Raw genomic sequence first — 57,671 nt, forward strand, 5'->3', positions numbered from 1 at the left:
CACACATGCTGTAACGTTTTGAAACAGAGTCGACCATGATTACGTTTTGCTGTACATCTTCGAGATTCATTACAGAATAATGAACGTCATCTCCATCGTACAAAAATTCACGATAAACTTCGTCAGCAATTAAATACAAGTCATGCTTTTTGATTAAGCCTGCGAGTTGTTTAATTTCTGATTCCGAATATAAATATCCTGTTGGATTACCCGGGTTGCAGATTAAAATAGCTTTAGTTTTAGGTGTAATTAGTTTCTCAACAGTTTCAATGCTTGGCAAAGCAAAAGCATTTTCGATAGTCGAAATTACAGGAATTACAGTTGCACTGGTTGAGGATGCAAATGCGTGATAATTGGCATAAAAGGGCTCAGGAATAATAATTTCATCTCCCGGATCTGTAATTGTGGCTAATGCAAATAGCAAGGCTTCAGAACCACCTGTTGTAATAATGATGTCTTCTGAGTTTACATTTACGTTTTGGCGTTGGTAAAATTTTGCTAATTTTTTTCTATAACTTTCATATCCTGCAGACGGGCTGTATTCTATAATAGTTAAATCAATATTTTTTACCGCCTCGATGGCCACTTCGGGTGTCTTGATATCCGGTTGACCAATGTTTAAATGATACACTTTATTTCCTTTTTGTTTTGCAAGATCTGCATAAGGAGCAAGTTTACGTATCGGAGATTCGGGCATGTTTCTGCCTTTGAGTGAAATTGTTGGCATGAGCTTTATTATTGAAGTGCAAATTTGCATTTTTTTTTCGAATTTAACGTAAACATTAAAGAGACTTATAAAAATGTAACAATTATCAATATATTTACTAATTTTATAATAAAAAATTATCAATGAGAAAATATTTTATGTTATTTTTTGGGCTTTTGGCATCTTTCTTAGCAAATGCTCAAGGAGACTTTTCGATTCAGGGCAAGAGTAAACAAGTTACTATTCCTTTTAAATTGATTAATAATCTCATTTTTATTCCGATAAAAGTAAATGGTGTTGAACTGAATTTCTTGCTGGATTCCGGGGTCGAAGAAACCATCTTGTTTAGTATGGAAGAAAAACAAGAAGTAAGTTTTAATAATGTCGAAAAAATAAAACTGAGAGGATTAGGAAGTGAACAAGAAATTGAAGGGTTAAAATCAACAAATAATACTTTTGAAACACATGGATTAAGATCTAATAATCATATGGTATTTATTATTCTGGATCAGAGTTTTAATTTATCATCACATATTGGAATTCCGGTAAATGGAATTATCGGCTATAAATTTTTTAAAAATAATCTGATTGAAATTAATTATCAAAAAAAGAAAATTATAGTTCATTTGAATAGTGAAGAGGTGAAGAAAAAGTTTGAGAAAAAATTTAAAGTAATTCCAATAACCATTGAGAAATCCAAGCCTTATATTTATACAAAAGCTACTGTTAATAATGTCGAAATTCCTGCAAAGCTTCTGATTGATATTGGGAATAGTGATGCTTTTTGGATTTTTGAAAACGACAAAATTAAATTGCCTAAAAAGAATTTTCCTGACTTCTTAGGAAAAGGTTTTAGTGGTGATATCGAAGGACATAGGGCTAAAATTGATGAATTTTCTATTGATGAATTTAAATTCGAAAAACCAATTGTTTCCTTTCCTGATTCGGCATCTATTCGGAATGTTAAAATGGTGCCGGACCGTATTGGTTCAGTGGGTGGTGAAGTCTTAAAGCGTTTTAGAATTGTTTTAGACTATGCAGATAAAAAAATGTATCTTAAGAAAAACGGTAAGTTTTCAGAACCTTTTACTTATAATAAAAGCGGTATTGTATTGCAGCATAACGGTTTACAGTGGGTCCAGGAGACGGTTCATATGGAAACCATACAAGTGGTCACTTCAACGCGTGAGATGGATGCAAATGAAAAGAAAAATGGAGATTTTATATATAAATTTTTATTAAAGCCTGTTTACGAAATCGTAAATATTCGTAAAGAATCTCCCGCCGAAAGATGCGGATTACAAAAAGGAGATATAGTGGTTAGTATTAATGGTGTTAAACCTTATAAATTCACTTTGCAGCAGATAAATAATCTGTTAAAATCAGAAGATGATATTTGGATCAATTTAGAGATTGAAAGGAATAGTTTATTGCTAAAATTCAGATTCAGATTGGAGGATGAGTTGTAGAAAAATCAATTAGAATATATTCATTTTTTTTGATTAAAATGGTGACATTCAGTAGTATTTTTGGAATATGTTTGAGTTTAGTGAAAAATCAACTGTTAAAATATTTTTTTTGAGTAACGAGCGTTAATATTTTATTAAGTTTATGCAAAAATAACAATTTATGACCAAAAAATACGATAATTTCTTACAAATATTTTTGTTATTATTTTTTTTATCAATATTCTCTTCAACAATTCAGGCACAATGTGCAGGTGATGATAATTCATTTTCAGTTTGTGATTTACCAAATAATGCCAATCAGACAATAGATTTATTTACAAAATTAAATGGTACACCAATCGCTGGCGGAGTCTGGGCAGATGATGATGATTCTCGAGGTTTAGATATAACGACCGGGATTTTAAATGCGCAAATTATTCGTAATAGTGGGGTTTATCATTATACTTACACAGTTACAGGAGTTAGTGGCTGTACAGATACTTCGGCTACACTTGAAGTTGTTATTGGAGGATATTCCGGTGTTAGTTCTAATTTAATTGTCTGTAGTGATGTAAAAACATATAATCTTTTTCAGGCGTTTAATGGTATTTTTTTAGGACCACAATCAAACGGGCAATGGCATGATGATACACAGAATGTAAATGTTGGATCGGTTGTTAATGTGGAGAATTTAGAAGGAGATTTTCCATTTACATATACAATGCCTGCAAGAGGTACTTGTCCTGCAATGTCATCTACATCCATAATTACCGTTAAGAGAGCTCCAAAATCAGGAGTTGCTCGTGATTTACCTTTATGTGCAAGCAATGGATTGACAAGTTATACTAACTATGATTTAGAAAATTTACTTAGCGGACAAGATCCCGGAGGTACCTGGAGTGATCCTAGTAATACGGGAGAACTCTCTTCTTCTGAAGATCATTTTGTTGATGTGCAAAATATATATAACAAATTTGGTGTAGGAGATTATTACTTTACATATAAAGTTCTGTCTAAAAATACTATTTGTGGCAATGCACAATCAAATGTGAGAATTCATCTGGAAAAAACGCTTGATTTTACTGGCGCTGTTGTTCAGGTTAATTCAGATATTTGTGAAACTGAAATTCCTACAGCACAATATTCAGTTACTATTACCAGAGGGAATGCTGTTATTCCGAATGGTATCTATACTGTCGTTTTTAATGTTTCGGGACCAAGGTCAAGGACGGAAACAATTAGAGCAAATTTTACAAATGGAGTTCTTATATTTCCACTTGATTCAAGTTATTTTCAACAAGTAGGTCGTTTTAACGTAACTATTTTAGATATACTTTCAGTAAATAGTTTAGGATTATGTCATAACATTATAAATAATCTGTCAGATGAATTGGTTATTTATGCAATTCCGGATTTAGAAGGAGCAAGTATAACTCCCGCAACTGTTTGTCAAAATGACGATGCCACCATTCAAATCACTGATGCGGTAAAACTTGCAGATGGCGAATATGATGTTGTTTATAATATTTCAGGAGCCAATACTGGTGCCTCACAAATAGCAAGGTTAACCTTTGTAGGAGGTGTTTCAAATGATTTTATTGTTCCTGGGTTTTTCAATCAAAAAACCGGAACTTCTGTTGTTACCATAACAGCAATTACGCACGTAATTTCGCAATGTGTTAATGGTGCAAATTTAAAAGGAGATATCTTAATAAATCCATTGCCAAATGCTTCAACATTGAGATTACAAGTACAAGATGTTTGTTTTGGATCTGACGTTTCAGCTTCAGTTTCCGGATTGGGAACTCTTACAAATGTTACATTATCATATGTACTCTCAGGAAGCAATACCGCTACGACACAAACAGTTGCATTGACGAGTTCAGATGGGAACGCTAGTTTTGTAATTCCTGCCAATTTGCTTATTAATGCGGGTGCGACAACAATTTCTATAACAAAACTAACCAATAATATAACAACTTGTAGTGCTGATGTAAGTGGTGCGGCAGATACGTTTTCTCTAAAATCTATTCCTGTGGCGCCTGCCGCAGGTAATCAGGAATTTTGTAAAGTTGATAAAGCTACAATTGCAAACTTAGATCCAAAAGGAGTACAATATTCCTGGTATGATTCTGCAACGGCAACAACTCCTCTTCCAAATACTTATGCATTAAAAGCAGAAAACTATTATTTAAGACAAACTACATTAAGTTGTATTTCTGAACCTACAATGATTGCTGTCACAATAAATGATACTCCGGCACCAATATTAATTGGTACGCCTGAATTCTGCGGATTGGACAATCCTACAATTGCAGATTTATCTACTAAAACAGATTCACCTTCAACAGTGGTTTGGTACGATGCGCCAAATAATGGAAATTTATTACCGTCTTCGACACTTTTGGCTGATAAAAAAACATATTACGGGTTCGATTTTTCGACAACAACAAACTGTTATTCTGAGCAAAGTACTCCGGCAACGGTTTCGCTGAAAGAATGTGATTCTCCTCAATATCCATTCTTTATCCCTGATGGATTTTCTCCAAATGGAGATGGCGTAAACGATGTGTTTGAAATTACGAATATTGGATTTTTATATCCAAATTATACCATCGAGATTTTTAACAGATACGGAAACGGAATGTATAAAGGTGGAAAAGACAAACCAGGTTGGGACGGGATAAACTATGAGAACAAAGGACTTAATGGTGGAGTGGCTCCAAATGGAGTTTATTTTTATGTTATCAATTTTAATAAGGACAATAAACCTCCTCAGCAAGGACGACTTTATTTAAATCGATAATTCTTTTTTACATTATTTAATATAATTTTCAAATGAAAAAAATAATACTTTATATAACATTCCTCCTCTATATAATACCCGCTTTAGCACAGCAGGATCCTGAATATACCCATTATATGTATAATATGAGTGTAGTCAATCCCGCATATGCAACAGGAACACCTCTAATGATGAATTTTGGAGGTCTGTACAGAACGCAATGGGTTGGAGCATATGGAGCACCAAAAACATTTACCTTTTTTGGACATACCGCTTTATCTGAAAAGATTGAAGTGGGATTGTCATTAGTATCAGATGATATTGGCGATGGTGCTAAAAAAGAAAATAACGTTTACGCAGATTTTGCCTATGTTTTAAATTTAGGAGGCAAAAACAGATTGTCATTAGGATTAAAAGCAGGATTTTCATCCATGCAAAGCAATTTTAACGGATTCCAACTACAATCCGGAAATGCCGCCACAGATGCCGCTTTTGCTCAGGATATTAATGCGACAAAACCCAATATTGGAGTTGGAGCCTATTATTTTAGAGATAATTTTTATGCAGGAATATCAGCACCAAATTTATTGAAATCAAAAAATATCGAAGAAAAATCAGGTATTAATGCTTTTGGAGAAGATGCCATTCATACTTTTTTGACTGCTGGATATGTTTTTCAGGTTGATGATATGTGGAAGGTAAAACCTGCTTTCATGGCAAAGTTTGTAAAAGGAGCGCCAGTTTCTGTAGATTTAACGGCAAATGTTCTATACAATAATAAGTTTGAATTAGGTGTTGCATACAGGATAAATGATGCAGTGAGCGCCTTAGTAAATATCAATGTTACACCAACTTTGAGAGTTGGTTATGCCTATGATTACACCCTTTCAAATTTAGGACAGTTTAATTCCGGAACACATGAAATTATGTTGCTTTTCGATTTAGATTTATTAGGAAAAGGATATGATAAATCGCCAAGATTCTTTTAAAATGAAAAATATGAAAAAACTACTAGTTATTATATTCGTATTTTCAATACAGTTTATAAATGCCCAGGATCAGGATTTGGCCCGGGCCAAAAGATTTTTTGATAAGACATATTATGCAGAAGCCATTATATTATATGAAAAACTAGCCGAGGAAAAACCTTCGCAAGAAGTAATTAAAAATCTGGCAGACTCTTATTATTATACCAATGATCTTATAAAAGCACAACGTTATTACAGACTTTTAGTCACAAATTATAACAACGATTTAAACAGAGATTATTATTACAGATATGCACAAGCACTAAAAGCGACAAATAGTTATGATGATGCAAATGCTGTATTAAGAGAATATTATACTAAATCCGGGAATGCTCAAGACATTGCTAATTTTGAAAATGAAATTAAAATTCTGGAAAATGTATCTGCAATCGGAAAAAGATTTGAGATTAAAAATTTAGCAATAAACACACCAAATTCGGAGTTTGGGGCAGTAAAATACAAAGACAATCTGGTTTTTGCAGGAGTAAAACTAAAACCGGGATTGTTTGACAAAAAATACAAATGGGATAATGAAACCTATTTGAATATTGTAAAAGTTCCAATTCAGAGTATTAATTCCAACGATGCAACTATTACTTATTTTGCCGACGAATTAAAAACCGGAATGCACGAATCGAATGCCATTTTCACAAAAGATGGAAAAACAATTTATTTTACGCGTAATAATTCTAAAAACGGAAAAAAGAAAAAGAACGATCAGAAAATCTCTAATCTTCAAATTTTCAAAGCCGAATTAGTAGAAGGAAAATGGACAAATATAATTTCATTACCCTTTAATAGTCCAAATTATTCTGTAGAACATCCAGCTTTAAGTGTTGATGAAAAAGTGTTGTACTTTGCTTCTGATATGCCGGGAAGTTTAGGCTCATTTGATATTTATTCGGTAAACGTGAATAAAGGAGCATTTGATACGCCAAAAAACTTAGGTCCAAATGTAAATACAGATAAAAGAGAGCAATTTCCTTTTGTTTCTGCAGACAATAAGCTTTATTTTTCTTCAGATGGACATTTGGGATACGGATCTCTTGACGTTTTTGTTTCCGAAATTAAAGGAAATGAACTTACAAGAGCTATAAATATTGGTTTGCCGCTGAATTCTAATTTAGACGATTTTGCCTTTAATATTGATTCAAATACCAAAGAAGGATATTTTGCGTCAAATAGAGAAGGAGGAAAAGGAAGTGACGATATTTATACCTTCACAGAAACAAAAGATTTAATTGTAGAAGATTGTAAACAATATATCGCGGGGACAATTACAGATATTACCACCAATTTAGTTTTGGAGAATGCGACTGTAATATTGCAGGATTCAGATAAAAAGGCAATAGAGACAATTACGACTCCGGCAGATGGAAAATTCAGTTTTACAGTTGCCTGCGAAAGCACTTATACGATTGTTGCTTTTAAAGAAAAATATACCAACGAATCGAAATCTCTCGTAATAGGAAATGTCAGATATGTCAGTAATGATGGTTCATTGGCACTAAAATCATTAGATGCAATTAAATTGGAAGAAAAGCAAAATGCAGAAAATAAACGAAAACAAGAGATTCTTATAGAAGAAGAAAATAAGAAAAAAGAGGCGTTGGCTGCTATAGCTTTGGTGCAAGCAACAGAAACTAAGAAAAAAGAAAAAGTTGCAGAGATCTTAAAACAAGAAAAAGATGTTATAAAAGACAATAAAGACCGATTAATTATAAAAACAGATCCTATTTATTTTGATTTCAATATGTGGTATATCCGTAAAGAATCTAAATTCGTTTTAGGAAGAGTTGTAGCCTTGATGAATAAATATCCTGGAATGGTGATCGAGATTGGTTCGCATACAGATTCACGCGGAAATGCTAAGTTTAATGAAGAATTATCTCAAAAAAGAGCAAATTCAACCAGAGATTTTATCATTCAGTCCGGTATAAATGCAAGCAGAGTTACTGCTAAAGGTTATGGAGAATCTGTGCCAATTGTAAAATGTAAAACAGATGATGCCTGTTCAGAAGAAGAGCATGAGTTGAACAGAAGAAGTGAATTTGTAATTAATAAGTTATAGATGCCGATTTAAACCTATTAGATTAAATAAAAATAATAATTTTAAAAAGAAGCCTTTTTTTTGGCTTCTTTTTTATTTAATTTTAGAGAATAAGAATGAACTTAAAATAGCTAATTATGAAAAAACCAGTTGTATTTTGCTTGCTTATGGCTTGCATTGGATTCCAAAGTTGTAAAAATGATGAAAAACAAAAAGAACTTGAAGCTGCAAAAGCCGAAGGTGAAAAGATTGTAAAAACTGAGTGTTATAAAGCGATATATGAAAAAGATACAATCACTTTAGATTTGTATACGTTAAAAAATGGAAAAATATCCGGAGATATGGTAATGAAAGTTGCTAATGCTGCCGAAAGAACTGGAGAAGTTGCAGGAGAATTTCATGGAGACACCCTATTTGTAGACTATACATTTGTAGATACCGCAAATAAAAACACAAAATTCAAAAATCCGATGGCACTTTTAAAACGTGACAATCAACTTATTTTAGGAAACGGAAAAATGCAAACTACAATGGGAGTAACTTATTTGGTAAAAGATAAACCTATTGATTTTGAAAATGTAAAATATAAATTTAATAGTATTCATTGCGAATAAAGAAAATTTAGAAACTCATAATTAGCTTTGTCAAAGTTTTAAGACAAGCGTGTAAGGAACTTTTGTCAAAAGCTTAATTTCAAAGTTGGTCTACGCATTTTTTGTCATCCGGAGGAACGAGGGATCTCCGCAAGTAGCTCGACAATCTAGGTGAAATTCTGTGTGTTAGTTTCTTGCGGAGATCCCTCGTTCCTCGGGATGACAATGATTGTGGTTATTGTACGTGAAAATATTTTTTAAACTTTGACAAAGATTTGACAATAAAAAAAGCCGTTTCTAATTAAAGAAACGGCTTTTACTATTTTTAGATTTTTGTTTTTTTATAAAACTTCACCTTTAATCTTTAAGGCGACTCTACCATCGGGATAATTAACGGCATTGGTCTCAACGGTAATTGTTTTACGAATAGGACCGGAAACCATATTGTATTTTACATCAATTTTCCCTTTTTTACCAGGCAAAATGGCTGCTGCTGGTTTTGTAACAACAATTGAGCTTACAGTAGATTCTGCGCCGGTAATCAATAGAGGTGCATCTCCTGTGTTTGTAAATTCAAAAGAGCGAACTCCATTGTCACCCTTAGAAATTTTTCCATAATCAATTGTGTTGTCTGGGGCTGCAAATTCAATTTTTGGGCCGTTTTGTGCGTAACCAATTGTACAAAACAATGCGATTACAATAAAAGTGGCAACATTTTTCATTTGAAATTATTTTAAGTTGTAAGTAAATATACTTTGTTTTAATTAATACACAAATTTTTATTTCTCTTTTTATAGTGTCTTTAATTATTTACTTTTGCTGTCAGTTATAATTACAAAAATTAAACCAAAGTTTAAAAAGTTTAATTGTTTAACTCTTTAGTTGTTTAATTGATTAATGATTGTGGTTTAAAAAAGATCCATAAAAATAAATTAACGGTTAAATAAATAACGATTAGAACGATAAGCAAATAAACGAATTAACGATTAAACATATCCACGATAAAATGACAATTCCAGCACAATTTGACGCTAAAACGATCGAGAATAAATGGTATGATTACTGGATGAAAAATAATTATTTTCATTCGGAGCCAGATCATAGAACACCTTATACAATTGTAATCCCGCCACCAAACGTCACAGGAGTTTTGCACATGGGGCATATGTTGAACAATACAATTCAGGATGTTTTGATTCGTAGAGCGCGTCTTAAAGGTTTCAATGCCTGTTGGGTTCCGGGAACGGATCACGCATCTATTGCAACGGAAGCAAAAGTTGTAGCAAAATTAAAAGCAGAAGGAATCAATAAAAATGATTTGACCCGCGAAGAATTTTTGGCGCACGCCTGGGAATGGACAGATAAATATGGTGGAGTAATTCTTGATCAGCTTAAAAAATTAGGTGCTTCCTGCGATTGGGAAAGAACTAAATTTACGATGGATCCTGATATGTCAGCTTCTGTAATTAAATCATTTGTTGACTTGTATAACAAAGGATTAATCTATAGAGGATACCGAATGGTAAACTGGGATCCTGAAGCAAAAACAACGCTTTCTGACGAAGAAGTTATTTATGAAGAACAACAAGGAAAATTATTTTTCCTAAACTATAAAATTGAGGGAACTGAGGAATTTTTGACCATTGCCACAACTCGTCCCGAAACTATTTTTGGAGATACCGCAATTTGTATCAATCCAAATGATGAACGTTTTGCACATTTAAAAGGAAAAAAAGCAATTGTTCCTATTTGTGGTCGTGTAATTCCAATTATCGAAGATGAATATGTAGATGTAGAATTCGGAACAGGATGTTTGAAAGTAACTCCGGCGCACGATATGAACGATAAAACGCTTGGAGAGAAACACAATCTTGAAATCGTTGATATCTTTAATGAAGATGCTACGCTAAATAGTTTCGGGTTGCATTATCAGGGGAAAGATCGTTTTGTGGTTCGTACCGAGATTGCAAAAGAATTAGAAGAAATTGGAGCTTTGGCAAAAACCGAAATCCATTTGAATAAAGTAGGAACATCTGAAAGAACCAAAGCGGTAATCGAACCAAGATTATCAGATCAATGGTTTTTGAAAATGGAAGATTTAGTAAAACCGGCAATCAAATCTGTTTTGGTTGATGGAGATATTAAATTGCATCCAAAACGTTTTGAAAATACATATGCACACTGGTTAAACAATATTCGTGATTGGAATATTTCTCGTCAATTATGGTGGGGACAACAAATTCCGGCTTATTATTACGGAGACGGAAAAGAAGATTTCGTAGTTGCAGAATCTATAGAAGACGCTTTAGCTTTAGCGAAAGAAAAAACGAACAATCAACAATTAACAATCAACAATTTAAGGCAAGATGTTGATGCATTAGATACATGGTTCTCATCTTGGCTTTGGCCAATGTCAGTTTTTGGTGGAATCATGGATCCTGAAAGTGAAGATTTCAAGTATTATTATCCAACAAATGACTTGGTTACAGGTCCGGATATTTTGTTTTTCTGGGTTGCGAGAATGATTATTGCAGGTTACGAATATGCGGGCGAAAAACCCTTTACAAATGTATATCTAACAGGTTTGGTACGCGATAAACAACGTCGTAAAATGTCTAAATCATTAGGGAATTCTCCTGATCCTTTGGATTTGATTGAGAAATTTGGTGCAGATGGTGTTCGTGTAGGATTGCTTTTGAGTGCTTCTGCAGGAAATGACATTATGTTTGATGAAGAATTATGTAATCAGGGAAAAGCGTTTACAAACAAAATCTGGAATGCCTTTAAATTGATTAAAGGTTGGGAAGTTTCAGAAACTATTCCACAACCGGAATCATCAAAAGTAGCCATTGAATGGTTTGAAGCTAAATTGCAGCAAACATTGGTTGACATTGAAGATAATTTTGAGAAATACAGAATTTCAGATTCATTAATGGCAATCTATAAATTGGTTTGGGATGATTTCTGTGCATTGTTTTTAGAGATGATCAAACCGGCGTATCAACAACCAATTGATCAAACGACGTTTGATAAAGCAATCGAGATGTTAGAAAATAACTTGAAATTGTTGCATCCTTTCATGCCTTTCTTAACCGAAGAAATCTGGCATTTAATTACTGACAGAACTGCTGATGAAGCTTTGATCGTTTCAACATGGCCAGAATTAAAACCATTTAACGCAAGTTTAGTTACTGATTTTGAAAGTACAATTGAAGTAATTTCAGGAATTAGAACGATTCGTAAGGAGAAAAATATTGCATCTAAAGACAGCATAGAATTAAAAGCAATTAATAACGAGAATCTTTCAACTTATTTTGATTCAATCGTAACAAAATTAGGAAATATTTCTACTTTCGAATATGTTTCGGCCAAAGTTGACGGAGCGTTATCTTTCCGTGTAAAATCAAACGAATATTTCATTCCAATTTCAGGAGGAAATATTGATGTTGAAGCTGAAGTTGCAAAGTTAACCGCAGAGTTGGTTTACACACAAGGTTTCTTAAAATCAGTTCAGGCAAAATTGTCTAACGAGAAATTTGTTGCCGGAGCACCTGAAAAGGTTTTAGCAAACGAAAAACAAAAAGAAGCTGATGCATTGGCAAAAATTGCAACAATCGAGCAAAGTATAGCTGGTTTGAAATAAGAATCAGATTTACTTTTAAATATAAAACCCGACAGATTCTGAAAATTTGTCGGGTTTTGCTTTTAAAAAAAAATAGCCACGAATTTACGAATTATTTTCACACATAATGAGTAATAATTCGTGAATTCGTGGCTATAAAACACTTTGCATTATTACTTTTTCTTTCGAGTCAAAACCAAAAACAAAGGATAAGAAATCAGTGTAATAACAACTATAATTCCGAAACTTTTAGGATCACTAAATACAAATCCAATCAAAAGTGAAATTGAAGCTACAATCGCAATAATAGTCGTCCACGGATACCAAAAGGAACGGTAAGGTCTTGGTAAATCCGGTTCTGATTTTCTTAATTTTATAAGAGAACAATATGCCAATCCCCAAACAATAATAGAGGTGAAGGCAGCAAATGAAAACAGAACTTCAAAAGAACCGATACAAATCAAAAACAAACTAAATAGCGATGAAACTAAAAGCGCAACGATTGGAGTTCCGCCTTTGTTTACGGTTGTTCCTTTTTCGGTAAAAAAACCATCGCGGCTTAATCCGTATAAGATTCTTGGCGGAATCATCATAAATGCATTCAGAATACTGATTAACGAGAAAATCGAAATTACAGTAACGATAATTGCTCCGTTTTTTCCGAAAATAATATTAGCAACATCGGCTGCAGCCAGATTTGATTTTGCTACATTTTCAACAGGAAGGATATAGAAAAAAGCAACATTTATTAAAATGTAAATCGCTATAACTAGTAAAACACCACTATATAAGGATTTCGGAATATTCTTTCCCGGATCATCATTTTCTTCGGCAAAAAAGCAAACGCTATTCCAGCCATTATAGGTTCCGATAATAAGTTGAAGCGATTTGAAAAATCCAAATAATAAACCAATTTGGACCACAGTATTATCTTTTGGAATTGGCGCTAATTTCACGCCCGAATACATAAAACAAGCAACAACCAAAGCAAAAAAACAAATCACTTTTAAGAAACTGGTAATTTGCTGAATCGTACTTCCATTTTTTACGCCACTTAAATGTAATAAAACAAAGGCAATTAGTAAAGAAATAGCCATTTCGGTCGAGTAATCCTTAAGATTTGGAAACAAAATAATAATATATTCGCTAATTACAATGCAGTAAAATGCGGGTGGAATCGCATTGGTAATATAATCAAACCAACCCGAAAGAAATCCGGCATAATTGCCAAAAGCCCTTTTGATATAATTGTAAGATCCTCCAGCTTTTGGAAGCATTGTCGCTAATTCGGCATATGAATTTGCACCAATTAAAACAAATAATCCGCCAAAAAGCCAAGAAGCAATAATGAGCCAATAATTGTCTAATAGAGATGCAATTGTACCGGGAGTTCTTAGGATTCCAACTCCAATAGTTCCTCCAATCAAAACGGCGATATTAAAACTTAATCCGAGAGTTTTTTGTAATTGGTTTTTCTTGGAATCTGACATATTTAGAATTTTTATTTTGATGAGATAATAATTATCTGCCTGACAAAAGTACTATAATTAGAACATTTTCTTTTGCGAAAACAAAAAACCTCATTTAGAAATAAATGAGGTTTTGGTAATAAAAATCTAATTCAAATATTTTTAGAACTTGTATCTTAAGCTTGTCAAAATCTGACGAGGCGCAATTGGATTTACACTGTAATTTTCGTGAACAGTGTAATTCAATTCGTTTGTAATATTTGATAATTTACATAAGATTGAGATCTTTTTCCAAGTATAACCAGCTGATACATCTATTGTTGTGTAAGCTTCTAATGGAATTTCTCTATCCCAGATTCCGTTTGGTTTAGTAGAGTCGTATTGATTGTTCCAACCACCAGTTCTTTTTCCAATATAATTTCCGATTGCTCCAACAGAAACGCCTTTAAAGAAACCATCCTGCAACGTATAAAAGAAACTTAAATTTGCTGTATTAGCAGGAGTTCTTGCTAAACGATCACCTTCTATAAAACTTCCGTTTAATCCGGATGTTTGTGTATAACGCATATCATTATAACTGTAACCTGCAATAATGTTTAAACCTTCAGTTGGTCTTGCTGTAAGATCAATTTCGATACCTTTACTTTTAGTTTCTCCACTTAAAACTTTTACGTTAGTGTCAATATTTGGAGTTGTTCCGTCTGCTTTAAATTCAGCAGTTTGTGCTAAGTTACTGTTAGTGATTTGATAAACAGTAAAGTTTGCACTGAAAAGTCCGCGCAAGAAATCTGTTTTGATTCCTGCTTCATATTGGTCAATAATCGATGGAGCAATTGGTTTTAAATCTGCAGTTGTTCCTGTATTAGGTGTAAATGAACTTGAGTAACTACCAAACAAAGAGATTTCTTTTATTGGCTGGTAGATTAATCCAAATTTTGGAGAAAAAGCATTATCCAGTTTTTTACTACCAACAACAGGTGTCGCTTTTTCCGGGCTTACAGTTTGAGCACCGCTAACAAGTGTTTCTTTGTAAGTTGTTACTTCAGCTTCTTGCCAAGACCAACGAACACCTGCTAAAACTTTGAATTTATCTGTAATAGAAATCAAGTCTTGAAAATAGGCGCCAAAACGATTGGTTTCTGTTTTTGCGATTTGAGTAGCTCTTGCATTCGGAATATCGTTTCTTTGTGTCGAAGGATCGAAATCAAAAAGATTGATAGTATCATAAAGACTCGGATCATACTTACCATTTACCTTAACTGCTTTTTCGTTAAAAGCATAAGTATAAGCAGTTGCAAATGAATTTTCCCAATCTACACCTGTAAAGATCTGATGTTTTACAGATCCGGTATTGAAGTTTCCCTGAAGGCTTAATTGGTCTCCAAGAATTTGTTCTAAGTTTTTTGTCTGACTTAATCCTCTATTCCAGTAACCAGGAATTGGGTATATTTTAGTATCATCTAAATTAGATAATTGAGCTGTTGATTTTTGAGTTCTGTTATAATTCTGGAATGAGCTATTAAAATTAAGTTTCCAGTTTTTATTGAAATCATGATTTAATAATACAGATGCACTTGCAGATTTTGTATTACCATTAGACCAAAGAGAACCGTAAAAAGCATTACGTGGTAAATCAAGAATTTGTTTTCCTATAATTCCTGTACCAAAATCCGGAGTCCAGTCTGCAGTTAAATAATCTCCCTGAACTGTAATTTGTGTTTTAGGACTGACAGTGAAAAGTAAGGATGGATTTACATATACACGCTCATTTTTTACAACATCTCTAAAACTTTCAGAGTTTTCATAAGAACCATTGATTCTAAAAGCAATAGACTTATTAAGAGGTCCGTAAAAATCAAAAGAAGGCTTGTAGAAGGAGTAACTTCCCATTTGCATTGAAATTTCACCACCTTTTTTGAATGATGGTGTTTTAGTTACCAAATTTAATATACAACCCGGAGCAACATTTCCAAATAATAATGCAGAACCACCTTTTAAAAATTCCACTTTTTCTAAACCTGAAACATCAGGAATAGAACCTGCATTATAACGAAATCCATTTTTAAACATATTGTTAGTAGACATGTCATATCCTCTGGAAAAGAAAGATTCCTGAGCTCCTCCACGGGCAGAACCTACATAAACTCCATTAGCGTTTTTTATAACTTCGCTTAAACGAACCGCTTGCTGTTGCTCTATAACATCAGAACCTATAATTTGTATACTTTGAGGGTTATCCATTGGTTTCAAACCAGAACGAACAGCAGTAACAGGTTTTGGTTCTTTACCTTTAGTAACAATTACTTCATTAAGAATTTCTCCTTTTTTATTTTTTACAGTATCATTTACAGTTGAACCGCTTTCTGTACTTGTATATTCCTGACTATAAGATGCAAAACTTATCAAAGATAAAGCAAGTAGTAAATTATATTTCATGGTATTTATTTAGATTTAATAAAAATAACTTTTTGCAAATATAAGGTCTCATAAATGCTTTAACAAAATTTTTAGAGATATTTCGGTACTTAAACCTTTCTTAGTTCTTTCTTAAGATTGGCTTAAGATTTTGTGTTTTTAATTTTAATTATCTATTAATGCAGAATGATTCTAAAGAGTGATTGGAGTTTTAAATTACTTTTAGGCATAAAAAAAAACCTTATCCAAAAGACAAGGTTTGATTGAAGATGAACTTCTTATTAAAACTGAAAAATGCAGTTGAAAATTATTTAACTGTTATTAAGTAAGTAGCCATTTTCCAGATTTCATCATATTTTTTGCCATTATGTTCTCCGGCAGCTTTCTCCGTATAAGCAAATTCTACCATATAGTTTCCTGGCCATATTGGTGTAAACGAAGTTTCTCCGTTTTCATTACTCCACAATTCTTTTTCCCAACCGTTTGGCGCAATTACTTTCATTTTTTGTTTTTTCGCTGCTTTAGCTTCATATAGAGCGTCTATATTTAAGACGGCTTTTTGTTTGGCAGTTGCTGCATCTTTAGAATACAAACTAATAATGTTTGTATTTGTAATAGCTTCATTTCCTTTTGCAGTATTCCCAACAGTAACTGTAGCACTTGAGTTATAATCTAACTTCATAGTTCCGTAAACATCTTTTACTGTATGGTGCATTACTACCGTATAAACACCATCTTCATCCGGTGTAAAAAAAGCTTGATATTTATTTTCTAAAGCTGTTGCAGTAAGCTTAGTTTCTTTTTTCGACGGACTAATTACAACCAACGAAAAATCTTTTAAATCAGAAAACCATTTTGCAGAAGCCGTAATGTCGTTATCTGAAAATTCTCCAAAGAAAACGGAAATTTCCTGTGCTTTTCCTTTTGTTCCGGTTGCTTTAGTTTCGATCCAAAGTGCGTGGGCGAATAGAGCAGGACTTGCAACTAACATAAATAGTAAAAATGCTATAGATTTTAAATTTTTAGATTTCATAGTATTAAATTAAGGAGTTAATGTTTATTATCACAAATGTAAAGTTTAATATTATTTAAACAATTTTTATTTAGAATAAATATTAATAATGATTTTTAAGGTTATAAATTAAACTTAAAATTAGAAAGGATAATCTCTATAAAGATTGTCTCTAAAAGCTTAATTTTGCAGCATTAAATTGAGTTATTAGATGATTTTACCCTTTTTCAAAAAAATACAAAATACACCCAGAGGATTCCGAATAGCCAATACTGTGTTTTTTTTCCTTTCCGGATTTGGATATTCTTCTTGGGTTTCCCGAATTCCGCATATAAAAGCACAATTACATTTATCCGAAGCTCAATTTGGAACTGTTTTATTTGCTTTCCCAATAGGTTTAATGCTCACAATGCCTTTTACAGGAAAGTTATTGAATAAATACAGTAGCCGCTACATCATGTTATTGGGAGCAATCATGTTTAACATCGTTTTGTCTTTGCCAGGTTTGGCTGCTTTTGTATGGCAGTTGGTTATTATACTTTTGATCTTTGGAGCTTCTCGTAATATTTTTAATTTGTCTATTAATGCGCAATCTCTGGAGGTTCAAAAATTATATCCACAATCTATCATAACTCGTTTTCATGCTGTTTGGAGTATAGCCGTTTTTGCAGGCGCAGGTTTAGGTTATGTAATGGTCACCAAACATATTGCGCCATCACATCATTTATTGGGAGTAAGTATTTTTATGATGGCTCTTACGTTTTGTTTTTACCCGTTGAGTATTCATAATGAACCAGTACCGGTCAAAAAGAAGTTCTTTTCGATGCCGGAAAAAAACCTGATTAAGTTTGCCATCATTTGTTTTGTTTCAATGGCTTGCGAAAATACAATGTACGATTGGAGCGGTATTTATTTTCAAAATATATTGCATGCTTCGCCAAAGTTAACCAGTGCTGCATTTGTATTTTTTGCAACAGCGGTAACTTTAGGACGCTTGTTTGGAGATTATGGAGTAATGAAATTTGGTACGAAACGGATTCTGCTTTACAGCGGTATTTTGATCACTTTAGGATTTTTAATTTGTTTCTTATTTCCATTTATTTATCCAACTTTTTTCGGCTACATCTTAATCGGAGTTGGGGTTTCCTGCGTGGTTCCGTTGGTATTTAGCATTGCTGGAAGATCATCAAAATTAAGCAGCGGATCTGCATTAACTTCGATATCTACAATTGGTTATCTGGGGTTTTTATTGGTTCCGCCAATGGTTGGTTTCATATCTGAATATTTAAGTATGAAATGGGCGTTTCTGGTAATGGCGGTTTTAGGTGTATTGATGATTTTTATGGTGAATAAAATCGGGGAGAAGGAATAGGTTTTTTTGAAGTTGCTGAGGTGCTAAATATTGTAGGGCTGGACTTCAGTCCAGTTTAACAAAGATTAGATTCACGAGTAAGAAGGTAACACCAGCAAAAGAAATAAAATATTCCAAAAAAACACAGAATCATTGGTTCTTTTTTATTCTTGATTTTCAATTTTAATATTTTTTAGTTTTTTAGACTTATAAAAATTTTCTTTTTGAAGGCATTTCTTGTTGGTATTAATGATAATTTCAAATGATTGATTTTTTAGATTGCCAACATAGATAATCGGAGAGTTTTTATCATTTTCAGTTTTTTCATATCCAACTAAAAGAAACTTATTTTCATTGATCCAAATGACATCTTCAAAATATTTGGAATATTCATTATAGGCAATTCGTTGCCAAAGTTTCTTATTTATTTCGCAAAAATATATAGCTTGCCCGACATCAATATTAGAATAATATTTCTCGTTTTTCTTTTCAAGATTGAGTTGGTAACTGTAGATATCGATGAATTTATTTTTATTTTCAGAATATGAAATTATCGGATCATACAATTGCTGAAATTTTTCTAATTTTTTTACATTTTGTTTTTCTACTTTTTCAAAGTCAGCAATACTGTCAACTTTTATAAAATCGTTCCAATCAAAATTCTCAAATGAATTTGTCCAATCTGGAATATTCTTGTCTATTACAACTCTTAAATCTTTGACTTGTAAATTTTGGGATTGAATAGAATTTATCAGGAATAGAAAAAAAACAATAATTATATTTTTCATTTTTTAAATGGGGGATTTATTAAAATTAATTCTTTATTTCACTAAGATAATCTTTCCAATTCTCTTTATCGACAATATAAGAATATTGAAAACCATCTTCATAGATTCTTACTTTATCTTTAAATTCGAGAGTATCAACATAAAAAAGATCGAGTTCTTCTTTTTGATTTAAAAAACGAATCGAATAAATAGCTGTTGAACAACAACAATATCCAGTTTTTTCAGCATTTGTAAATACTTCGTTAAAAGCTTCAATTTGTTTTCTATTTAAAGCTTTAAATTCTTTTTTAGGAGTAAAAGATTCAACATCACTAACTCTTTTTTTCGTTACGGCTGTATCGTAAAGTTTAATAATTATTGTGCTGCTATTTGAGATTGTTCTATTAAATGAAAAATTATCAATTAAGTTTTCAATCGTACTTTGGGTTTTATTGCTGCAACTAAAAATGGAAAACAAAACAAAAAATAAAATAAAGTATTTTTTCATTTAGTTTATTTTTTGATATTGATTTTGGATAATTCTATTTGTCCATTTCGAAAAGAAAATTATAAGTGCAATAATCAATAAAATTGAGCCGTTGATTATAAATTTTGATTGATAATCATTTGTAAATCTACCAACTGATAAATATGATCGAATATAATCCCAGCCTAGAAGATCAAATCGGTATAAAAGATAAATTAATGTGAGAACGATGAAGCTATTTAAAATAGACCATTTTTTTATCTTTGAGATTAAAATTGAGATTATAAATGCAAAAACAATTCCTGCTAAAACAGCAACACTTGGCCAAAAACTAAACAAAGCAATGGCTCCTGGAGTTATTCCATATTTTTCCTGGTTGTCAAAAACATTTCTAGCACCATGAATTTTTGTAAGTTCTAATATTTTTATACTGTAAAGCCATGAAAACGGCTCAAAAGAAAATATAATAAAATAGCTTGCAATGAAAGGAAAAATTATCTGAACATAATTTATTTTCTTTGTCATTGATTTATTTTTTAGTCATAACAAACTTCTCAGAACTTACTTTCCCATCCAATTTCCCTGAAATCTCAGCTGTTAAAGTATTATTTGGACCTTTTGTATACGTGATTTTTTGAGGATAATCGTGTTTTGGATTTTCGAAAACCAATTGTTTGTCCGATTCTGCGGTTGAAGGGAACGCGACAGATTTATCATCATTTTGACCTTTTACGGTAGCAAGATACGTTAAGGTTTCGCCTTTTTGAGCCAAAACAATATTCTCGAAATGAAGTGTGTCTTTTCCTTTTATAAAGTAAGAGGCAGCGCTAAAAGTACTGTCGTTTAGTTTTTGCCAGTTTTCAGTAAGAACTCCGTCTGGAGAAGTATTTTCCCAGTTTCCGATAAGCCAGTCTGCTATTTTGATTTTATCTTTCTCAACAGATTCCTTTTTTTGACAAGAAACAACCGAAACTAAAAGTATTAAAAGAGTAATTTTCTGAAACATATATTTTGATATTTGATGTTAAATTAAAAAGCTAAGTTATTAAAAAAAAGTTAGCAACAAATTATACGAATTAGCGCGAATTATTATTTAAATTCTAAATGGAAAAGTTGCCAAAGATTACAAGATTAAAATGTTTATTTTTAACGCAGATTTAAAAAAGATTTAAAAAAGATTTAAGCAGATTTTCGCAGATTTTTATAATTAAAAATCAAAATTAAATCTGCGCAAATCTGCAGAATCTGCGTGAAAAAAATCATTTTAATATTTGGTAAAAAAATCTATACACTTGCTTCTAAAATGGAATAAACCAGTTCTTTAGTTGGTTTTTGATCCTTTAGTTTGGCTCTTACGTCATCAAAAGTGACTTTAAAATCACAACCTGATTTATAATTGCTGCATCCATAAGCGGTATTCCCTTTCATGATGGTTCCTTTTTTACATTTTGGACACGTTAATGCATCTGATGTTGTAGCAGATTTTGCCTCTGATTTTGTTTTTGGAGCCGTTTTTTTTGTCTCTAATTTAAGTTTGTAATTTTCTTCAAAACGAATCAAACCTTCCACAGTTCCGGCATCGGTTTTAAAGCCTTTTATATTGACTGTAGAACCTTTTTGAACTAATCTTAAATATTGACTCTCCGTTATTTTTTTTTCTGCAAAAGTATAAGGCAATAGAAAATCACAACCCGCTTTATAATTACCACATCCGTAAGAAGATTTTCCTTTTATAAGCGTTGCTTTTTTACATTTCGGACAGGTTTCTGCCAAAATCCCTGCGGCTTTCTTTTGCTCTGTTTTTACAACTTGTTTTTGGGTTGCGGTTGCATGCGAAATATTGGCGTGCCTGGTTTCGCTTCTTACTTCGGTTACTAAAGCCTCGACCATACGCTTCATGTTTTTGATAAACGCTCCAGCGGTAAAAGTTCCTTTTTCGATATCTTTCAACTGCTTTTCCCAAGAACCCGTCAATTCAGCCGATTTTATTAACTCATTCTGAATCGTATCAATAAGCTGAATTCCTGTTGGAGTTGGTAAAACTTGTTTTTTGTTTCGAACAATATATTGACGTTTAAAAAGTGTCTCGATAATATTCGCGCGGGTTGATGGACGTCCAATACCATTTTCCTTCATCAATTCGCGTAAATCTTCGTCATCAACTTGTTTTCCTGCCGTTTCCATGGCACGCAGTAAAGTTGCTTCCGTAAACTGATTGGGTGGTTTGGTTTCTTTTTCAAGAAACGAAGGTTCATGCGGACCTTTTTCTCCCACAACAAAACTGGGTAAGAGATCGGCTTCTTTTTCTTTTGCGTTTGGATCTTCAAATACAACACGAAATCCCTTTTTTAAAATTTCCTTTCCCGTGGTTTTGAACATTACATCAGCAGCTTTTCCAATTACTGTGGTATTGGCAACGAGACAATCATCATAAAAAACCGCAATAAAACGTCTTGTAATAATATCGTAAACTTGCTGCTGATTGAACTGCAAATTAGATTCTATTCCGGTTGGAATAATTGCGTGGTGATCCGTAACTTTTTTATCGTTGAAAACTTTAGGTGATTTTTTAATTTTTTTCCCTAAAAGTGGTTGTGTTAATTCGGCATATTTAGATAGTTTTTGCAGAATTCCCGTTACTTTCGGATAAATATCATTTGGTAAAAAAGTCGTATCAACTCTGGGATACGTAACTACTTTTTGTTCGTACAAAGTTTGTACAATTTTAAGCGTTTCATCTGCCGAAAATCCAAATTTTGTATTGCAATATACTTGTAAACCTGTTAAGTCGAATAACTTTGGAGCAAACTCATTTCCGTTCTTTTTTTCGACCGAAACAATTTCGAATTCACTTTCTTTGACTTTATTGGCTAATATTTCTCCATCTTCCTTTTTCAGAAAACGTCCTTCTTCATAGCTAAAAAGTGTTTCTCTGTATAAAGTCTGCAATTCCCAATAAGGTTGAGGTTTGAAATTTTCAATTTCTTTCCAACGATCTACAACCATTGCCAATGTTGGCGTTTGCACACGTCCAATTGACAATACTTGTTTGTAACCACCATGTTTTACGGTGTATAAACGTGTGGCATTCATACCTAATAACCAATCGCCAATGGCTCTGGAAAATCCGGCATAGAATAAATTATCGTAATTGGCAGATGGTTTTAAATTGTCAAAACCTTCTTTTATGGCTTCGGTAGTTAGGGACGAAATCCATAAACGTTGTACTTCGCCTTTGTAATTTGCTTCGTTCATCACCCAACGTTGGATCAGTTCTCCTTCTTGCCCGGCATCCCCGCAGTTTATCACGACGTCGGCTTTATCGAACAGACTTTTAACAATTTTAAATTGCTTTTGGATACCTGAATTTTCCACCACTTTGGTTTCGAATTTATCAGGAAGCATTGGCAAATTGTTCAAATCCCAGCTTTTCCAGTGTGGTTTGTAATCGTTAGGTTCTTTTAAGGTACATAAATGTCCAAAGGTATACGTTACAGCATAACCGTTGCCTTCGTAATATCCATCATGCTTGGTATTGGCTCCCAAAACGGATGCTATTTCTCGTGCTACACTTGGTTTTTCGGCAATACAGACCTTCATTTTTTCTCCTTCTTATTTAATAGGCGAAATTAGGGATTTTTTATAAGAAAGGAGCAAAGGTTCTTAGGAACAAAGGCACAAAGGTTTAGTTTGTTTAATCTCGCCATCTCGATAGTCTGCGGAAGCGAAGCCACAAACTTTAACTTAAAATAATGATTAACTGTACTGTTACTGTTTCGAACGATGAGAAATCACACAAGAAACTCAGTTCCTTAATTCTCCAATCTTTGTCGAATTACGTGTGTGATTTACTTCGTCTGTTCGCTATCGCTTGAGTCTCGTTCCTCGAAATGACAAATTAAACGAAAATGTTATTATGAAAATGATTGCCTAGCCCCGATAGAAGTGGAAATCCTTTTGTGGAGCTTTAGCGGAACAAAAGATTATAACGAATAGCGGGATTAGCTCCTAAAAAAAATGTTAGGAAAATAGAGAATTTATCAGTCTAATGGTTGAATTTAATTTATACAGATGGTAACCCGAGCCACTTATAAAAGACTTAGAAATCATAAAATAAATTAAAACAGTTGGCAAACTAAAAAGTAGAATATAGTTTTGCAAATCAAATTTTGGCTTTCCAATTTTTTCAATAAAATCCTTGTTCCAGCTTTTGTAATACAGTAAAGCATAAGATCCGGATAAACTTATCGAAATTGCGCCCAAGATTGAAATTGGTATTATTCCGTTACTGATATTTGATAATGGAAGAATAATGACAAAAAAAAGAAATAGTGCAGCAAACAAAGAAAGACAAAAGATGAATGTTGATTTATTTTGTTTTGGATAAGTTTTTAAGTTATGTTCTAAGATTTTGTTTTTAGCGCCTTCAATCAATGTTTCAAAATCGGATGAATTTACTTCTTGTTGCTCTAAAAACTTTTCAAGATCATAGTCATCGTAACCAATATTTATTTTGTCAATAATTGCTTCTGTAATTTTTTTATTTGGCATGTGCATTATTTTTTGATCTAAGAATGAACTTTAATTTATATCCCAAAAGCTCCGTGATTAGAAATCTATATTATACAAAGGCAAAGTTGTATTAATTTTAGTCGAATAGAATATGGTTCAAGCGCTTTTGTAAAGTTAACAAGTTTGGAAACTTTCTACTCCAATTTTGGGTTTTAAGAACAAAGTATTGGTAATTTAATGCTCCATATTTAGAAATCCCAGAATATTACCAATTCCAATACCAATAAAAATTAAACTTACAGCTATTACAAATATTATGGTTCCGTAATTAAAACTTTTCTCGGTTTTTATAACAAATTTTTCGGGATTTTCTAAGCTGTAAAGTATTCTAACGTTTTTATTTATGTCACCTTTATAAGTTCTAAATTTACTCAAGTCTGATGCTGCGTAATAATGTGGTTTACCTTTTAACAGTTTTCCTTCGGGAGATAGAAATTCAATAATTGGTGTTTTGTAGCCTTCATTGTCGGACTCATGTGCTAAAATTTTTCCCATGGTTTCAATTCCTTTTTTGCTGATATAATTTAGAAAAATTAGACTATCAATTCCATAATATAATAGTAGAGTTCCCAAAATTAAAAAACAAACTACAGGTCTATAGAACATAAAGAAAACAAAAAGGATCATTATAATTATAGAATATTCTTTTTTTAAATTCATGGGAATTTAGTTCGTTTAAGCAATTTTGCATTACAAGAAATTTCTGTTACATTTTATATTTTAAAAATATCATTTTTTTGCATCCACGGGATTCCAGATTCCAGAAACGTAAGTCTTGTTTTTACTATTTGATCTGTTTTGTCTTTAGGATTTTTGGTTACAAATCTCGCTGTAGATTTATTAAAATCCAAAGTATATTTTTCGTCAAAGTCATCTTGTTTATTGGTCGAAAAAGTAATCATATTGTTTTTTGCGCTCCATTTCCCTTTTCCGTATTTATTTACTTCAGGAGGAATTCCGCCTTGCATTTTTGTGTACGAATGAAACACAAATGGTCCATCTTGATTTAAGGTCAATTTATATTCAATTGTATGTTTTCCTTCTTCACTAAGTGAACGAGTATAGTCACCGGCAAAATTGTTCGATTGTGCACATAATGTCAAATTGAAAATAAAAAGTAATATGGCAAGTATTAGTTTCATGGGTTTTGGTTATTATGTTTAAATGCAGATTAAAAGTTTTCCCAAAATTAACTCGTTTAAAATCAATTCCCTTACGTAAAACCGTAAAGACTATTTTAAAATGATTAGAGCGTTAGGCGAAGTCAGTCGATTACAAATTTAGGGTATGAATTTTTGGTATTAAAATAAAATAACAGGATAATTGCTTCAAAAAAGACTCTTCACCAGATTAAAAGAATTATATTCGTTCTACCAAAAAAATAAACCTAACCAATTATGAAACAAGCAACTACTATAGACGAAGTAATTCAGTTTTTGGATGAAATAATAGAAAAATCAAAACTGGAGCAAAGCAATCTCGGTTTATTTGCTACGTTATATCGGGAAGTTACCGTAAAAGTAAAAGAAGGTATTCAGGATGGTTCTTTTCAAAATGGCGAGCGAATGGAAAAGTTGGATATTATTTTTGCTAATCGGTATATAAAAGCCTATTATCAATATAAAGCCAAAGAAAAACCATCAGAATGTTGGGGATTTGCCTTTGAGCAAGCAGAAGATTTTTGGCCAATAGTCCTTCAGCATTTACTACTGGGAATCAATGCACATGTGAATCTTGATTTAGGAATTGCCTCGGCTCAAGTTAGCACAATCGAAGATATAGAGAGTTTAAAACACGATTTTGACCAAATAAACGCCATTCTTAGCAATCTAGTTGCAGGTGTCGAAAAATGCTTAATCAAAATTTGGCCAACGCTCACGATAATCCTAAAATGGACAGGCAAAATAGACAATTTTTGTATTGATTTTAGTATGGAAACTGCCAGAGACGGCGCCTGGAAATTTGCCAATGAATTTGTGGCAGTTCCCGAAAATCAAAGAGAAGCGTGTACACAACTAAGAGACGGAAGAATAACTGAAATTGCCCGATTGGTTTCAAACCCCGGATATTTTGTCAGTGCGGTTTTCAAATTCATTCGCTTATTTGAAAGAGGAACTATTACTCAAAAAATAATCGATATGCAGATAATCGAACAAAAAAATATGGAATGTGCTGTTGCTTAATTCAAGATTGTGTTCCATAAGTTATGTTCGTGCAAACTTTAGGGAATTGTAAAAAAAAATTAACGCAAAGCCACAGTTTCTATATGAGTAACAAGTCTTTCAATAAAATTTAATTTCATAGAATTTCTGTTACCATTTGTAATTATATCCTCATCACTTACATTTGTTATTAGGTGACAACGAGCCTGTGAAAATTCGCCATCTCCTTGTTTTACTAACATTTCATCTGTAATTTCAAAAGTATATTGATCCTTTGACTTCATATGAGTTATCATGACACAAATGTATAATCCGTCTTGTTCATATACGTCGTCATTAGATATTATTATTACGGGATGTGGTTTAGAAGATTCGTTGTATGGCAATTCAAAAACAATTTCTATAATATCACCTCTGTTAAATGCCATTAATCTACAAGTTTAGATAAATTACGCTTATTTATTTTTGAAATACCATTTAATATTTCGTCAGGTGTTTTTGTAACTGCAACATCTTTGTAAGCGATCTTGTGAAGTTTGCTTTCGAATTTGTACAAAGTCTTAAATAAATAATTAAATTTTTCACTTAATGAGTCATTATCAAAGTAGTTATCTTTTTTAAGATCTTCATTAATTATATAAAAATCGGCGATTATTTTTTTTGTATCAAATAATAATTTTTCGGCGTTTTGTTGATCTAATTCTTCAACGTGCAAATATGAACCCTCTAATTCAAGTATAAAAAAATCTAATTTGCTGCTTATTTTTTTTGCAAATCTCTTTTTGACAAATGATAAAATGCCAATCAAGAAACTAGGATGTCTGGTTTCTTGTACAATTGGCTCAGCCATTTGGTTTATATCTAATGTCAATAACATAGCAAAGGATTTAATTTACAAATGTAGTATAAATTTTATTTTTTAGTGTTTCTATTTTCTTAATTTCTGTCTTTGAAATTTTTTGTTTAAGTATTAATAATATTATCCAACGATACCAAACTCTATATCCTCGATTAATGAACCCCAAAAGTAGGCGTTATCATTTTTCAATAAATCCGGATCAATTTCTAACAATTGTGTTTCTAAAAATTTAGCGTACTTTTTAAAATTAGAATTCTCTCTATAAGCACCAAAATGTTTATTTGGAATAACATTTTTCCACAAATGATTGTACGTGTATAATTGCAGAAACAGATGTTTGAGTGATTTTGCTAGGAAGTAATTAAGATTGTTTTTTGTAATATTTCGGGATTCTAAATTAAGAATAATATTATTTTCAGAATGGACTTTTCCAATTACAATTTCTGATGGAGATAATAAAGAAATATCATTTGTAAAATGAAAATCCAGAATATTATTGGGTAAACCAATCTCAGTAATAATTGCAATTTCTTCAGTGGTTAATGTTTCGCTGCTAATAAAATTAATGTCTCTTTTTATTAAATTAGGACCAAAATAGTTTAATATTTGGTTTTCAAATATCATATGGGTTTTATTTTAATGAATTAAAATTTATCATTTTTATTGCGTGTAGTAACCCACAAATTCTCTTAGTAAAGAATATACATCTTTGAATTCAAAGTAATTTGGACTCACGCCATTAACATTTTGAAAGTCACGTTTTTTGAATAACATTTTTGTTCTCGTGATATGAAAATATTGTGATACTACGATTATGCTTTTAAAGTGTAAACTATCTCGTAATTTAGTTACATTCTCTGTCGTTGCACGTGTATTGTTTCCTAAATTGTCTACGATTATTGCAGCGTCAGGAACTTTATTGGCAACTAAAAATTCTTTCATTTTGTCGCCTTCATAAAAACCTTCTTTGCCAAAACCGCCACTTACAATTATTTTTTTTACACGCTTATTTCGATATAAATTTAGCCCGCATTCTAAACGTTTTTCAAGACGTTCAGATAATGTTCCGTCTTCGTTTACTTTGCTGCCCAGAATAACGGCAACATCTGCACTTTTTCCGTTATCATGCAAACCATCAATTGTGATAAATATGGTATGCGCCATAAACCATATTAAAAATAGAATAGGAAGATATTTAAATACTTGTTTCCAGTTTTTCATAGAATGATTTTACAAAATATTTCTTCATTTTTTAAATTTTATCCCTAATTGCGACAACAATTTCTTTATAATTATCATATTGATCAGGGCTAATTAATAATTCTTCGCCATTTTCAAGAAGTATTGTACTTTCAAAATAACCGGTAGTTATTTGTCCTGCATCACTATAAGATCCTTGAATGCGTTCTGTTCGAATATTTACCATAAACGAAAAAGGAATAAATTCTGTTTTCTGTGAAGCTAAACTTATTTTTTGTAAGCCTTTTTCTAAAACAATAATTTCAGTGACTGAACGAAGTTTATCAATGTGAAAAAATATACTCAATGCTAAAAAAATAATTGATCCTAAGCCTACTATAAAATCTTCAGTTCGAAAACTATTAAAAAAACTAGAAAGACAAAAGAAATCAAATATGATATAAAACATGTTAATTCTAATTAAATAAAGGGTTCTAAATTTCGAATGTATTTTCATTTAATGCAAAGAATATTTTTAATAGTTATAAGTCTGATTCAATTTTTTCTCACTTGCGAAAATGAAAATTTTGAAAGTATTATAAATCTTTAATTAAATCGCCTGGATTTATTTTTAAAGATTGAGCGATTTTGAAAATTTATTTAAGACGAATATAAAGTTAAAAATTCGAACTCTAATTATTTTTTTTGATGCGTTCAGTTTTCGGTTACATACGACCGATTGTTTACAATCACTTAAAAGTCATCTATTACTTGTAGTTTTGTTTGGAAGAAAAAATGAGAAAATCATGGAAATACAACATAAAGAAAAGGTCACAGAATTTCTGGAATCAATGAAAAGAATCAATAAATTCAAAAAGCTAAAATCAGAAAATAATAATGACAATTCGTTTAGCGTAAATCTAAAAGTATCCGGTTATAACGAACTTAACTTAATGGTTTCAAGTCTTCTAAAAGCAAGTATTATTTTACTTAATGACGATGCTCGAAGTCAGGCCTGTTTTCCATTTAATGAAGCAGATAATAATGTAATGACTTTGCTTGAAATTGCCTTACAACTTTTACCGGAAGATGAAATGGAGATATTGGATGATTTGCACAAACTTCATTGACAATTAATACTAAAAAAAATCACGCAAAGGCGCAAAGCCGCCAAGTTTACATACATTTTCTTTGCGCTTTTGCCCTTTGCGCGAGATTTATTCGGCAAAGTTCCAATCCCGAAACTTCGGGACGGGATAGATATTTCCTTAACTTAATGACATTACGTTCGCATTAGCGGGGGATCTATTCTTCAGAAATCAGAAATCAGAAGAGTTTAAACAGATCTTGTTTTTTTTGTAAGAAAAAATACGTATATTGCTGCCATATTAGAATATAATGGTAACTGCAAATTTTTATTTAGTAAATAGTTCTTTGATGTGCTTAATGTGCACGTTATTGTATTTGCATGATGATACCTTCTTACAAAGCTCAAAAGAGTTTATTTATTTTGCCCTGTCACAACTCTAGGCAGGGATTCTTTCCTATAACATAGTTAATTTATTTAAATCCTCAATTTTATTCAGGATATGATATCATTGAATTAGTTTGGCTACAAGATATTCAGTGAAGAGTTCAATATCATACTCTATATAAAATGAAGCAAGCAAGAAAGTTATGTCACAAAATATTATTGTAACCACAGGAACATACGATTTAATCAAAGATCACGTAAGAAGAAAAAAAGTAACAGCAGAAGAAGAAGTGTTATTATTGGCCCAGTTAAAAAAGGCATCTCAGGTATTGAGAAGAGATCTGCCCGAAGATATTGTTTCGTTAAACCGAAGAGTAACCTACAAAGACCATATGAATAATGAAGAGAAAACAATTCTTCTTGTTGGTCCTGAAAGAGCAAAAGCAAACAAAAACAGAATTTCGGTTCTTTCTGATGAAGGTATTGCAATGGTAGGGTACAAAGTAGGAGATCTTATAGAATGGCCTGCTAAAAAAGGTAATTTGAAATTAGAAATTTTAAAAGTAGAAGAGGAAGTTTAATATTATTTATGCTTTAGATTTATAAAAACATCCCAAGAAGGTTTCTTTTTTGGGATGTTTTTTTGTTTTGATAAATAGTATTGAGTTTCATTGTTGCCGCCCGAAGTCCTCGCTGGCTTAAAATTTTAATGATACCCAATTCACTAACGAAATATATGCGTAATATTTATCTGTAGAGATGCACAGCAATGCGTCTAACTCAAGGATTGCATCTTTGCAGATTTCTAATTGGAACATGAGACTGCTGTGCGCCTCTACAATGTACCTTTCCGTTAAAACATTTTTGTTTTTTTAATTAGGATTGTATTATTTCACCTAAAGCTGTCTTACGATCATTTGTTAATGCGATTACTAATGCAATACCGCAGAAAAGCAACGCAATAAATGCACGTACAATTTCATTTCCACCGCCTGCTGATGGGTTTGCAATGGCATCCGGAATATGAAAGAATAGAAAAAACAATAAAAGCGTAAGCGCTAAAAGAAGCGCAATTGGTTTTATTAGAATTTTAAAAATAATCGATATGCCAGCAATGATGAGGGCAACACCAAAAAAGTAAGTCCAAAACATGGGCGCTGGTAACCATTTTGGAACCATTGTAACGAGAAATTTGGCAAAAGCAAAATGACTCAACCCAAATAATATCATAAGAATCGAATAAAAAACCCGCCCACACGGAATAAGTTTTTCTAATAATGAGGTGAAATTCTTTTCACCTCCAGCAGAACTGTTCTCTACAAATGATCCTGCCATTACAAACGCGCCACCGCTATAGGTTAATTCTTCGAGAGCATCTATCCAAACCTGAAAATCCGGAGTTTTATCTGCACTAAGCATTATAATATAAGGTAGGTGAGAAGTGATGATCGCAGCAAGAAAACAAAAACCTAAATAAAGGCATATTTTTTTAGTGTCACTAAATTTAATTTTAAATACTCCCGAAATGATAATTCCGGCAAATATCAAAGCTATTCCGGTAAGAATGGGGAAGATACTATTGTTATGAGCCCAAGCAGGAAATGGAGATAAAATTTCTGAACGAAATTTTTTGATAATAATTTGATGAATCCCCAAAGCAACAACACCGATACCATAAAAGGCACGGCCGATTTTAATAAGTTCTTTCATTAGTAGTACTGTTAAAAAAAATAATTAAAGAATAGATTTTGGCAAGTATCAAATATATAAATTAATTCAGAAAATACTGATTTACAGGATGTTTTTTGTTTTTATCATAAAAAACAACTCTGCTAGAACGTAAAAAAAATGCAAAGTCGGAGACATTTGCGTAGCGTTAATTAAGAATACTTAGTATAACGAAGTCGAGAGTAGCCTATATTTTAAAAAATTGTAATCTTTCATCTGAGTCGGTATCTTTATAATCCCTAAAAGAATGCCTTAAAATCAGTCTTTCATTTTGCAGGAATAAATCAAAAAGAATTGATTTATTTTTACCGTAAGCCTGACTTTCGTCAGCTATTAAAAGTATTGCCCATTTCTCTTTTGTCATTCTTTTTTCAATGCTCCATTTCCCTTCAATGTTTTGGCAATCGGCATATTGTTCTGTAGTTGCTTCATTCATTACGTTAGGAAAATTTTTGGCTTCAAAACTTCCGTCTTCGTGCAATGTTAATTGAACGTCAGTGCATTTGAAACTGTAGCGAAGCATTGCAGGATAGCTGGGCACATCTAGTTTCCAATTACCAGCTATTTCTTTGGCTTTGGGTTCTTTTTTTAAATCTTTTAAGGAATTTTCGCAACTGCAAAAAATTAGTAAAACGATCAGGTAAAAGCTTTTCTTCATATTAATTTGTTATTTTAAGTTTGTCCTCTGACTATTGGCGAATATGCGGCTCATGCGTATTTTTATTAATGTATTTTCACTTGCGTACATATGAGTAACGTACTCATGCAATGTAAAGGAAATTACTCTAATTTTTCTAAATTGAAAGTAATATTCATTCCTTCAAACAAAGCTTTTCCTTTAGCAATATTTCCATTAGCGTCAAATATTTCGACCGACATAGTTTTTCCTAAAAACTCTTGTCTGGGACATTTTGAAAAGGTAAATTCATAACTACAATCTGATTTCCAGATAATTGTACCTTGAATTATTTCTGCCGATTCTTTAATGACTTCAGTTTGAATTTTTTCAGTTCGAGTCACAGTTATATTTGGAAGACCTTCGCTGGTATAAAGAAATTTTCCAATTTTAAATTTTTCACAATTTGATTCTTGCGAAAAACCTTTATAAGAAAGTAAACTCAATAAAAGAAAAAAGTATATTTTTTTCATAATTGTAATTTATAATTTATTAATATTTTTTTTGAAGTAATTTGTAAAAGCCAGAATCTTTTATCAGGTTTATGGTTTCTAAAAAATCACGAAAGTCAGAGAAGTTTGTGTAACTTTTTATAAGAACACTTCGATGAGCTAGTGTTGTAACAACATAAGGAATAGAGATCTTATTCTAAATTATTCCAACCGCTCACATTGCCTTTTTTTATTTGTAATAAAGCAAAAAGGATTACCAAGCAAATCACAATAAAAATTGGCGACATAATTCTATTACTATTTAGCAATTGTAATACAAACAATATTATGCTAATACTGAAAATACCCCAAAATCCTAATTTCACCCATTTAAAAAGCATTATTGAGAACAGGATACCTAATAATCCAAGTGAACCATGGATTAACATCATATTTTCTGAAATTTGATATTGAGCAATCTTAGACATTTCATCAGTTTTAAAGAAATAAAGAATTGTACTAAATGAATAAGCAATTATTAAATAAATTAACCAAGCTGTTAAACATCCATGTCTCTCTTTCTTTTGCATTTTTTATGTTAAGGTTTTATTTAATGATTTAAAACTTTGTTTCTCTGTTCAGTATAGTTTTTACTTTTCTTTGTGACTATTGTAATGTGTACGAATTCTTTAGATTTCGCACAGTGATTACAATATTTAGCAAGGAATATTTTGAAATACTTAGGAGAGCGGGAGGCTTACAGTAAAGAACCAAAATTTACTTAGTACAAAATAAATGTCTTACTGTAGACACGTTTATTTTCTATATAAAGATTCATTTCCCATTTCCCTTTAATTAATTCATAAGGTTCATCTAAGCTGTATGAAGAAGCAGAAGGAATATTTGATGGTCTTTGAGTGGTATATCTTATGCTTTTAAATTTTTCTCCTTTACTGTTTGTTACTTTTTCCGGATAAATCCATTCAATGTCGATCGCCAGATTAACAGTGTCTTTGGCTTCTACTATATAAACAACTCCAAAATTTGCTTTTTTTACAGCTTTAATCGAATCGGTATTTTTGATTATAACAAAATCCTTTAACCAGCCATGAGTGCCAGTTGGAGTGTTGTTAACTTGTTCTGTTGTACCATCTTCGACTTTTGCCAGTCCGTAGTCAAGTTCTTTAAGTTCTAAAGTTCCATAACTTTTAGATTTAATAGTAGCTTGCGAAAAAATAGTTTGTAAAACAAAGAGCGAAAGTAAAGTATAGATAATTTTCATTTGTAGTGGGTTGGTTTTTAGTTGACAGATTTTAGTTATTTGGTTTTTTGGGATTAAACGGTGTATTTTTTTCAAACATAGCCTCTTTAAATTTAATTTCCTTACGCGAAACCGTAAAATCTTCTTTTGAAAAACAAAACCCACTATTGCCTGCATAATATTTCATCGTTTTGTTATTGGCTGGCTTGTGTTCACGAGCGGGACGATAATTCTAGCGGGGGAAATACTAATTGTATCTCTTCTCCCGATCTTCTAAATTGCTTTTTAACTCTTTAGTTCTATCGTTTGTGCATTGAGCAAGGCAGGTATAATAAATTAAAGGCTGAATACTACCTCCATTATACTCTTCTTTTTCAAATTCACATTTTGAATCTCTAAATTTAATCCAGTTTTTCTGAGTAGTAATCAATAATTTTTTCTCTTTTTCATTTAATTTTTTGACTAACTTTTTATAAACCTGATTAAGTTCATTGTCAGCTTTGGCAAGATTTTGAATGGCGGTTTGATTCATTTCAACTTGTGTTTGTGCAAATAAATTAGTGCTGAAACTAAATAGAAATAATGTCAAGAGACATAGATAGAAATTTTTCATGTAATTAAAAATTTAGCGGTGCTACTTAGATTATTTGCAGAAACGGTACGCTCGCGCTAGTTGGAGAACGGGAGACAAAACCTATAATATTGCTAAACTGCTATTCGTTCATATTTTTTTATTTAAAATATATTTTTGTCGTAAATCTATTCCATCTTCCATATATTCAACGTTTGGATTTTCTATAACGTATTCTTTTTGCGCAATTTTAAAGATTGAATCAATAAAATTCCCACCATACTTTCGAGTAATTTCTTTGCCCATTTCTTCTTGGTAGCAATAAGGTTCAAATGTACCCATTCTTGTACATCTTTGTAAATGTTCTTTTATTTGAATACCATATTTACTTAGCATTTTGGACATTTTTTTAAATTCTCTAGGATGAAAACCAAAATATATTAGTTTTCCATTTTTGATGTCTCGTATTGCTTTGGATTTTTGATTAATACAAAATGTATCAATAATCGTAACTTTTAGATTTCGATTTTTAATCCACATATTAAAATAAACTTCTTCGTTGTAAACAATTAAGTTTCCTTTTTTGTCAAATTTTTTTAATTCTTCTACTTCTTTTTTTCTATTACAAGAATTCAGTATAAATATTAAAAGAAATGATAGTAATACTTTATTCATTATTTAGTGAATTAATTTTGAATTGAAATTTATTTACCGAACCTGGTGTGCAAATATCTTTGATTTTGCGCCATTTTTATATAATTAGTCTAAAAATACGCAAATTACATTTTCTATGATTTTAGATGAAGTTTTATTTCTTAAAAAGAACTCATAATTTTCTATAACATTTTGTAAAAAAGTCAGCAGACTTTTGACTGATTTATAGTTCCAAATAACAAAAAAACGCAAAGTCAGAGACATTTACGTAGCGCTTCGGAAGGAACACTTCGTAGAGCGGAAATTATTCGTAGATTTCCTGTCCATTCTGTTATATCAAAAAAAGCATTTGTGTTTTTTTCATCTTCGTATTCATCCCAGTTTTCAGGCAAGACAATTGTATATCCCAATTCAGAAACAAAAGTCCGATTGTTACTTTTATTATTACAACTTATGATTGCTAGAAATATTAATAGCTGATGAAATTTCATTTATATTTTACTTTAGTTGATATTTAATTTCTTAGTATTTTATTTAATCTTCTTTTCAAATCTTCTTTTAGAACGATCAAAGGCAGTTTTTTCCCAAGAACTATCAAAGCCATGCCAAAATAATCTAATTGTATAATTTTGAGAAGAAGACCAAATTAAAACATCAATATCATCATATTTAAAAAAGATATTATTATTGTCAGCTTCATCATTTATGAATTTTTTATTGTCCTCAATTGCTGTTTGGATTTTATTTAAGAATTCAATTGCTTGTTCTTTTTCAAAATTTTTAAATGCATAACCTTGATATAGTACACCAGTATCATTCCAATAATTCCCATAAAAGCCTAATACTAAGCCTTCTTTTTGTTTGCTTTCGCATTTATATAATAACGTTGTTAATTCTCCGGAACTTGCAGCAGCAAGTGGAATTATTTCAAATTGCACAATTTCAGTTGTTGAACCTAATACATTTTTGAATAAGAAATTCTTTGAATTATATAAGGCTACATCTTTGCTATATTCTTTTGCAACCCAAACATTATTGTTATTTGTTTTTATTTGTGAAAAAAGGAAATTATTAATTAAAATAATAAATACAATTGAGAATTTTATTTTCATTTTTTTGTTGTTAAATTATTGGCTTACGTCCACGAGCGAGACTTTTGATTGCTTTACGGTTCCAAAGAACATAAAAAAAAACGCAAAGTCAGAGACATTTGCGTAGCGTTTTACAATGTACACTTCGAATAGCGGGGTGATACTTCAGAAAGCCGAGGTATTGTAAATTAAATATTTTCCATTATCTGTTGGATAAAACGTTGAATTCTTCTTAATTGGGCTAAATCATCTTCATTCATTTCTTCCGGACTAAAATGCATTACTTCATTTCTAATTTTGTTTACATCTGTAAGCATTTTTCGCAGTAAGACGCGGTCTATTTTTAGGTCAATCTTTCTAAATAGATCTTCATTTTCAAATATTCTAACATAGTGCCCAAAAGTCAAATCTGATAAATGTTTTATTTCTTTTTCGATTTTTGTCAGATCTAAAACTTTATTAATGTCCTCATAAGTTAATTTATCATTCAAAATAATTCTTATTGAATTTTCTATTTGCTCAATGAGAAGAAATGGTTCAGAAAGAATTAAAAATTGCTGACCAATGTCTGTCGCAGTTACTATACCGGATATTTCATTTTTAATATCTCTAACTAATATGACTTCTTTTTCTAACACTATCTTTATTGCTTTGAACAAAGGTTCGTCGTAATTGATAGTTTCAATTGGTTCAAAACAATCGACAACAGTTTTACATGTTTTACCAAGTGCGAGAGCTCTACCAATACTTTTCCAACTTACTAGTCCGTATACATCCTTTTTACTCGATAAAATTGGTATTTGGGAAAAATTATGATATAACATTAGAGAAACAACTTCTTCTATTGGCATTTCTTTTCGAACAGTAACAAGTTTGAATTCCCCAGTTTCTGAGTCGTTCAGATCAGAAGATTTAATAATACCAACTCGAGGAATCGCTTCAGAGTACTTAGGTTTTTTAATCTCAGAATTAATACCGATCGTTGGTCTTAGCTTTATTTGTACATGATGATATGCATTTGCGCTTGCATAATTGGGTTCCATAATTAGTTCATATTTTTCTAGCCACAAATTTACAGTGTAAATTACCCTAGGACCTCTACGTGAAACTCCATATAATTGTGTTATTGTAGCGGTCGAAATTTTTCTTGATTGTTTGTCTTTTTTTATTTCTAAGAAAAGTGCTTCTAATTTGTTCATCGTGATTTTTTAATTGTATAGAAATCTTGTTTATAATATTTTACAATAACGATTGTTGATGTTTTTTTTTGGAAACTAATCTTTATTTAGTTCTTTTAAATCTTCTTACTTGTTCTTGTCAAATAATTTGCTTCTTTGTAAAAGATAGAAAAATCCCTGACAGCGCGAACGTTTCGCTTATGACTTTTTTTAATTGTTATTAGTTTGATTGCGTGGACGAGCGGAACGCTTGCACTAGCAAGAGATTCGGAAGAAACACTTCGGATAGCGAGGCATAGCTTATTGATACAATTGAAAGTAAGAAAAATGTAATTAATACTTTGTTGAATTTCATGTTATTAATGGTTTAAGTTAATTAGTAGAAATGCTAAATAATGATTTTTAAAAAAGATTAGTTTAAACTAGTTGGATATTCTTCAGTTATTAGATCTTCAAGTGTTTTAATTCCTTCAGTTGAATTCATTTTTTCTAACAATGCTAATGTTTCTCTATATTGCATTGCTTCTGGTAAGATTGTAAATTCAGCTTTAAACCCTAATTCATAAATTTTTTCTTCAATTTCTTCTAGAGTAACGTTGAAAAATTCTTTTCTGTAATTTAACATATTTACTTTTTTATTTGAAAAAGCTTTGTGCAGTTCGTTTTCTAAAGTTCTTGCTTCATCTGAATAAATCATCGCATGAACATCAAATTGGAATGGAACAGAAGCGTCTCCAAGTTCCTTAACTCGGTCAATTGGTTCAAGTCTTCTTGTCATACCTATTTTATATACGTTTTCACCAAACGAACCGATATTAGAAATTATATAGACGTGTCCACGTTTTGTTTGTTGAGCCATAGATAAAGCACGTTCTTTTTTTTCTTGAGCTAATAATAGTTCTTGCTCAAGAATTAGAATTTTAGAATTTAGTTCTTCTTGCAATTCTCCTGTAGCTTTTTCAACTTCTTTTCTTGCTTTAAGCAAAGCTTTTTGATAAGTTTCTTCTTCTTTTTCGGCTTGCTTTTGGGCTTGTTCAAATTCTCGTCTTGCTTTTTCTTCTTCACGTAATTCTTCTTGAATAGCTCGCATTTCTTCTTTTTCCTCTTGACGTTTTACTTGGAACTCATATTCAAGAGTAATTTCTTTTATTTTTAATTCGAGATATTCATGTGATATTCTAACTGCACTTCCTTCTCCAAGTTTATTTAGCGTTTCATATGATTTATGAATACGTTCTTTCATTTGATTGATATTGTTCCATTTTACTTTTCCAATCTGAGCATTACATTCTCCGTTAAATGCACGAAGAATTAATTTAATAAATTTTTTTGTTGATGCTTTGCCTTTTGCAAGACTTCCATCGATTGTCCAATTTGTACTGCAAATTGCTGCAGTTTCCAATTGAATCATTAATTTTTGCCTTTCAATAATTCTAGTTTGTTCAGCTCGGTAATCTTCAGATTTTTCAAAATCATAAAAAGGCTCATAAATGCCAAATTCTATTAAATCTAATTTTGATTCATATAAACTTACATCTTTTCTTAGACGAGTATAAGTTTCAAGTGCGGTTTGATAATTGAGTTTTAATTCATCAAACTCTTTCACTTTTTTTAGAATTTTTTTATTCTTGTTTTGAATTAGTAATTCTAATTCAGTTTTTTTATTATCTACTTCGTTTTGAATATCAATAATTGATTTAAATTTTGCAAGTTCTTTTTCAAGATTCAAAATTTTTTCAAACTCTTTCTTTTTTAGAAAATCGAATAATCCCATAATTAGAAATTTATAATTAGTTTTTTGTTTTTTAAATGAATTCTCAAAACTAATTCCTTTCAAATCAATAATTTTACGGAAATCCATAAGTGTATCTTGATATTGTGAATTTCAATTTAAATTAAAAACAAACATCGTTTTTAATTTAGTCTAATCACTACGTAAAAACACCTGATTTTTAATTAAAGTAGTTTTTACTAGAAGTAAATTGGTTTAATTACAAGATTTTACGCAAAATCATAAGCACTTAAATTTAGTTTATAACAATTTTGTTATATAACGAAATTGTTATAAATTTACATAATCTAAGAGCATTTAAATACCACAAACATGAAAAAAAATACAGATGTGGTAATTTAAATTAAAGCAGATGGCTTCAGTAAATGAGTTGTTGAAACTTCTCAAAAAAGACGGTTGGTTTCTTTATAAAAATGGTGCAAACCATGATTTGTATCGGCATGCGACAAAACAGAATCAACTTACTATTCCCAGACATGGGAGTAAAGAAATAGCAAATGGTACTTTAAATAGTATTTTGAAAGCAGCAGGACTTAAATAATTCTAGCTTTTTAAATTTAATTCAAATGAATATGAATACAGAAAAAAGAATAATTTCGGTTATTATTGAAAAAACTTCTACAGGTTTTTCGGCTTATGCAAAAGAAATCGATGGATTAGCTACAGTAGGAAGTAGTATATCTGAAATAAAAGCAAATTTTAACGAAGTTCTTCAATATCATGTAGAATATCTACAAGAGCAAGGAGAAAACGTTACAATTGCTGATTTCGATATTAGTTATCAAGTAGATTTAGAGCAAGTATTTGATTATTTTAGTGTAATCAACAAATCAGCTTTTGCAGAACATTATGCAGGAATTAATCAAAGTTTATTCCGCCAATACACTAAAGGTTTGGCAACTTTGTCAAGTGATAAAATGTTGCAGATTTCTAAGGGATTACACAAATTAGCAGATGAATTAAGTGATCTGACTTTGGTATAGATTTGAGAAAAAAGATATAATTAAAACCCAAAGCCTTAGCCCTGATAGAAGCGGCATCCTTTTTAGGCAAACGAAAATTTCTTGTTTTACCATAAATCTTCTGCCTAAAAAGATATAGCGAATAGCAGGAAACAGCTCCAAAAAAGATATAATAAATAGGCAGTTCCGATAATTATAGAGATCCCAAAAACCATCAAACTTCTGCTCAAAATTACCCTCAAAAAACACAAAGAATCAATAATAGAATTTTAAACAAAAATTTCGTAAATTTGCACTCCAATAAAAGGAATTAGAAAATGTTAGATAGACTTCAAATAGTAAAACAACGTTTTGACGAGATTTCGGATTTGATTATCCAGCCGGATGTTATTTCTGATCAGAAACGTTATGTGCAATTGAATCAAGAGTACAAAAACTTGAAAGCATTGGCTGGAAAGCGTGATGAATATGTGCTTTTGATGGCTAATATAGATGAGGCAAACGAAATTATTGCTGATGGAAGTGATGCAGATATGACCGAAATGGCCAAAATGCAACTAGATGAAGCAAAAGAAAGATTGCCGGAACTTGAGGAAGAAATCAAGTTTATGTTGATCCCTAAAGATCCTGAAGATGCTAAAAACGTAATGGTCGAGATTCGTGCCGGAACGGGTGGAGATGAAGCGAGTATTTTTGCAGGAGATTTATTTAGAATGTATACTAAATATTGTGAGAACCAGGGTTGGAGAACTTCGGTTGTAGATATGAACGAAGGAACTTCAGGTGGTTTCAAAGAAGTTATTTTTGAGGTTTCGGGAGAGGATGTTTACGGAACTTTGAAGTTTGAAGCTGGTGTTCACCGTGTACAACGTGTTCCTCAGACAGAAACTCAAGGTCGTGTGCATACATCGGCAGCTACAGTTATGGTTTTGCCGGAAGCTGAAGAGTTTGATGTGCAAATTGATATGAACGATGTTCGTGTTGATTTCTTCTGTTCGTCAGGACCTGGAGGACAATCTGTTAATACTACGAAATCTGCAGTACGTTTAACGCACATTCCAACCGGATTAGTGGCACAATGTCAGGATCAGAAATCACAACATAAAAATAAAGATAAAGCGTTGGGCGTTTTACGTTCTCGTTTATACGAACAAGAATTGGCTAAGAAAGAAGCTGAAGATGCTACAAAACGTACTTCTCAGGTTAGTTCTGGTGACAGATCTGCTAAGATTCGTACTTACAACTATGCTCAAGGTCGTGTAACAGATCACAGAGTTGGTTTGACACTTTACGATCTAGGAAACATCATGAATGGTGATATCCACAAAATTGTTTCCGAATTACAGTTGGTTAATAATATGGAGAAATTAAAAGAAGCTTCTGAGGTTTTCTAAAAAAAAGGTTCTGAGGTGCTAAGGTTCTTAGGGACTGAGGTTTTATCTTGGATATTATATATAGGGCCGAACTACTTTGTAGTTCGGCTTTTTTGTTGGTGTGAATTGTTGAAAATTCGGGGTTTTATTAAGTTTCGAATTCTTTGAGATTTTTTTTAAAAATATTAAGATAAAAGTGTAGTTTTGGCTTTTTTAGTGAGAAAATTATTGTTTTTATAGTAACATGTAATGACCTGACATGATAAATGGGTCGGCTTAAAAAAATATTTATGGATTTCAAAAAAGGAATGTTATTGTTGTTACTAATTTTAGGAATGGCATCTTGCAGTAGTGATACTCAAGATGGAAGTACTAAACCTGAAATTGTCTATGCAGATGTAAAACCAACACAAACAAAATACAAAGCTTTTTATGGTGAAAGAATTGTAAAGATTAAAGGTTCCGGTACATCGCGCCCTAACAATGCAGATCCCTCTCCACAACCTATTCCGGATGTTGTTAAACCAGTTTCGGTGATTTATTATCCGCTTACTCAAACCATTTCATTTTCGAATATATTTGAAAATACCAGAGTAGAATATAAGGTAACCGCAATTACTGTAAATAAGGGTATTTCGGTTATTTATAGTTTTAAAATTGGTGAAACGGTTTATACCTGCAAAATCATAGAAAAAACGTTTATCTCACCAGCAACTGTTACTGTATATTTTGCTGGCGGATCATACCAATTTAATGTCACAAGTTCTGAGAAAATGAAAATTGCGAAATTGCTCTCAAAACAAACCAATACTTCGACAGCAAACAGCAAAAGAAATTATACGATACAATACACTTATAAAGATACTCTTGTAGTAAAATCAGTACGCAATTATAACGATTCAAAAACTGGAGTGGCAATGGTTCAGGTTTCTGATTTTGTTTACAATGGAGCAAAAATAGCCAGTAAAACACTTAGCAATGGAGAAGGAGCAATTTTGAAAAAAGTTACATACAGTTACGAAAACAACTTAATTACAAAAGCTACAACTACTGATCCAGCCGGTAATGTAACGATTGATACCTACGAATATGACGCACAAGGAAGACTAATTACCACACATTATGGAAATAGTTCCGGGACGATTTTCTATATGATCCGACACTATATTTATGAGAAAAACAAGATGACGACAATTTATACAGATGATAAAGAGTCATATTATGATACCGAAATATCGGTTTATAACAGCGATCGTAAGCCTTATTTAATAACACAAGATCAAATTCTGGATCCGTTTTATTACTTAGATATTACTACAACAAGTATTACTCATGAAAATGGAACTGTAGACGATTTTCCTAAAAACGCTTATGAATATTCGGAAGAAGGATTGCTTATTAAAGTTTCGAAAAGCATTGATCCCGCAAATCCGGATGTTTTAATTCGTGAATACGAAGAGGAGTAGGTTTTTTTGAAGGTTCAAAGGTTCAGAGGTTCAAAGGTTCAAAGGTTTTTCCGTAGAGATGCACAGCAGTGCATCTTATTTAAACCGTTTTCTAAATATGCAAAGAAGCTTTATACCTTACAACTTAGTGTCTCAGAACATTATAAAAAAAAAGTCTGTTTCATCATTGAAACAGACTTTTTCTTTTTTTAGATTCAGGTTAAGGTTTATAAGAGGTCTTAGCAACTCAGCACCTTAGTCCCTCAGAACCTTTAAAAAAATATATTGAAGGATATTAACTGTTTAACCGTTTGTCTACAAAAACGTATAAAGCAAGTTAGATACCTAGAAATACTCGTGTGAATTCAAAACATTTATATAGATTAGAGTACATGTACACACTGTTCTTTAATACTATTTCGGTTAACTTTTCCATAATACATAAAATTTAGTTCGACAATTACTCTATTGATGATTCTTGATATTATGATTCCTCTTTTGAGGATTCATGAGGTTTTGAAACTAAATTGGTCACGACAAGCTGTAACAGCGATCCAAAGATATTCTTGAATGTCGAAGTGGTTTTGCCTACAACAAATCTTTTTGCGAGATAACCAATTCCGATGCTAATAGCAGATTGTGCCAAATTGCTTTTAAAGCCCACAGTTTCGTTAACTTCTTCGACCGTGTTTCTAATGAGATTCAGAGGTTTTAAATTCTCTTTGATTTCATCGATTTCGTCTTTAATAGCGCACCATTCGGCATCCTGTCGGATTTCCAGTTCTTCAATCATCTGATGTAAAGAATCAATAGTGTAAATAGTTTCCATAACAGTCTTTTTTAGATTATTAATTAATTTGCATCAGTTTTGATATCTTTTTTAGTTTCTTTCAAAATACTGGTAATAATCATATTGCCAATAGGGGTTTTAATCAGTTTGTGCTGCGTTTTGTGCATCACAATGGCAACAATTAAATAAAATAGCGCCACAATAAAAAAACCGTAATAATACTCTCCAAGTTCTTTTCCAACCCATAAACTAATCCCAATATTCAGGAATAAGGTAAAAAATGCAACAACAGCACCAACTGCAATCTTAGATGTCAATGTCGATAAAACATCGGCTGATGTTGATACCGTTTTGAGTTTAATTAATTCTAAACTCGTTTTGGTATAATTTTCTGCTTTCTCATAAAGATTTAAGTTCTCGTTTGTTGTTGCATTTGATTCCATAATAGAGGGTATTTATGATTTAAAAATTTCACTTTTAGTAGTTCGTTTTTACAGTCTTTGCTTCATCTTTAATAGTATTGAAGTCCTCTTTTGCCTGATTGAATTTTGCTTTTCCTTCTTCGATAATGTCTTTACCGTTTGAAGAAATCGTGCTTACAATTCCGTCAAATTTTGCTTTTGCTTTATCTCCGTAATCTTTTGATTTATCTGAGATTTTTTTTCTTGTATTTGACCCTTTGTCCGGTGCAAATAAAACTCCTAAAAATGCTCCTGCAGCTGCAGCTCCTAAAATTCCTAAAATGGTGTTACTCGTTTTCATAATATTTGATTTTAATAGATTAATATAATTATTTAATAGTTTGTTGATTTTTAAATTTCGCGACCTTTAATAAGTCTGAACAGTACTGCAATAATTGCAATAACAAGCAGTATATGAATAATACTTCCGAGGCTGTAAACAAAGAATCCTAAAGCCCACAGAATAACCAGTATTACTGCGATTGTATATAGTAAATTAGACATGGTTTCTATATTTATGGTTAATAATTAATCTTTGTTTTTAATTTAACTTATACGAAAGATATAAAGTCAAATTGCTGTTTTTTGCATCTGGAAAAGTATACGTTGTTCCGGCAACAGTTCTTTCTTTTCCAACAGTTGTTAATCCGTAATTGTAACGTAAACCAATACTTATTGGGTTAAAATCTACTCCAACACCTGCTGCTAAACCAGCATCGAATTTGTTTAAATCATCAGTATTAATTTCCTGATCGAAGTTAAAATCCCCGTCACCGGTTACTTTAGAACTTACCAGATAAGAAGCATAACCACCCGCGTGAACGTTGAAATTTTTGGTAATATTTACTCTCACTAACAAAGGAACTTCTATATAATTCAATTTAAATTTTGAATTTCCGCTTACAAGAGCGTTGTTGTAATCTAATTCAGCACCTTTGGTAGTGAACAAAATCTCCGGCTGAATGGCAATAAAATCTGAGATTGGTAATGTGGCATAAACCCCGGCATTGAATCCGTATAATACATTATTGTCATCAGCTTTACTTTGATAAAGGTTAGACATATTGAATCCCCCTTTTACACCAAATTCGGTGTTAACATTATTGTCCTGAGCGTGCAGCATTCCAAACGAAGCTGTTAAAAAAAGGGTTAAGGCGCATAAAAAATTTGATTGCATTTTCATAGTTAAAAAATTTAGTTAATAATTATTGTATAGGCGTTTAGATATATTCTTTGTTGATTCGCTCCGTTTCTCTTAAGAGCTCATATTGTCCAGGTAAATACTGTAAAACTAATTTTAGAATTGTTTTGTCGTTGGTATCTTTCGATATCGATTCAAACAAATCTATTTGTTCGTTTAAGGATTGAGCCATTGAGTTTAAATATGCTTTTTTAAAACCTGCATCTGTTACATCAATCAGATCATAAAGATCTCTTTTGTGTGTTGCATTTATTTCGGTAATAATGATTAGCTTTTTATTGGCTATTTTATTTACTTCCTCTAATAAATTACTTTGATTTAACTCAATCTTTTTGCTTAATTCCTGTACATTAATTTCTGAACTTTTTTGTTGTGCAATTTGACTTTTCGAAATAATGGTTTTACTCACATTTGCCGTAGCTATAAAAAAAAAGGCTTCAATTTCTTCTTTTTCATTTATGTTAAAAGTTTCGTTTTTCAAATTCGTTTCTATTGGATTGCTTTTCTTGCATGATGCTAAACAAACAACGATTATCAATAAAAAAACGGCTTTAAAAATTGCTGCTTTTAAGGGGGGAATTGCTTTCATTATTACTTCTTAAAGTATTACATTACAAAGATGCTAACGAAACCAAGATTTTGCTTTACAGCATAAAAAAGAAACGTTATATAATTCCCATAATGGATTTATATAACGCTTATTATGTAGTTCTTTAAGGGGTTTAATCAGGTAAAAAAACAGTGAAAACAGAACCTTTATTAAGAATACTGTCAGCAATGATATGACCTTTATGGTTGTCTGCGATTTTCTTACAAATTGCAAGGCCAATTCCGGTTCCGGGATAATCTGTTTTAGAATGCAAACGCTGGAACAAAACAAAAATGGTTTCTTTGAATTGCGGGTCAAAACCCATTCCGTTATCTGTAAAAGTTATTTTGTGGAATTTCTTTACATCTTGTTCCAATAAATCCGGATAATCTGCAGAAAGAACTTTTTCGCTTTCAATTGAAATTTCAGGAGTAATATTGGGCTGACTGTATTTTAAGGAATTTCCAATCAAGTTGATGAAAAGCTGTTCGATCTGATAAGGAATCACAGATAATTTAGGCAATTTAGCTGCGGTAATAATGGCTTTCTTTTCGTCAATTATTTCAGTAAGTTCAGCCTCTGCATTTTCGAGTAATTCGTTTAAGTTCGATTTTATAAATTCTTTTTTGGTTGTATTTGTTCTCGAAAACAAAAGTAAATCATCAATTAAGACACGCATTCTTTTGGCCGAAACTTCAATTTTTGCAATATAATCTCTGGCACTTTGCGACATAACTGCTTTATCTGCATCTGAAACTCTCGAGATAAAAGTCTGAATTTTTCTCAGCGGTTCCTGTAAATCATGACTTGCAACATGGTTGAAAGAAGCTAATTCTTTATTGCTTTTTTCAAGTTCTTTATTTCGTTCCTGAAGCTCTATATTAAGCAAATGCTCATCAGTAATATCAAAATTAATTCCGAGTAAAATTTTACTTCCTTGTTGATCTGTTAATAATTTTCCGGTACTTTTAAAATATCGGACTTCATGACTCGGAAGCATTATTTTATAATAAACAAAAGGCAATTGTTTCTTATTAAGAATTCCTTCCATAGATTTAGAAACGGTTTCTTTATCGTCAGGATGAACAAAATCCAGAAAAGTTTCTTTTACAGGAACAAAGGCATTTGGTTCATAGCCTAACAAACGAAATTGGTTATCTGAATAATCTATTTTTTGAGAATCTAAATCCCATTGCCAGGTGCTGAATTTTCCAATAACTTCAGATTCAGCAATAAGTCCATTTGAGATCAAAAGTCTTTTGTTGAAAACTTTCAAACGTTCAAAATCACGGCTAATTTGTCTGTAAGCCAATAAGATAAAGCATAATGCAACCAGAAACAATGAAACAGAGAAAAGTGGGCTTAAAGAGATTTCGGCAGCGTAAATTTTTAATCTTTTGGATAAATAATCTTTTTCGATGTCGTTCATTTCGTCCACCTTAAAACGAATATTTTCCATCAGGATTCGACCGCCAAACATATGATTGTCGAGTTTTCGTTTATCATATGTTTTGGGATCGCTATATTTTAGGCAATTTTCAAAAGAAACAAAACGCTGAATAATCAGCTTAAATAGATTTTGAAGATTTCGCTGCTGTACGGGGTTATCAGCAGTTAGTTTTTTTAGGGTAATAAATGAAGTGTTTACTTTGTCTCGCGAATAAATATAAGGCGTTAAAAAACGGGCATTACGTGTAATTATATACCCACGCTGACCCGTTTCGGCATCCTTAATCGCCGACATTAATCGTTCCAGTTGTATGTTTATTTCATACGTATGCATTACCAACTTACTGGATTCGTTCAAATCCTGATTGTGTTTGTAAGCAATAGAAGATAGAAATAACAAAATGAAAACTGCGATTACAAAAATAACTCTCAATGAGTTTGAAGAATTAAAATTTGGTATCCATTTCATTGGTATTCTATTATTTTAGTCGGAGCAGGAAATTATCACGATTTAACCCAGAGGTATGATAGTGCCAGTTTACAGTCACAACTTCATTAATTATTTTTTTAAGCGTATTAAAATCGCTTGGTTTTTTAATGTAAATATTGGCTCCCTGAATAAAAGTGTCCTCAATATCTTCTTCAGATGATGAAGTAGAATAGATTGCAATAATAATATTTTTAAGGCGCTCCGTTTTTTTTATTTCGATTAAACATTCTTTACCCGTTTTTTTAGGCATGTTCAAATCGAGAAACAAAATATCCGGCAATTTATTATCAGGATTCAGTAAATGATCCATCAACTGCATTCCGTCATGAACAAAGTCTACGTTAGTTTGTATCTTGATTTCTTCAAAAGCATCCTTAAAAAAAAGACGATCATCTTCATCATCATCAGCCAATAAAATGTATAATGCGTTTTTTTGCATTTTAGTATGGTATTTGGGTTTTTATTTTAAATTTTCTCTGCGCTTCTTAATTATTCTCTGAAAAGCCGAAGGTGTTATTCCGGTTGTATTTTTAAACTGTGTACTCAAATGTGCAACACTTGAATAGTTTAGTAAAAAAGCAATTTCGGTCAAACTCATTTCATTAATAATAATCAATTGTTTCGCTCTTTCAATTTTCTGTAAAATGATAAAATTCTCAATAGAAGAATACGTTACCTCCGAAAAAACATTCGATAAATAACCATAACTGTGATTTAGTTTCTCCGCCAGAAAAACAGAACTTTTATAATTGTTGCTGTCATCCATAAAAACCAGCTCAATTATGGCATCTTTTATTTTTTGAACTAAAACGCTTTTTTGATTCTCGACAATCTCAAAACCACAGGGACTTAAATTATTTTTTAAAGTTTCAAGAGCATCTGCATCAAGATTGTCCGCAATCTCGATCTCACCAAATCCTAAACTTGTGAAATTAATATTTTGTTGTTCCAGATTTTGTTTTAGATAAAGAGAGCAAATGGTATTTATGTCGAACTTTATAAATAGCTTCATTTTAAAGAAATTTGGTTAAAGATAATTAATTTATTTGTGGTTACCGCTTTTAATGCCTGCGAGAGTTGCAAAAACATTAAAAAAAATAAATAATATTCTCAAAAAAATACCGTCTAATATGTTTTACTAGACGGTATTTCTGACTGAGTCATAAGGATTTACAAATCTGAAAGGATTTGATGAAATTCTTCTTTTGTTTTTCCCAACTTTTGCTGAAGTCTTCCGTACATTTCGTCTTCTTTTCCTTCAGCAAACATCAAATCATCATCTGTCAGAGTTGCATATTTTTGTTTCAATTTTCCTTTTAACTCATTCCAGTTTCCTTTTATTTCAGTGGTATTCATGATATTTTTTTTTATTATTAATAGAATTGTAAAATTGCAAATTGTTTGCTCCAATTGCGTTACATCAATTCTGCCGAGCGTTGCATAATTCACATTTCGTATTTATTACACTTGATAACGGCGCAAAACCCAAGCCATTTTTTCGTGTTCCTGCAATAATCCTGTTATAAAATCAGCAGAACCAATATCATTGTTTTCGTCTTCAAAAACCGGAATATAATCTCTAAACTCAGTTACTAATTGCTCATGATTTTCTAAAAGTTCCTCCAGCATTTGTTTTTGCGAAGTATATTCTTTAGGAGATTCTTTTAGGGTAGAATTTTCTATAAATTCCTTCATCGTTCCAATTGTTTTTTCTCCAAGCTGACTTATGCGTTCTGCAACTTCATCAATTTGAGCTTCTAAAACCCGGTATTGGTCCTCAAACAATTTATGCAATTCCATAAAGCTATTTCCGGAAATATTCCAATGAAATTTTCTGGTTTTTACATATAGAGTCATTTCATTAGATAAAATCGTGGCTAATATTGCGGTACTTTTTTTTAAGTTTTTTGGCGTTATTCCGATATGTAGACTCATAATTTCCTGATTTAGGGTTCGTTATCAAAATTAAAAGAACACCACTTTCTTTTTCTTACATAATTTGTTAAAGATGTTACATGAATTCAATGTTTTACTAACATATTTCCAAATCTATTATTGTAGTTTTGCCGCCAAACCAAACTAAAAATCCAAATTTTAATGAAAAAACTAGTACTTAGTTTATTACTTATTGCAATTAATTTTTCAGCCAAAGCACAATCTTATATCGGCTATTTTCATGACAATTACGCAGGTGTGCAAAGCGTACTTTTTAATCCGGCTTCAATAGCTGATTCCCGTTTTAAAACAGACATAAATATATTCTCGATAAGCGGTTCTGTCCAAAATGACTTGTACGGAGTTAAACTTTTTGATGTTTATAAAAAAGGGTATGATTTTGAGAAGGAATCTGTAATGACTCCAAAGAATTCAAATAACGGACTTGCCAATTTTGATATTATGGGGCCGTCTTTTATGTTTAATATCGCACCAAAACATACTTTAGCAGTTTTTACAAGAGCCAGATCTGTAAGTAATGCAAGAAACGTAAACGGTTATCTTGTAGATCAGGTAAAAGATGGTTTAGATCAAGCTAACAATTTTAATTTTAATGCCGGAAGTCCAAACGGTGCTTCTAATTCATGGGGAGAATTGGGACTTTCGTATGCTACTGTTTTGTATCAAAATAATCAGCACTTTTTGAAAGGTGGTCTGACAGCAAAGTATTTGCAAGGAGGAGCAAATGGATATGTTCAGGGAAAAAACGTAAATGTAGCTTTTGTTGAAAATAAGTTAGATCCAAAAGCAGGAACATTGGTTTCTAATGGTGAAGTCACAATTGGAGGAAGTCAGGATTGGGAAGCCAATGAAGATTATGATTTTGATATCAATTCAAGCGGTTTTGGATTTGATTTTGGACTTGTTTACGAGTGGAGGCCAGAATATGAAAAGTATGATTTAAGAAATGCTGCGAAAATAGATAATAACTTTCGTGACCTGAACAAATACAAATTGCGTTTTGGATTATCTGTTACAGACATAGGTTCTATCAATTATAAAAATTCTAAAATTGATACCTATAACGTAACTGGTGTTGTAACACAGCAAATGATTGATGATGCAGATAATATATATGATTTTCTAAACGAACATTATACTAAAATTTCGAGCTCAAAAGGAGTAAAGACAAATTTGCCAACCGCAATACACGCTGATGTTGATTGGAATATGTATAGAAAATTCTATTTGAATCTTAACGGAGACATTAGTATGGTAAGCGATACCAAGTTAAACGGAACAAGTATTGCTGACCGTGTAAGTTTGACACCGCGTTACGAAAGCAGATGGTTTAGTTTTTATGTACCAATGACCTGGATGGAATATAGCGGAATGCAGGTAGGATCCGGAATTAGATTGGGAGCTTTCTTTGTAGGTTCAGGTTCTGTTCTTAGTAATTTAGTTTCGAAAGAATCAAAAGGAGCAGATTTTCACGTTGGAATGAAAATTCCGGTTTATGAAAAAAAATTCAAAGATACCGATGGGGACGGAGTTATAGACAAAGAAGATGCTTGTAGAAAAGTAGCCGGACCGGCACAAAATAATGGTTGTCCGTGGCCGGATACTGATGGAGATAAAGTTCTGGATAAAGACGATGCTTGTCCTGATGTTAAGGGACCGGTAGAAAATAAGGGCTGTCCCTGGAAAGATACTGACGGAGATACTCTATTGGATAATGTAGATGCTTGTCCTGCAATTGCTGGTCCGGTAGAAAATAAAGGCTGCCCTTGGCCGGATACTGACGGAGACGGAATTTTGGATAAAGACGATGCTTGCCCTACAGTTGCTGGTTTAGCCGAAAATAAAGGATGTCCGGTTCTGGATGCAGATAAAGACGGCGTGCCTGACAATGTAGATGATTGCCCTTTGATTGCAGGTCCTGCAGATAACAAAGGTTGTCCAAAAGTAACTAAAGCTACTTTGGAAAAATTAAAAGTTGAAGCTAAATCGATCTTTTTTGTAACCGGAAAAGCAACATTAAGCGATGCTAAAAAAGGAGAAACTTCAGGAAGATTAGATGCTATTAAAGAGATCTTGAAAAATTATCCAAATGCTAAATTTGCAATTAATGGACATACAGATAACGTAGGAAACCCAAAAGCAAACCAAAAACTATCAGAAGCAAGAGCAAAAGTAGTTATGGAAGCTTTGATTTCGAAAGGAGTGAATCCGGAGAATTTAACGTCTCAGGGATTTGGAGCATCAAAACCGGTTCAATCTAATAAAACAGCTGCGGGAAGAGCAGAGAACAGAAGAACAGAAATTGTTTATTTAGGTAATTTATAAGCTAAATTGAATATAAAACCAAAAAGCCATTCTTAATTGAATGGCTTTTTTTATTTTTGCATACCTTCTAAAAAGAATTATTTCTAATGGATTAGAAGCGTTAAAAAAACAAGAATGACAACACAACAACTACACGAACAAATCCTTTTAAAAAAATCATTTTTATGCGTTGGATTGGATCCCGATCTAACCAAAATCCCACCTCATTTATTAGAAACCGAAGATCCTATTTTCGAATTTAATAAAGCCATAATCGATGCAACACACGATTTAACGGTTGGATACAAACCAAACACCGCTTTTTTTGAAGCATATGGTATAAAAGGATGGATTTCGCTTCAGAAAACAATCAATTACATCAACGAGAATTTTCCTGAAATGTTTACTATTGCCGATGCAAAGCGCGGTGATATCGGAAATACTTCAAGTATGTATGCAAAAGCTTTTTTTGAAGATCTAAATTTTGATAGTGTTACCGTTGCCCCATATATGGGAAAAGATTCGGTTGAGCCATTTTTAGCTTTCGAAAATAAACATACAATTATGTTGGCATTAACTTCTAACGAAGGTGCTTTTGATTTTCAGACCTTAAACATAAACGGAAAAGAATTATACAAACAAGTTTTGGAAACTTCTAAAACATGGAAAAACAGCCACAATCTAATGTATGTTGTTGGTGCCACAAAAGCCGAATATTTTACGGAAATCAGAAAAATTGTTCCGGACAGTTTCTTGTTAGTTCCCGGAATTGGCGCTCAAGGCGGAAGTTTATCTGAAGTATGCAAATACGGAATGAACGATAAAGTTGGATTATTAGTAAACTCTGCAAGAGCAATTATCTATGCATCTAATGGAACTGATTTTGCCGAAAAAGCAAGAGAAGAAGCCTTAAAAGTACAACAAGAAATGGAAGAAATTCTTAGTTTAAGGTTTCAGGTTTAAAGTTTGCTTTACTTTGAACATAATTTTTTACCGCAGAGTTCGCAAAGTTTTTTCGCAAAGTTTCGCAAAGATTTACGCTCTTTGTGGGTAGTTGTTTTCTATTGAAAAAAGTTTGCAAAGCTATGTGCAAAGCTTTGTGAACTTTGACCACTTATTAGATATCAATAAAAAAACTTTGCGAAACTTTGCGAAAAAACTTTGCGAACTCTGCGGTAAAATCACACAATCCAACAAACTTGCAACAAAGAAAACCTGAAACAAAAAACAAATGAAACAATTTAAAGATCAGCTTGGTACTTTACATTCTTTTGAGACCGCTCCAAAACGCATTATCTCGCTGGTACCGTCGCAAACGGAATTGTTGTATGATTTAGGTTTAGAAGAAAAAATCATCGGAATCACAAAGTTTTGTGTACATCCGTATCATTTCAAATCTACTAAAAAAGTTGTTGGAGGAACTAAGAAAATTCATTTCGAAAAAATAAAATTACTACAGCCTGATATTATCATTTGTAATAAAGAAGAAAACACAGCGGAAATTGTGGAGCAATTAAGTTCTATTTGTCCAGTTTGGGTAACGAATATTATTTCTATCGAAGATAATTTTCAGATGATAACAGATTTCGGACAACTTTTTAATTGCCGGACAGAAGCGCAAAAGTGGAATGATAAATTGACTTTTGCTTTGAGCGATTTCAAAAAATATATTCAGGATATTGAAATTAAAAAAGCTGCTTACTTCATTTGGAAAAATCCTTTTATGGTGGCAGGTGATGATACTTATATAAATGAGTTGTTAAAACTGAATCATTTTGAGAATATCTACGCCAATAAAGGTCGTTATCCGGAAGTTGAACTCAAAAAAATGCGATTAGAAGGCGATCCCGATTTGGTTTTCCTTTCGTCAGAACCGTATCCTTTTAAAGAAGAAGACGCATTTGAGATAGGACGTTTTACGCATCACGCCAAAACAATCTTTGTCGATGGCGAAATGTTCTCCTGGCACGGAAGCCGATTACTAAAGGCTTTTCCGTACTTTAAAATACTACACGAAAGACTGAGAAACTAAAAAGGTAGTTTCAAGTTTTTTTTGTTTCAAGTTTCAAGTTTATTGGATTGTGTATTTTACAGCAAAGCTATTTATTGATAAAGCTTTGCGAACTTTGTGTTTTCTAAACATACAGTTAGAAAAAAAACTTTGCGCACTTTGCGGTAAAAATTTATGTTCAAAGTCAAGTAACTTGAAACTTTAAACAAAGAAAACCTGAAACAAGAACATAAAAAAATGCCGACATCTCTAGGAAGGCGGCATTATTTAACTAACCAAAACCAAAATAATAAATAACCAGTTTATTACATTACAAAGATCCGACTTATATCAATCTTATGGTGTTAAGGTCTTGTTATTACTTTGTTGGATATAAGTTAATGTTTAATTTTTACAAATGTGTTTATATAACCACATATATAAATGAACTTTGATGCTTTGTGGTTAAACCAATGTTCAAAGCCAAACAACCTGAAACCTGAAACTTGAAACAGAGAAAAATCTGAAACCTGAAACAAAAGAAAACCAGAAACAAAAGAGCATAAAAAATGCCGGCATCTCGAAGAAGCCGGCATCATTTAACTAACCAAAACCAAAATAATAAATAACCAGTTTATTACAGTACAAAGATCCGACATATATGAATGTTTAGCTGTTAAGGTTTTGTTATTACTTTGTTGGACATAAGTTAAGATTCGTGAAATACCTTTTCTGAGCTTTCTGCAACGTTAAATAATTTTTGGTTATTAAAATATAATAACAATCAATTTTGTTTATGAATATCGTAAACATAAGTTTGTATATTTGATAAAACATTAAATATCAGCAATATGGAAACAAACAAGAAATTAACAACTGCAACAGGAACTCCTGTTCCAGACAATCAAAACATTCAAACTGCTGGTCCTCGAGGACCTGTTTTATTACAAGATTTTTGGTTTTTAGAAAAAATGGCGCATTTTGATCGTGAAGTTATTCCGGAACGACGAATGCATGCAAAAGGATCTGGTGCTTACGGAACTTTTACGGTTACTCATGACATCACAAAATATACAAGAGCTGATATTTTTTCGGAGATTGGTAAAAAAACAGAGATGTTTGCGCGTTTTTCAACTGTTGCAGGAGAAAGAGGTGCTGCTGATGCCGAGAGAGATATTCGTGGTTTTGCATTGAAATTTTATACAAACGAAGGAAATTGGGATTTGGTAGGAAATAATACTCCCGTTTTCTTTTTTCGTGATCCAATGAAATTCCCTGATTTAAATCATGCTGTAAAACGTGATCCAAAAACCAATTTGAGAAGTGCTGATAACAATTGGGATTTTTGGACTTTATTACCAGAAGCTTTACACCAAATTACCATCGTAATGAGTGATCGCGGAATTCCCAGATCGTACAGACAAATGCACGGATTTGGTAGCCATACGTTTAGTTTCATCAATCATCAAAACGAGAGGCATTATGTGAAATTTCATTTCGTAACGCAACAAGGAATTGATAACCTGTCTGACGAAGAAGCAGCTAAATTAGTTGGAGGAGACAGAGAAAGTCATCAACGTGATTTATTTGATGCTATTGAAGAAGGAAACTTCCCAAAATGGAAAATGTTCGTTCAGATCATGACCGAAGAACAAGCGGAAAATTATCGTTTCCATCCTTTTGATTTAACTAAAGTTTGGTTAAAAGGCGATTATCCGCTAATACCTGTTGGAGAATTCGAATTAAATAAAAATCCTGAAAATTATTTTGCTGAGGTTGAACAGGCTGCTTTTAATCCTGCGCACGTACCTCCGGGAGTTAGTTTTTCACCGGACAAAATGTTACAAGCCCGTTTATTCTCTTATGGAGACGCTCATAGATACCGTTTAGGAGTTAACAATTACCAAATTCCAGTGAACTCTTCAAGATGTCCTTACAATACATTTCACCGAGACGGAGCAATGCGTGTAGATGGAAATAACGGAGGACGCAAACATTATGAGCCAAATAGTTTTGGAGAATGGCAAGAGCAACCTGAATTTAAGGAACCACCATTGAAACTTCATGGAGATGCGTATGCGCACAATTTCAGAGAAGATGACAATGATTATTTTACACAGCCAGGTTTATTATTCCGTTTATTAACAGACGAGAAAAAACAATTGCTGTTCAAAAATACTGCCGGACAAGTAGGAGGGGCACAAAAATTTATTCAAGTACGTCACATTAGAAATTGCTACAAAGCAGATCCGGCATACGGAGAAGGTGTAGCAATTGCATTAGGCCTAACAATGGATGAAGTAAATAATTTTAGTGATCCAAGATTATTAATCGAAGTGAGATAATTTTTTTTAAGTTTCAAAGGCTCAAAGGAACAAAGGTTCAGAGTTCCTATCCCGAAACTTCGGGACAAAGGTTTAAAAAAGCATCTTTGATCTTAAATAGTAAACCCGACAGATTTTAAAAACCTGTCGGGTTTAAATTTTCACATATTAAACCGACTAAAGTCCAGATCAAGCATAAAGATAAAACCAAAGTCTGTCTATAGTTCCGAAGGAACGATTTATATTGTAGAGCTGGACTTCAGTCCAGTTTACATAAAGGAATATATAATATTTCGCCATTTATAAAATGAAAAAAAGGCATAATCTAATAACAAAACCCGACAAGTTTTTAAAATTTGTCGGGTTTTTATTTTATGGATAAAAAGCAAAGACCTTTGAACCTTTGTAACTCTGCCTCTGTGAACCTAAGAAAAAACAACCGTTTTATTACTATAAACCATAGTCTTACGTTCGGCATGTAATTTTATAGCTCTGGCAAGAACAATACGTTCTAAATCGCGTCCTTTCATAATAAAATCATCAATGGAATGTATGTGTGATACACGAGCAATATCCTGTTCGATAATTGGACCTTCGTCTAACTCTTCGGTAACATAATGGCTTGTGGCACCAATAATTTTCACACCACGTTTAAAAGCAGAATGATAGGGCTTTGCACCCGGAAAAGCAGGCAAAAACGAATGATGGATATTGATGATTTTATTCTCGTAAAGCGAAATCAATTTTGGCGTAATAATCTGCATATAACGCGCCAAAACAACAAAATTGATTTGATACTTTTTCAGTAATTCAATTTGTTTGGCTTCACCTTCTTCTTTATTGTCTTTTGTAAATGGCACACATTGAAACGGAATATCAAAACGTTCTGCAATAGATCTCAAATCGTTATGATTACTGATAATCACAGGAATTTCGACATTTAATTCGCCTGCGCTGTAACGTCCTAAAATATCAA

General features: G+C 32.1%; 60 protein-coding genes (2 of these 60 running past the window's edge). 18 read left to right on the plus strand and 42 right to left on the minus strand.

The genetic code is table 11. The features are described from left to right. Positions 1-727, minus strand: the 5' portion of a protein-coding gene (locus EAH81_RS09200) for a pyridoxal phosphate-dependent aminotransferase (protein WP_140506166.1). 470 nt of this gene lie to the left of the window's left edge; only the first 727 of its 1,197 coding nucleotides appear in the window; its start codon is at positions 725-727; its stop codon lies off the left edge, out of view. Positions 728-849: 122 nt separating this feature from the next. Here EAH81_RS09200 and EAH81_RS09205 point away from each other — a divergent pair, with 122 nt between their 5' ends. The 5 genes from EAH81_RS09205 (at position 850) to EAH81_RS09225 (ending at position 8,631) form a co-directional block, all read left to right on the plus strand. Continuing rightward, positions 850-2,175, plus strand: coding sequence for a PDZ domain-containing protein (locus EAH81_RS09205; RefSeq protein WP_140506168.1), 1,326 nt, complete (start codon positions 850-852; stop codon positions 2,173-2,175). Positions 2,176-2,335: 160 nt separating this feature from the next. Then, entirely contained in the window at positions 2,336-4,960 is a 2,625-nt protein-coding gene (locus EAH81_RS09210) for a gliding motility-associated C-terminal domain-containing protein (protein ID WP_140506170.1), read from the plus strand. A gap of 32 nt (positions 4,961-4,992) precedes the next feature. Beyond that, positions 4,993-5,928, plus strand: coding sequence for a type IX secretion system membrane protein PorP/SprF (locus tag EAH81_RS09215; protein ID WP_140506172.1), 936 nt, complete (start codon positions 4,993-4,995; stop codon positions 5,926-5,928). A 10-nt stretch (positions 5,929-5,938) separates the two neighbouring features. After that, positions 5,939-8,038, plus strand: coding sequence for an OmpA family protein (locus EAH81_RS09220; protein ID WP_140506174.1), 2,100 nt, complete (start codon positions 5,939-5,941; stop codon positions 8,036-8,038). Between the two features lie 116 nt (positions 8,039-8,154). Next, positions 8,155-8,631, plus strand: coding sequence for a hypothetical protein (locus EAH81_RS09225; RefSeq protein WP_140506176.1), 477 nt, complete (start codon positions 8,155-8,157; stop codon positions 8,629-8,631). A 320-nt stretch (positions 8,632-8,951) separates the two neighbouring features. On the opposite strand, the gene EAH81_RS09230 is transcribed toward EAH81_RS09225, so the two are convergent. Beyond that, a complete protein-coding gene (locus EAH81_RS09230) occupies positions 8,952-9,332 on the minus strand; it encodes a DUF1573 domain-containing protein (protein ID WP_140506178.1) in 381 nt (126 codons plus the stop codon). 284 nt (positions 9,333-9,616) lie between these two features. Between EAH81_RS09230 and EAH81_RS09235 the strand changes: the two genes are divergently transcribed. Next, on the plus strand, positions 9,617-12,253 hold the full coding sequence (locus EAH81_RS09235) for a valine--tRNA ligase (protein ID WP_140506180.1): 2,637 nt from the start codon (positions 9,617-9,619) through the stop codon (positions 12,251-12,253). Between the two features lie 152 nt (positions 12,254-12,405). Here the strand turns inward: EAH81_RS09235 and EAH81_RS09240 are convergent, their stop codons facing one another. The 3 genes from EAH81_RS09240 to EAH81_RS09250 form a co-directional block, all read right to left on the minus strand. Next, positions 12,406-13,722 carry an APC family permease gene (locus EAH81_RS09240; protein WP_140506182.1) on the minus strand — a complete coding sequence of 439 codons (1,317 nt, stop codon included), beginning with the start codon at positions 13,720-13,722 and terminating at the stop codon, positions 12,406-12,408. A gap of 141 nt (positions 13,723-13,863) precedes the next feature. Beyond that, positions 13,864-16,137: a TonB-dependent siderophore receptor gene (locus EAH81_RS09245; RefSeq protein ID WP_140506184.1), complete on the minus strand. Its 2,274-nt coding sequence runs from the start codon at positions 16,135-16,137 to the stop codon at positions 13,864-13,866. Between the two features lie 286 nt (positions 16,138-16,423). Then, positions 16,424-17,149: a hypothetical protein gene (locus EAH81_RS09250; RefSeq protein ID WP_140506186.1), complete on the minus strand. Its 726-nt coding sequence runs from the start codon at positions 17,147-17,149 to the stop codon at positions 16,424-16,426. Positions 17,150-17,339: 190 nt separating this feature from the next. On the opposite strand from EAH81_RS09250, the gene EAH81_RS09255 reads away from it, so the two are divergent. Continuing rightward, entirely contained in the window at positions 17,340-18,500 is a 1,161-nt protein-coding gene (locus EAH81_RS09255) for an MFS transporter (RefSeq protein WP_140506188.1), read from the plus strand. Positions 18,501-18,643: 143 nt separating this feature from the next. On the opposite strand, the gene EAH81_RS09260 is transcribed toward EAH81_RS09255, so the two are convergent. The 8 genes from EAH81_RS09260 to EAH81_RS09295 all read right to left on the minus strand — a co-directional run bounded on the left by EAH81_RS09260 (position 18,644) and on the right by EAH81_RS09295 (position 25,447). Continuing rightward, the gene (locus EAH81_RS09260) at positions 18,644-19,267 is read right to left on the minus strand and encodes a hypothetical protein (RefSeq protein ID WP_140506190.1); all 624 of its coding nucleotides are present in this window, start codon (positions 19,265-19,267) and stop codon (positions 18,644-18,646) included. A 25-nt stretch (positions 19,268-19,292) separates the two neighbouring features. Beyond that, the gene (locus tag EAH81_RS09265) at positions 19,293-19,754 is read right to left on the minus strand and encodes a hypothetical protein (RefSeq protein WP_140506192.1); all 462 of its coding nucleotides are present in this window, start codon (positions 19,752-19,754) and stop codon (positions 19,293-19,295) included. Beyond that, complete coding sequence (locus EAH81_RS09270; protein WP_140506194.1) at positions 19,755-20,258, minus strand: hypothetical protein; 504 nt, start codon at positions 20,256-20,258, stop codon at positions 19,755-19,757. Between the two features lie 4 nt (positions 20,259-20,262). Then, complete coding sequence (locus tag EAH81_RS09275) at positions 20,263-20,739, minus strand: DUF6265 family protein (RefSeq protein ID WP_140506196.1); 477 nt, start codon at positions 20,737-20,739, stop codon at positions 20,263-20,265. 278 nt (positions 20,740-21,017) lie between these two features. Then, on the minus strand, positions 21,018-23,333 hold the full coding sequence (locus EAH81_RS09280) for a type IA DNA topoisomerase (RefSeq protein ID WP_140506198.1): 2,316 nt from the start codon (positions 23,331-23,333) through the stop codon (positions 21,018-21,020). A 420-nt stretch (positions 23,334-23,753) separates the two neighbouring features. Then, positions 23,754-24,284, minus strand: coding sequence for a hypothetical protein (locus EAH81_RS09285; protein ID WP_140506200.1), 531 nt, complete (start codon positions 24,282-24,284; stop codon positions 23,754-23,756). A 195-nt stretch (positions 24,285-24,479) separates the two neighbouring features. Then, positions 24,480-24,965 (minus strand): DUF3592 domain-containing protein, encoded by a 486-nt coding sequence (locus EAH81_RS09290; protein ID WP_140506202.1) that lies wholly within the window; start codon positions 24,963-24,965, stop codon positions 24,480-24,482. Between the two features lie 53 nt (positions 24,966-25,018). Next, positions 25,019-25,447: a copper resistance protein NlpE gene (locus EAH81_RS09295; RefSeq protein ID WP_140506204.1), complete on the minus strand. Its 429-nt coding sequence runs from the start codon at positions 25,445-25,447 to the stop codon at positions 25,019-25,021. Between the two features lie 255 nt (positions 25,448-25,702). Between EAH81_RS09295 and EAH81_RS09300 the strand changes: the two genes are divergently transcribed. After that, the gene (locus tag EAH81_RS09300; protein ID WP_140506206.1) at positions 25,703-26,488 is read left to right on the plus strand and encodes a DUF5995 family protein; all 786 of its coding nucleotides are present in this window, start codon (positions 25,703-25,705) and stop codon (positions 26,486-26,488) included. 59 nt (positions 26,489-26,547) lie between these two features. Here the strand turns inward: EAH81_RS09300 and EAH81_RS09305 are convergent, their stop codons facing one another. From EAH81_RS09305 to EAH81_RS09325, 5 genes are all read right to left on the minus strand, one after another. Then, on the minus strand, positions 26,548-26,895 hold the full coding sequence (locus tag EAH81_RS09305) for a type II toxin-antitoxin system PemK/MazF family toxin (RefSeq protein ID WP_140506208.1): 348 nt from the start codon (positions 26,893-26,895) through the stop codon (positions 26,548-26,550). Continuing rightward, entirely contained in the window at positions 26,895-27,344 is a 450-nt protein-coding gene (locus tag EAH81_RS09310; RefSeq protein WP_140506210.1) for a hypothetical protein, read from the minus strand. Before EAH81_RS09310 ends, EAH81_RS09305 begins: the two co-directional genes overlap by 1 nt. Before the next feature lie 102 nt (positions 27,345-27,446). Continuing rightward, positions 27,447-27,950 (minus strand): hypothetical protein, encoded by a 504-nt coding sequence (locus EAH81_RS09315; RefSeq protein ID WP_140506212.1) that lies wholly within the window; start codon positions 27,948-27,950, stop codon positions 27,447-27,449. 36 nt (positions 27,951-27,986) lie between these two features. Continuing rightward, positions 27,987-28,547 carry a YdcF family protein gene (locus EAH81_RS09320; RefSeq protein WP_140506214.1) on the minus strand — a complete coding sequence of 187 codons (561 nt, stop codon included), beginning with the start codon at positions 28,545-28,547 and terminating at the stop codon, positions 27,987-27,989. A gap of 31 nt (positions 28,548-28,578) precedes the next feature. Next, positions 28,579-28,974 (minus strand): hypothetical protein, encoded by a 396-nt coding sequence (locus EAH81_RS09325; protein WP_140506216.1) that lies wholly within the window; start codon positions 28,972-28,974, stop codon positions 28,579-28,581. Between the two features lie 337 nt (positions 28,975-29,311). On the opposite strand from EAH81_RS09325, the gene EAH81_RS09330 reads away from it, so the two are divergent. Next, positions 29,312-29,635: a hypothetical protein gene (locus EAH81_RS09330; RefSeq protein WP_140506218.1), complete on the plus strand. Its 324-nt coding sequence runs from the start codon at positions 29,312-29,314 to the stop codon at positions 29,633-29,635. 547 nt (positions 29,636-30,182) lie between these two features. Further along, positions 30,183-30,560 carry a GreA/GreB family elongation factor gene (locus EAH81_RS09335; RefSeq protein WP_140506220.1) on the plus strand — a complete coding sequence of 126 codons (378 nt, stop codon included), beginning with the start codon at positions 30,183-30,185 and terminating at the stop codon, positions 30,558-30,560. A gap of 295 nt (positions 30,561-30,855) precedes the next feature. On the opposite strand, the gene EAH81_RS09340 is transcribed toward EAH81_RS09335, so the two are convergent. The 12 genes from EAH81_RS09340 to EAH81_RS09390 form a co-directional block, all read right to left on the minus strand. Further along, positions 30,856-31,689, minus strand: coding sequence for a DoxX family membrane protein (locus EAH81_RS09340; protein WP_140506222.1), 834 nt, complete (start codon positions 31,687-31,689; stop codon positions 30,856-30,858). A 205-nt stretch (positions 31,690-31,894) separates the two neighbouring features. After that, positions 31,895-32,365 (minus strand): hypothetical protein, encoded by a 471-nt coding sequence (locus tag EAH81_RS09345; protein WP_140506224.1) that lies wholly within the window; start codon positions 32,363-32,365, stop codon positions 31,895-31,897. Positions 32,366-32,487: 122 nt separating this feature from the next. Further along, the gene (locus EAH81_RS09350; RefSeq protein ID WP_140506226.1) at positions 32,488-32,856 is read right to left on the minus strand and encodes a hypothetical protein; all 369 of its coding nucleotides are present in this window, start codon (positions 32,854-32,856) and stop codon (positions 32,488-32,490) included. 170 nt (positions 32,857-33,026) lie between these two features. Then, the gene (locus EAH81_RS09355) at positions 33,027-33,404 is read right to left on the minus strand and encodes a hypothetical protein (protein ID WP_140506228.1); all 378 of its coding nucleotides are present in this window, start codon (positions 33,402-33,404) and stop codon (positions 33,027-33,029) included. 191 nt (positions 33,405-33,595) lie between these two features. Continuing rightward, positions 33,596-34,096, minus strand: a complete 501-nt coding sequence (locus tag EAH81_RS09360) for a DUF3859 domain-containing protein (protein ID WP_161595798.1) — start codon at positions 34,094-34,096, stop codon at positions 33,596-33,598. A gap of 31 nt (positions 34,097-34,127) precedes the next feature. Next, complete coding sequence (locus EAH81_RS28020; protein WP_262711757.1) at positions 34,128-34,262, minus strand: hypothetical protein; 135 nt, start codon at positions 34,260-34,262, stop codon at positions 34,128-34,130. A 60-nt stretch (positions 34,263-34,322) separates the two neighbouring features. Further along, positions 34,323-34,688, minus strand: coding sequence for a lysozyme inhibitor LprI family protein (locus tag EAH81_RS09365; protein ID WP_140506232.1), 366 nt, complete (start codon positions 34,686-34,688; stop codon positions 34,323-34,325). A gap of 108 nt (positions 34,689-34,796) precedes the next feature. After that, a complete protein-coding gene (locus tag EAH81_RS09370) occupies positions 34,797-35,321 on the minus strand; it encodes a hypothetical protein (protein ID WP_140506234.1) in 525 nt (174 codons plus the stop codon). 233 nt (positions 35,322-35,554) lie between these two features. Then, positions 35,555-35,791 (minus strand): DUF3805 domain-containing protein, encoded by a 237-nt coding sequence (locus EAH81_RS28125; RefSeq protein ID WP_140506236.1) that lies wholly within the window; start codon positions 35,789-35,791, stop codon positions 35,555-35,557. A 39-nt stretch (positions 35,792-35,830) separates the two neighbouring features. After that, positions 35,831-36,412, minus strand: coding sequence for a hypothetical protein (locus EAH81_RS09380; RefSeq protein ID WP_140506238.1), 582 nt, complete (start codon positions 36,410-36,412; stop codon positions 35,831-35,833). A gap of 167 nt (positions 36,413-36,579) precedes the next feature. Further along, on the minus strand, positions 36,580-37,590 hold the full coding sequence (locus EAH81_RS09385) for a CBS domain-containing protein (protein ID WP_140506240.1): 1,011 nt from the start codon (positions 37,588-37,590) through the stop codon (positions 36,580-36,582). A 391-nt stretch (positions 37,591-37,981) separates the two neighbouring features. Further along, positions 37,982-39,430, minus strand: a complete 1,449-nt coding sequence (locus tag EAH81_RS09390) for a DUF4041 domain-containing protein (RefSeq protein WP_206669080.1) — start codon at positions 39,428-39,430, stop codon at positions 37,982-37,984. Between the two features lie 283 nt (positions 39,431-39,713). Between EAH81_RS09390 and EAH81_RS09395 the strand changes: the two genes are divergently transcribed. The 4 genes from EAH81_RS09395 to EAH81_RS09410 all read left to right on the plus strand — a co-directional run bounded on the left by EAH81_RS09395 (position 39,714) and on the right by EAH81_RS09410 (position 43,162). Next, entirely contained in the window at positions 39,714-39,902 is a 189-nt protein-coding gene (locus EAH81_RS09395; RefSeq protein WP_140506242.1) for a type II toxin-antitoxin system HicA family toxin, read from the plus strand. 31 nt (positions 39,903-39,933) lie between these two features. Then, positions 39,934-40,344 (plus strand): type II toxin-antitoxin system HicB family antitoxin, encoded by a 411-nt coding sequence (locus tag EAH81_RS09400; protein ID WP_140506244.1) that lies wholly within the window; start codon positions 39,934-39,936, stop codon positions 40,342-40,344. A 296-nt stretch (positions 40,345-40,640) separates the two neighbouring features. Beyond that, positions 40,641-41,717, plus strand: a complete 1,077-nt coding sequence (gene prfA / locus EAH81_RS09405) for a peptide chain release factor 1 (protein ID WP_140506246.1) — start codon at positions 40,641-40,643, stop codon at positions 41,715-41,717. Between the two features lie 269 nt (positions 41,718-41,986). Then, a complete protein-coding gene (locus tag EAH81_RS09410; protein WP_161595800.1) occupies positions 41,987-43,162 on the plus strand; it encodes an RHS repeat domain-containing protein in 1,176 nt (391 codons plus the stop codon). Positions 43,163-43,625: 463 nt separating this feature from the next. On the opposite strand, the gene EAH81_RS09415 is transcribed toward EAH81_RS09410, so the two are convergent. The 11 genes from EAH81_RS09415 to EAH81_RS09465 form a co-directional block, all read right to left on the minus strand. Continuing rightward, positions 43,626-43,970 (minus strand): hypothetical protein, encoded by a 345-nt coding sequence (locus tag EAH81_RS09415; protein WP_140506250.1) that lies wholly within the window; start codon positions 43,968-43,970, stop codon positions 43,626-43,628. A 23-nt stretch (positions 43,971-43,993) separates the two neighbouring features. Further along, entirely contained in the window at positions 43,994-44,374 is a 381-nt protein-coding gene (locus EAH81_RS09420; RefSeq protein ID WP_140506252.1) for a hypothetical protein, read from the minus strand. 34 nt (positions 44,375-44,408) lie between these two features. Beyond that, complete coding sequence (locus EAH81_RS09425; RefSeq protein ID WP_140506254.1) at positions 44,409-44,693, minus strand: YtxH domain-containing protein; 285 nt, start codon at positions 44,691-44,693, stop codon at positions 44,409-44,411. Positions 44,694-44,743: 50 nt separating this feature from the next. Further along, the gene (locus tag EAH81_RS09430; RefSeq protein WP_121326023.1) at positions 44,744-44,896 is read right to left on the minus strand and encodes a lmo0937 family membrane protein; all 153 of its coding nucleotides are present in this window, start codon (positions 44,894-44,896) and stop codon (positions 44,744-44,746) included. A 37-nt stretch (positions 44,897-44,933) separates the two neighbouring features. Next, the gene (locus tag EAH81_RS09435) at positions 44,934-45,575 is read right to left on the minus strand and encodes a porin family protein (protein WP_140506256.1); all 642 of its coding nucleotides are present in this window, start codon (positions 45,573-45,575) and stop codon (positions 44,934-44,936) included. Positions 45,576-45,612: 37 nt separating this feature from the next. Beyond that, a complete protein-coding gene (locus EAH81_RS09440) occupies positions 45,613-46,182 on the minus strand; it encodes a DUF4142 domain-containing protein (RefSeq protein WP_140506258.1) in 570 nt (189 codons plus the stop codon). Positions 46,183-46,315: 133 nt separating this feature from the next. Continuing rightward, positions 46,316-48,100, minus strand: coding sequence for a CHASE3 domain-containing protein (locus tag EAH81_RS09445; RefSeq protein ID WP_140506260.1), 1,785 nt, complete (start codon positions 48,098-48,100; stop codon positions 46,316-46,318). Between the two features lie 10 nt (positions 48,101-48,110). Continuing rightward, positions 48,111-48,560, minus strand: a complete 450-nt coding sequence (locus tag EAH81_RS09450) for a response regulator (protein ID WP_140506262.1) — start codon at positions 48,558-48,560, stop codon at positions 48,111-48,113. A gap of 21 nt (positions 48,561-48,581) precedes the next feature. Next, positions 48,582-49,133: a helix-turn-helix domain-containing protein gene (locus EAH81_RS09455; protein WP_089353301.1), complete on the minus strand. Its 552-nt coding sequence runs from the start codon at positions 49,131-49,133 to the stop codon at positions 48,582-48,584. Positions 49,134-49,291: 158 nt separating this feature from the next. Further along, positions 49,292-49,477 (minus strand): CsbD family protein, encoded by a 186-nt coding sequence (locus tag EAH81_RS09460; RefSeq protein ID WP_068843283.1) that lies wholly within the window; start codon positions 49,475-49,477, stop codon positions 49,292-49,294. Between the two features lie 105 nt (positions 49,478-49,582). After that, positions 49,583-50,056 carry a Dps family protein gene (locus EAH81_RS09465; RefSeq protein WP_140506263.1) on the minus strand — a complete coding sequence of 158 codons (474 nt, stop codon included), beginning with the start codon at positions 50,054-50,056 and terminating at the stop codon, positions 49,583-49,585. A gap of 162 nt (positions 50,057-50,218) precedes the next feature. Here EAH81_RS09465 and EAH81_RS09470 point away from each other — a divergent pair, with 162 nt between their 5' ends. From EAH81_RS09470 to EAH81_RS09485, 4 genes are all read left to right on the plus strand, one after another. Next, positions 50,219-52,402, plus strand: a complete 2,184-nt coding sequence (locus tag EAH81_RS09470; protein ID WP_140506265.1) for a DUF5723 family protein — start codon at positions 50,219-50,221, stop codon at positions 52,400-52,402. 114 nt (positions 52,403-52,516) lie between these two features. After that, positions 52,517-53,344, plus strand: coding sequence for an orotidine-5'-phosphate decarboxylase (pyrF, locus tag EAH81_RS09475; RefSeq protein WP_140506266.1), 828 nt, complete (start codon positions 52,517-52,519; stop codon positions 53,342-53,344). Positions 53,345-53,612: 268 nt separating this feature from the next. Next, complete coding sequence (locus EAH81_RS09480) at positions 53,613-54,413, plus strand: ABC transporter substrate-binding protein (protein ID WP_140506268.1); 801 nt, start codon at positions 53,613-53,615, stop codon at positions 54,411-54,413. A gap of 809 nt (positions 54,414-55,222) precedes the next feature. After that, positions 55,223-56,716, plus strand: coding sequence for a catalase (locus EAH81_RS09485; RefSeq protein ID WP_140506270.1), 1,494 nt, complete (start codon positions 55,223-55,225; stop codon positions 56,714-56,716). 404 nt (positions 56,717-57,120) lie between these two features. Here EAH81_RS09485 and purU read toward each other — a convergent pair whose 3' ends face one another. Beyond that, positions 57,121-57,671, minus strand: partial view of a formyltetrahydrofolate deformylase gene (gene purU / locus EAH81_RS09490; protein ID WP_140506272.1) — the 3' portion only. 304 nt of this gene lie beyond the right edge of the window; only the last 551 of its 855 coding nucleotides appear in the window; its start codon lies off the right edge, out of view; its stop codon occupies positions 57,121-57,123.

The organism is Flavobacterium pectinovorum (assembly GCF_006438875.1).
Lineage (GTDB): Bacteria > Bacteroidota > Bacteroidia > Flavobacteriales > Flavobacteriaceae > Flavobacterium > Flavobacterium pectinovorum_A.

What these genes read in the sequence shown, in the direction of transcription:
- EAH81_RS09205 (WP_140506168.1), top strand. Translation starts at nt 850, where the DNA reads ATGAGAAAATATTTTATGTTATTTTTTGGGCTTTTGGCATCTTTCTTA.
- EAH81_RS09210 (WP_140506170.1), top strand. Translation starts at nt 2,336, where the DNA reads ATGACCAAAAAATACGATAATTTCTTACAAATATTTTTGTTATTATTT.
- EAH81_RS09215 (WP_140506172.1), top strand. Translation starts at nt 4,993, where the DNA reads ATGAAAAAAATAATACTTTATATAACATTCCTCCTCTATATAATACCC.
- EAH81_RS09220 (WP_140506174.1), top strand. Translation starts at nt 5,939, where the DNA reads ATGAAAAAACTACTAGTTATTATATTCGTATTTTCAATACAGTTTATA.
- EAH81_RS09225 (WP_140506176.1), top strand. Translation starts at nt 8,155, where the DNA reads ATGAAAAAACCAGTTGTATTTTGCTTGCTTATGGCTTGCATTGGATTC.
- EAH81_RS09230 (WP_140506178.1), bottom strand. Translation starts at nt 9,332, where the DNA reads ATGAAAAATGTTGCCACTTTTATTGTAATCGCATTGTTTTGTACAATT.
- EAH81_RS09235 (WP_140506180.1), top strand. Translation starts at nt 9,617, where the DNA reads ATGACAATTCCAGCACAATTTGACGCTAAAACGATCGAGAATAAATGG.
- EAH81_RS09240 (WP_140506182.1), bottom strand. Translation starts at nt 13,722, where the DNA reads ATGTCAGATTCCAAGAAAAACCAATTACAAAAAACTCTCGGATTAAGT.
- EAH81_RS09245 (WP_140506184.1), bottom strand. Translation starts at nt 16,137, where the DNA reads ATGAAATATAATTTACTACTTGCTTTATCTTTGATAAGTTTTGCATCT.
- EAH81_RS09250 (WP_140506186.1), bottom strand. Translation starts at nt 17,149, where the DNA reads ATGAAATCTAAAAATTTAAAATCTATAGCATTTTTACTATTTATGTTA.
- EAH81_RS09255 (WP_140506188.1), top strand. Translation starts at nt 17,340, where the DNA reads ATGATTTTACCCTTTTTCAAAAAAATACAAAATACACCCAGAGGATTC.
- EAH81_RS09260 (WP_140506190.1), bottom strand. Translation starts at nt 19,267, where the DNA reads ATGAAAAATATAATTATTGTTTTTTTTCTATTCCTGATAAATTCTATT.
- EAH81_RS09265 (WP_140506192.1), bottom strand. Translation starts at nt 19,754, where the DNA reads ATGAAAAAATACTTTATTTTATTTTTTGTTTTGTTTTCCATTTTTAGT.
- EAH81_RS09270 (WP_140506194.1), bottom strand. Translation starts at nt 20,258, where the DNA reads ATGACAAAGAAAATAAATTATGTTCAGATAATTTTTCCTTTCATTGCA.
- EAH81_RS09275 (WP_140506196.1), bottom strand. Translation starts at nt 20,739, where the DNA reads ATGTTTCAGAAAATTACTCTTTTAATACTTTTAGTTTCGGTTGTTTCT.
- EAH81_RS09280 (WP_140506198.1), bottom strand. Translation starts at nt 23,333, where the DNA reads ATGAAGGTCTGTATTGCCGAAAAACCAAGTGTAGCACGAGAAATAGCA.
- EAH81_RS09285 (WP_140506200.1), bottom strand. Translation starts at nt 24,284, where the DNA reads ATGCCAAATAAAAAAATTACAGAAGCAATTATTGACAAAATAAATATT.
- EAH81_RS09290 (WP_140506202.1), bottom strand. Translation starts at nt 24,965, where the DNA reads ATGAATTTAAAAAAAGAATATTCTATAATTATAATGATCCTTTTTGTT.
- EAH81_RS09295 (WP_140506204.1), bottom strand. Translation starts at nt 25,447, where the DNA reads ATGAAACTAATACTTGCCATATTACTTTTTATTTTCAATTTGACATTA.
- EAH81_RS09300 (WP_140506206.1), top strand. Translation starts at nt 25,703, where the DNA reads ATGAAACAAGCAACTACTATAGACGAAGTAATTCAGTTTTTGGATGAA.
- EAH81_RS09305 (WP_140506208.1), bottom strand. Translation starts at nt 26,895, where the DNA reads ATGGCATTTAACAGAGGTGATATTATAGAAATTGTTTTTGAATTGCCA.
- EAH81_RS09310 (WP_140506210.1), bottom strand. Translation starts at nt 27,344, where the DNA reads ATGTTATTGACATTAGATATAAACCAAATGGCTGAGCCAATTGTACAA.
- EAH81_RS09315 (WP_140506212.1), bottom strand. Translation starts at nt 27,950, where the DNA reads ATGATATTTGAAAACCAAATATTAAACTATTTTGGTCCTAATTTAATA.
- EAH81_RS09320 (WP_140506214.1), bottom strand. Translation starts at nt 28,547, where the DNA reads ATGAAAAACTGGAAACAAGTATTTAAATATCTTCCTATTCTATTTTTA.
- EAH81_RS09325 (WP_140506216.1), bottom strand. Translation starts at nt 28,974, where the DNA reads ATGTTTTATATCATATTTGATTTCTTTTGTCTTTCTAGTTTTTTTAAT.
- EAH81_RS09330 (WP_140506218.1), top strand. Translation starts at nt 29,312, where the DNA reads ATGGAAATACAACATAAAGAAAAGGTCACAGAATTTCTGGAATCAATG.
- EAH81_RS09335 (WP_140506220.1), top strand. Translation starts at nt 30,183, where the DNA reads ATGTCACAAAATATTATTGTAACCACAGGAACATACGATTTAATCAAA.
- EAH81_RS09340 (WP_140506222.1), bottom strand. Translation starts at nt 31,689, where the DNA reads ATGAAAGAACTTATTAAAATCGGCCGTGCCTTTTATGGTATCGGTGTT.
- EAH81_RS09345 (WP_140506224.1), bottom strand. Translation starts at nt 32,365, where the DNA reads ATGAAGAAAAGCTTTTACCTGATCGTTTTACTAATTTTTTGCAGTTGC.
- EAH81_RS09350 (WP_140506226.1), bottom strand. Translation starts at nt 32,856, where the DNA reads ATGAAAAAAATATACTTTTTTCTTTTATTGAGTTTACTTTCTTATAAA.
- EAH81_RS09355 (WP_140506228.1), bottom strand. Translation starts at nt 33,404, where the DNA reads ATGCAAAAGAAAGAGAGACATGGATGTTTAACAGCTTGGTTAATTTAT.
- EAH81_RS09360 (WP_161595798.1), bottom strand. Translation starts at nt 34,096, where the DNA reads ATGAAAATTATCTATACTTTACTTTCGCTCTTTGTTTTACAAACTATT.
- EAH81_RS28020 (WP_262711757.1), bottom strand. Translation starts at nt 34,262, where the DNA reads ATGAAATATTATGCAGGCAATAGTGGGTTTTGTTTTTCAAAAGAAGAT.
- EAH81_RS09365 (WP_140506232.1), bottom strand. Translation starts at nt 34,688, where the DNA reads ATGAAAAATTTCTATCTATGTCTCTTGACATTATTTCTATTTAGTTTC.
- EAH81_RS09370 (WP_140506234.1), bottom strand. Translation starts at nt 35,321, where the DNA reads ATGAATAAAGTATTACTATCATTTCTTTTAATATTTATACTGAATTCT.
- EAH81_RS28125 (WP_140506236.1), bottom strand. Translation starts at nt 35,791, where the DNA reads ATGAAATTTCATCAGCTATTAATATTTCTAGCAATCATAAGTTGTAAT.
- EAH81_RS09380 (WP_140506238.1), bottom strand. Translation starts at nt 36,412, where the DNA reads ATGAAAATAAAATTCTCAATTGTATTTATTATTTTAATTAATAATTTC.
- EAH81_RS09385 (WP_140506240.1), bottom strand. Translation starts at nt 37,590, where the DNA reads ATGAACAAATTAGAAGCACTTTTCTTAGAAATAAAAAAAGACAAACAA.
- EAH81_RS09390 (WP_206669080.1), bottom strand. Translation starts at nt 39,430, where the DNA reads ATGGATTTCCGTAAAATTATTGATTTGAAAGGAATTAGTTTTGAGAAT.
- EAH81_RS09395 (WP_140506242.1), top strand. Translation starts at nt 39,714, where the DNA reads ATGGCTTCAGTAAATGAGTTGTTGAAACTTCTCAAAAAAGACGGTTGG.
- EAH81_RS09400 (WP_140506244.1), top strand. Translation starts at nt 39,934, where the DNA reads ATGAATACAGAAAAAAGAATAATTTCGGTTATTATTGAAAAAACTTCT.
- prfA (WP_140506246.1), top strand. Translation starts at nt 40,641, where the DNA reads ATGTTAGATAGACTTCAAATAGTAAAACAACGTTTTGACGAGATTTCG.
- EAH81_RS09410 (WP_161595800.1), top strand. Translation starts at nt 41,987, where the DNA reads ATGGATTTCAAAAAAGGAATGTTATTGTTGTTACTAATTTTAGGAATG.
- EAH81_RS09415 (WP_140506250.1), bottom strand. Translation starts at nt 43,970, where the DNA reads ATGGAAACTATTTACACTATTGATTCTTTACATCAGATGATTGAAGAA.
- EAH81_RS09420 (WP_140506252.1), bottom strand. Translation starts at nt 44,374, where the DNA reads ATGGAATCAAATGCAACAACAAACGAGAACTTAAATCTTTATGAGAAA.
- EAH81_RS09425 (WP_140506254.1), bottom strand. Translation starts at nt 44,693, where the DNA reads ATGAAAACGAGTAACACCATTTTAGGAATTTTAGGAGCTGCAGCTGCA.
- EAH81_RS09430 (WP_121326023.1), bottom strand. Translation starts at nt 44,896, where the DNA reads ATGTCTAATTTACTATATACAATCGCAGTAATACTGGTTATTCTGTGG.
- EAH81_RS09435 (WP_140506256.1), bottom strand. Translation starts at nt 45,575, where the DNA reads ATGAAAATGCAATCAAATTTTTTATGCGCCTTAACCCTTTTTTTAACA.
- EAH81_RS09440 (WP_140506258.1), bottom strand. Translation starts at nt 46,182, where the DNA reads ATGAAAGCAATTCCCCCCTTAAAAGCAGCAATTTTTAAAGCCGTTTTT.
- EAH81_RS09445 (WP_140506260.1), bottom strand. Translation starts at nt 48,100, where the DNA reads ATGAAATGGATACCAAATTTTAATTCTTCAAACTCATTGAGAGTTATT.
- EAH81_RS09450 (WP_140506262.1), bottom strand. Translation starts at nt 48,560, where the DNA reads ATGCAAAAAAACGCATTATACATTTTATTGGCTGATGATGATGAAGAT.
- EAH81_RS09455 (WP_089353301.1), bottom strand. Translation starts at nt 49,133, where the DNA reads ATGAAGCTATTTATAAAGTTCGACATAAATACCATTTGCTCTCTTTAT.
- EAH81_RS09460 (WP_068843283.1), bottom strand. Translation starts at nt 49,477, where the DNA reads ATGAATACCACTGAAATAAAAGGAAACTGGAATGAGTTAAAAGGAAAA.
- EAH81_RS09465 (WP_140506263.1), bottom strand. Translation starts at nt 50,056, where the DNA reads ATGAGTCTACATATCGGAATAACGCCAAAAAACTTAAAAAAAAGTACC.
- EAH81_RS09470 (WP_140506265.1), top strand. Translation starts at nt 50,219, where the DNA reads ATGAAAAAACTAGTACTTAGTTTATTACTTATTGCAATTAATTTTTCA.
- pyrF (WP_140506266.1), top strand. Translation starts at nt 52,517, where the DNA reads ATGACAACACAACAACTACACGAACAAATCCTTTTAAAAAAATCATTT.
- EAH81_RS09480 (WP_140506268.1), top strand. Translation starts at nt 53,613, where the DNA reads ATGAAACAATTTAAAGATCAGCTTGGTACTTTACATTCTTTTGAGACC.
- EAH81_RS09485 (WP_140506270.1), top strand. Translation starts at nt 55,223, where the DNA reads ATGGAAACAAACAAGAAATTAACAACTGCAACAGGAACTCCTGTTCCA.